This is a genomic window from Pseudoalteromonas sp. ABV4_021, from assembly GCF_056159365.1.
On sequence record NZ_JBSWVB010000002.1, the window covers coordinates 1381154 to 1438824 of the forward strand.

The window sequence follows — 57671 nt, forward strand, 5'->3', positions numbered from 1 at the left end:
GTTTATGAAAAATTTGACTCACCAGAGCTTATCACCTTTAGTTTAGCAGCCGCGCCAACCTTGCAATTAGTGATTGATGTTGAACAAAATAGATTCTCACATTTAGATGAAGATATTGGCAAAAAAATTATCTTAGACTTTGTAAATATTAGCATGTGTACCAGAGTGTTACAGACTAATTTTCCACACTTTAGAAACCCCAAACTCCTCTATTTCAACACGTTGGAGAGAGCGTTTGCTAATCGAACAGGGCAAAATAAGATGCGTCGCCTCATTCCATGGGATGATGAATTTCATTATTCAGCTGATAAAGATTGCGGCGCACTCACTGGGGTAGCGCACTGATCCAACTTTTATAGAGTGATCGTTTTTATAAACGCGAATGTTAAATGTGAGCAGACTTAAATTTTAGCTCGTTACGCGATTTGGAAATTGGGATATTGAAAAGAACCGTTTGCTGATAGCGCTCAGGAGCGGCCTCACAAAAAAACCTAAAAAATAATTCACCCCCAAACTTGTCGTCGTCCGTTTATAGCTTTAAACCATCTATAAAAGAGACAGACTATGAAAACAAAAAAAACCTTCATCGCGTTAACTATCGGTACATTATTGATTTATGGTTGTTCGAATCAAGAGTCGGAAACAATAGTTGCAAAGCAGCCTGAAAATGAAAAACAAGCCCAAACTACTATAGAAAATAAAGAGGTTGCGGAGGTTGAAAAGATTACTGTGACAGGTAGTCGATTGGCTGATGTGCAAACTGATGGGGGAGTTGTGGAGTACATGAAGGCCAGTCAGCCACAAGTCTTAATGGCAACACCTGCAATGAGAAAGCGCATAGCACCACCGCCACCACCCGAATATTTTACGCAGCCTCAAAACCAAGACAACTATCTGCCAAGTGATAGTAATGGGGTATTTCAAGCTGCAACCTCACCGCTTTCTACGTTTTCGGTTGATGTTGATACCGGAAGTTACGCCAATGTGCGTAGTTATTTAAGTATGGGGCAAAAGCCACCACAAGATGCCGTACGCGAAGAAGCCTTTATTAATTATTTTGACTACAACTACCGCGTACCAGAAGATAAATCACAGCCGTTTGCTACTTATACTGAATTAGCACCAGCGCCTTGGAGTGATGAGCGCCGTATTTTGCGTATTGGTTTGCAAGGTTATGATTTACCCGTGAGTGAACGCAAACCTTCTAATTTGGTGTTTTTAGTGGATGTATCGGGTTCGATGCATGATAAAAACAAGCTGCCTTTACTGGTGCAAAGCTTAACCATGATGGTTAAGCAGTTATCGACAAGCGATACGGTGAGTTTGGTGACCTATGCAGGCAATACACAGTTAGTACTTAGCCCCACTAAAGGCAATGAAAAGCAAACTATTATCGATGCGCTGCAAAAACTACAAGCAGGTGGCGGTACACATGGCGAAAGTGGTATCAAAATGGCTTACCAAGCCGCGAAAAAAGCCTTTATTAAAGGTGGAGTGAACCGCATAATTTTAGCCACTGATGGTGACTTTAATGTAGGCACAACTAATATTGGTGTACTCAAAGAGATGATTGCTGACAAGCGAAAACAGGGCATTTCGTTGACCACACTTGGCTTTGGCCGCGGTAACTACAACGATGCCATGATGGAACAATTAGCAAATATTGGTGATGGCAATCACGCCTATATTGATACCCTGCACGAGGCGAAAAAAGTACTTTTAAGGCAAATGAGCGGCACACTGCAAAGTATTGCTAATGATGTCAAAATTCAGCTCGAATTTAACCCTGCACATGTTAAAGAGTACCGCTTGATTGGCTATCAAAATCGTTTCCTGAAAGATGAAGACTTTAATAACGATAATGTCGATGCAGGCGAAATTGGCGCAGGTCATACCGTGACGGCGTTGTATGAATTGACGCTCGCTGGTAACAAAGGGCAAGTTGATGATTTACGTTATCAACAAAAACAAGTGGTAAGTAGCAATGATGAACTATTGCAGGTAAAAATACGTTATAAGCTTCCGGGCGATGCACAAAGCAAACTCATTAGCCAAGTAGTTAATAAACAACATGTCTTACATGATTTTAATAGCGCAAGCCAAGACTTTAAATTTGCGACCTCAGTCGCGGCATTTGCGCAAAAATTAAAGCAGAGTCAGTACTTAGGCAGTATGAATTACCACGATATCGCCATAATTGCACGAGCAAATAGGGGAGATGACCCATTTAACTATCGCGGTGAATTTGTTAACTTGGTTGAACTTGCCAGTGCTTTATAGCTGAATCACCATAGCCTATATGACTCAAAAAATTGAACTACACATGGATACGGACGAGGCACTTATGCTTGATTATGGAAAAGGTGATCAAGCTGCCTTTTGTGCCCTTTACGCCCGTCATAAAGGGCCCTTGTATCGTTATGTGTGTCGCCAATTAGGCACAAATCATCACAGTAAAGCACAAGAATTATTTCAAGAGGTGTGGCTTAGGGTAATTGATAATCGCACCCGTTATAAAGTTGAGGCTAAATTTAGCACTTGGCTTTATCGCATCGCGCATAACTTATTGATTGATGAACTCCGAAAGTTAATGGCGCGCGGGGAACATTTGTCTTTGGTGAATGACGAACAAGGGGAAAGCGATCACATTCCTATTGCATCAAATCAAGGGAATCAAGAAAACACCTTGCATAATAAGTATTTACAGCAGGCGATAAAACACTGTGTTGAATTACTTGTGCCGCAACAACGCGAAGCGTTTTTGCTGCGTCACGAGGCAGGATTTGAGCCAAGCCAAGTATGCGATATTGTTGAGGCAAAACCCGAAACAGTTAAAACCCGATTACGTTATGCCATGTCACAACTTCGCGAATGTTTAAAGCGTAAAGTAGGCGAATCTGAATCAGGAGGCGAAAAGTAGGTATGAGTAAGCAATTCAACGATGAAGAGATCATTAAACTTTATCAACAAGATAATGACGAGCTGCCGCCAAAAGCCCTTGATGAGGTCATTTTAGCCCACGCATCCGATGCAATTAGCGAAGAGCAGCCTGTTATCACAAACCCAAACCGCTGGTGGCATTATTCAGGTATCGCAGCAGTAATGGTTGCTATCGCTGTGTTTGCACCTTGGCAGTATTATCAAGAGCCAGATTTTGAATCAGAATTAAAATCAGTAGAATCAATGGGTAAGCCCGCGTTACCGCACGCCAAGAAAACAGCCAAACGTGAACAGCAAGTTGAAATGATGGAATTATTAGCAGATGACGTGCAGTTAGAAAGAATAGAAGTAACGGGCTCAAGAGTTGAACGCGTAGCCCCAGAACAAAAAGCGCGATCTGTTCCAGCGCCACCGCCTGCAATACCGAATTTAAAAGGCGCAGAACCACGTTCTGAGTTCAACATTGTTTTAGCAAAACTTGAAGAAGATGACAAATATGGTGCAGAACAAGCGTTAATTGAATTACTGAAAGCAAAACCAAAGCTTCACGATAAAATTCCTGAAGCGCTTGAGGGGTTATATCAAGAACTACTTAAAAACGGCAAACTGGCCAAGCCAGAGTAGTTAGAAAGGACAAGAGCGGGCTTAAATCACACATTAGTGAAAAAGTAGCATCGTGTTAAACGTAAGGCAGGGTAAAACGTAACTCCAATTTATCATGTGCTTTTACGCTTTATTGGCGTAGTGCAAATCTATCTATAGCTAATGTTTTGAAACTTAGGCATAAAATGCAGTCAATAGGCTGCGTTTTATGTCTTTGCTTCGCCATATTTGTAGGCAGACCTCTTGGTAATAGTCATCAAAATCTTCTTGGCTATGTGTGTATGCCCGACATATTTTGATGATGATTCCCGCATAGGGCAGTATCGATTGCTGATAAAAATCGCTTCCATTCACCTTGTTCCGTTTTGTATTTTCTTTAGTTAGTGGATTAAAGATGCTGTTTATTACAGCTTATTGGAATTTTTTCCGAAGGAAAGTATTTAAAGATAAAACGTTAACAGTAAAGCGCAGAAAACTTTTATAAATCGTCTCGTATTCAAGCAATTTGCTACTTTCATTCAATCAAGCGTACATTAAATACTTATTTGTAATTTATTAGTCGCTTAGGTAACGTTCTAATAAAAAAGAATAAGGCTATTACTGTGGATTTAGGACATAACGCAAATCAAGTTTCAACGCATTTAAGCGCTTGTGCGAATTGCGATACGCCTATAGAAAATAAATTTTGCCCTTCATGCGGGCAACGCTATCGCTCAGAGCGGTTATCATTAAAAATGCTGTTGATAGACATTCCATCGCAATGGCTTAACCTCGATAAGGGCTTTTTTTACACGTTCTTTCAACATTTTAAATCGCTGGGTTCCGTTGCAAAACGTCATGTAGAAGGGCAACGGGTTATTTTTACTAATCCGTTAACTTATTATTTGGTTGGCTCTCTTGTCGCGGTTTTTATGGCAGAGCGCATCATAATGGTATTGCATCTTTTTTTGCCCTTGTGTTGACGTTTGTAACCTTTCTTTTCACTCTCGTAATTATGATGGGAATTGCACTGCATACGCGATAAAACCATATTTTCTATAGAGAGTTTTTAAGTGGTGATACTTGGTAAAGCGAATTCGCTTACCAAGTATCATTATCGCGGTGCTTGCTAGCCCTATTTTTACCTGTAAAACTCACCTCATTAAAAAATCCGATAAACGTAAATAATGCTACCCACAGCACCCATAAATGATTTGGTGCAGTAACGAGATTTATTAATGTTAACCCGATTAGCAGTGGTAGATGTCTTAAGCTGTATTCAATAAAATGTTTAATGATGTTGTTCATAATGTCTTCCTTGTTTGGTTGATGTACTTATTGTGGCAAATGCCGACGCACGGCACAGCTGCCAAATGTCACTAATGTAGGATGACAATTGTCATTAATTGCTGTTTTATTTGTTAGTGGGTGTATGGACTAATTTTTCTCCTTTTTGCTACGTTATTTGTAGTCACACTACCGGCTTGCGGAACTGATACTTACGCGTACGGTCGGTTTTTGATAAATATTCCAAAGTGTCGCGTCGCTGAGTTCAATAGGTATACCAAACGAGCTTGTTGAAGTGTAAGGGGGTCACGATTAGAGTAACCTTAAGTAGTAAAGATTTTGCAGCGTATCGGGCGTTATTACGCTATTTTATTTGGCTAGGGTGTTGACGGTTAATTGCACGAAATAATGATAGATAGCAATAACGTTAAGATAATTTAATGTGTTTTTAAGGATCAGGATAAGGTTCAAGCTTACAGTTCGGCTTAAAAATAAAAAAGCGCATATGAAAATGCGCTTTTTAAAAATTGAGGTGTATAAAGTTAGTCTGTTTGCTGTGGAGCTTGTGGAAGTACCGCATTTAAAATAATGCCTAAAATGGCGCATAAGCTAACACCCTGTAGGCTGAATTCATCACCACCAATGTGCATACCACCAATTCCGAAGACTAAAATTAGCGCAATAATCGTGAGGTTTCGTGGTGCGGTTATATCTTCGCCGGACTTCATCAAGGTATTTAATCCTACTACCGCAATTGAACCAAATAATAAGATCATAATTCCCCCCATCACAGGCACAGGAATTGTCTGTAAACTCGCGCCCATTTTTGCCACAAATGCTAACACAATAGCTATAACTGCGGTCCATAACATCACGCGTGGGTTAAAGTTACGAGTAAGCATAACGGCACCAGTTACTTCTGAATAGGTTGTATTAGGTGGACCGCCAAATATGGATGCAGCGGAAGTGGCTAAGCCATCGCCCAGTAGTGTGCGGTGCAGCCCTGGCTTTTTCAAATAGTCTTTACCTGTTACTTGGCTAATCGCCATCATGTCACCGATGTGTTCAATGGCTGGAGCAATGGCTACTGGCACCATAAACAAAATAGCTTGCCATTTAAACTCAGGGTAGGTGAATGCTGGTATTGCAAACCATTTAGCATCGCTTACAGCAGCAAATTCAACAATGCCTAAAAACAGTGACACAAGGTACCCTGTGATAACGCCTGCTAAAATAGGCACAAGTTTAAATACGCCTTTACCCCACACAGCAAATATTAATGTCACTAGTAACGACAAACCAGAAACCCACAATGCCTGATCATAAGGCACTAGCTGCGCACTGCCATCACCTGACTTGCCCATAGCCATGTTCACTGCGACAGGCGCGAGTGCTAAGCCAATTACCATAATTACTGGGCCAACCACGACGGGTGGCAATACTTTATGCAGCGCATTTACACCCTTAAGTTTTACAATGATACTCAGTGCAAAATAGCAAAACCCCGCCACCATTAAGCCGCTCATTGTAGCGGGCACCCCCCACATCTGAACCGATGCGATGATAGGTGCGATAAACGCAAATGACGATGCTAAAAATATAGGGACCTGGCCTTTCGTCACAAGATGAAACAGCAACGTACCGATACCTGCTGTAAACAATGCAACATTTGGGTCTAAGCCCGTAAGCAAAGGTACTAATACCAAAGCACCAAACGCCACGAACAACATTTGTGCACCGGTTAAAATGGTTTTTAACGAAAATGTTTTATGATTTTCCACGGGAAGGCCTTAAACGGTACCAAAAATTTTGTCACCGGCATCTCCAAGGCCAGGAATAATATATCCTTTTTCGTTTAAATGGCTGTCTAGTGAGGCGGTGAAAATCTCAATATCAGGATGTGCTCCAAGGGTTTTTTCTACGCCTTCAGGTGCAGCAACCAATACAATCACTTTAATATCTTTACAGCCTGCTTTTTTTAGCATGTCGATAGTGGCAATCATTGAGCCACCTGTTGCTAACATTGGGTCGATAACAAGGCTTAAACGTTCATCAATTTTGCCCACGAGCTTTTCAAAATAAGGGACTGGCTCTAAGGTTTCTTCATTACGTTGAAGACCAACAACACTTACTTTGGCGGATGGAAGTAATTGCATTACGCCATCCATCATACCAAGACCTGCGCGTAGAATTGGCACTACAGTAATTTTTTTGCCTTTAATGTGTTCTACATTGAGATCAGAACCATCCCAGCCCGTGATTTGCACATTTTCAAGTGGTAAATTTTTTGTTGCTTCGTATGTGAGCAAAGTACCTACTTCAGACGCTAGCTCACGAAAACTTTTTGTACTAATACCTTGTTCGCGCATAAGGCCAAGTTTGTGTTGAACCAATGGGTGAGTAATGACATGGATAGACATATGTAGAACCTAAATGAAATAAATTACGCTTATTTTAGCGTAAAATCGCATTTTAGACCGCAAAAAATACATGATAACTGCATAAATTTATGGGGAACACTATTTATGCCTTGGTTAGAGTTTAAAGGTTATGTCAGGTATTAAAAATAATAATGTGGGTGTGTTGTGTAAGAGAGTAATATGATTTAACTATCACCTATTGTCGGTCCAATAGGTTTACTGTTTGAAAAAATTGAGTAACGCTCAAATCAGCAGCCCATTGAAAACTAGGTAACGATTGACGCTTTATTTGTCGTGGGGTATGCGCACCACAATTTTTCCTTTGGCTCGCTTACTCTGGCTACGTTGGTGTGCAAGTTTTATATCTGAAAGTGGATAACTTGAGTCAATAATTACTTTTACATCGCCGCTATCGATTAGTTTTGCAATCGCGTTTAAATCATCGCGATCGGGAGTTACCCACAATCGGTGGTAATTAACCTGATGTGATTTAGCTAATGAATCCGAAATTTCATCGAGCAATGAAATTAAGTAACCCTCTTTTTTAACGACATTAAGTGAGCGTTCGACGATATTATCACCGCCTACTGCGACCAATACAAAATCCAACTCTGAGACTTTTTCGGTGAAATCGTGTTGCTGATAATCAATAAATTCATCAACGCCTAAAGATTGTACAAAAGGCTCGCTCGCCTTTGATGCTGTGCCAATTACATAGGCACCCAATGCTTTTGCTATTTGTACAGCGAACATACCAACCCCACCACTGGCGTTGTGAATCAAAATTTTATCGCCGGCGTTCAATTTGCCTGCTTTGGTTAATGCTTGCCAAGCAGTTGTTGCTGCTAAGGGCACAGCTGCAGATTGTTCAAAGTTGAGTGTGCGAGGTTTACTCGCAACTAAGTTCGCGTCTACGGCGATATATTGGGCGTAGGCGCCTTGTTTTACAATTGGCGTGTAAGCATAAACCGCTTGTCCAAGTGCAAAATGTGTTACTGCGCTGCCTATTTGGGCGATCTCGCCAGCGGCATCCCACCCTAAAATTAATGGTAATGTATGTACATTATGCTCTTTAAAAACACCGTTACGTACCATCCAATCAACCGGGTTTACAGCACTGGCATGTACTTTTATCAATACCTGATTATCAAGAATTTCGGGTATAGGTTTGCGGCCTAAAGTTAAGTTATCTTCATTGCCGTATTGTTCAATGTATGCTGCTTGCATGTTTGCTACTTCCTTATTTTGTATTGGTTTTCTTTTTTTGATAGCTGTATCTTTACCGATATTATTGATATGGTCTAATTGATGGTTTGTATAGAATGCATTGTTTAAATCAATGTATTTGCTGAGTGAGCAGAAATAGTGAGATAAGGAAATTTGCAGTGGCGTTAAATGATTTAAATTTAATGGTAATTTTTGATGTGATTATGCAAGAACGCTCGGTGACTAAAGCATCTCATCGCCTTGCTATGACACAACCATCTGTTTCTAACGCTATTTCTAGAATGCGTCATGTATGGCAAGACCCTGTTTTTGTAAAAGACGGCCGGGGTATTAAGCCAACGCCTTTTGCCGAATCGATATGGCAAAAAGTGAGGCAACCACTGGTTGATATCCGTCATGCCTATCAAGTAACGAAAACCGATCTTCGCCAAGTAGCCAGAACAATTCGTATTGCCAGTACAGATTGGATGACCGATTTATTTTGGTTGCCATTACGAAAACGCATTGAGCAAGATGCGCCTTTACTTAACTTGCACGCGGTGCCTTATCGGGTAAACGGTGAAAAGTTATTGCTCGATGCCGAAGTGGATATGGTGCTCGATTATTTTGAGGGCTCTCATGATCAAATTCACAGTCAATTATTGTTTAATAATCACTTTGTTTGTGCCATGCATCCACAACATCCATTAGCCAAAAGGCAGCTCACGTTAGCTGATTATTGTTTGTCTGAACATCTATTAATGTCCTTATCAGGAGATGCTAAAGGGGCGGTGGATATGGTTTTGGCGCAATTGGGTCATAGTCGTCGTGTTGCAATGACAGTAAATCACTGCGCTAATATGGCGAAAATATTAGCGCATACCAATCTAATCACAACTATTCCTTTACCATTGATTGTCAATGAAATAGCGCAAGGCTCATTAATTATCAAGCCATTACCATTTACTTTACCGCCAGCGCCTATTTCCATGACTTGGCATATGCGTCAGCAACGAGATGACGTACATAGCTGGTTAAGAAGTCAGGTATTAGAAGTTGTGAAGGATGAGATTGCCCCGTTAATTACGGCGAACAGTGAACACATTCAGCTAGTATAATAAATCATGTTGTGTGTTTGATTGCTCCGAGCTAGTTGTGTCGAGAGATTAGAATAACGATCGGTGCTTTAATACAAAAACTCGTATTTTGCGACGAGATTATCGTATTCTTTTGTTTGTTTATAAACGCTCATTGCCCGATTGAAGGCAAGCATCAGTTTTTTATCGGTAAACGCAATGTGATAGGTCGTTTTTGGAAATAATCGATGAATGACTACATTAGCCATATGTGAACCGCCAAGTAGCTCATTGCTCAAGTAGTTAAAAATATTAATGTCCATAACGACAAAATCGACTTTGCCTTTTAATAGCATTTCAACTTGCTTACGTTGATTGGGTAATTCTAAATACAGTGGGCTTTTTTTGGCGGCTTTTCGATACTCATCACCAAGAACCACCGATGCGTTTTGAAACGCAACAATCGTATGATTTTTTAAATCTGAAATTGAATCGATTTCAATACTGCGCCCTTTCAAACTGATGGCAGCATTCTGATATGAAATATAGGGCTCGCTAAGTACTAAGCCTTTTATATCCATGTGCACGTTCATTGTTAATGCGGCGTCTACTTTTTTTACTTTAATAAGTGTGTTTGAGCGACCAAATGGCACATAAACATAGCTTACTGAATACCCCATATTAGCGAATATTGCTGAAACCATATCGAGTTCAAAGCCAGAGTTTCTTTCTTCAATCACATAAGGTGGTTTGTTCCAACCAACAGAAATAGAAAGAGAGTTGGCGATAGCAAAGCTTGAGAAGCCGTTAACTGTTAGTAGAAACAGGTAGGTCAAAACTGCATAGCTTCGCGTTAGTTTTGCTCGCTTTATATCCATAAATCTCGCCCTTTTGTCCACATTATTTGAGCTTAGGTCAAAGTGTCACAGTTTGATAATTAATTGTAATAGATTTGCGTAAATCGAGTGTTTAAAAAGCTGATACGGACAAGGGAGCTATGTAGGGCATAGTGCCATTGCTTCTTATTTTTGCCAGTATTCGTGTATTATTACGCTATCAATAGCACAGTAATATTAAAAGTGAGAATTAAGCATAATGGCAAGTACAGCACATGCTCTACACATTTTGGTAAAACATAAAGAGCAAGCGGAAGATATTCTCAAGCAGTTAAAAAAAGGGGCGAAGTTTCAAACCTTAGCTAAGAAGTATTCGAATTGTCCATCAGGTAAAAAGGGTGGTGATCTAGGAGAGTTTAAACGTGGCACCATGGTGCCTCAATTTGATAAAGTGTGTTTCTCTTGCGAAGTGCTCACCCCACAATTAGTTAAAACTAAATTTGGTTGGCATATTATTAAAGTGCTGTACCGCACCTAAACGACACCAAGCGGTATAAAAGCCGCTATCGCTGCCCAAATGAATATGTGTTTAAGGTAAACACACACAAAAAGCGGCATTTCAGCCGCTTTTAAAATGGTTATTTTAGCTCACTCGGGCACTGCCAAGAAGACGTTTTTTGGTGTGTGTATTGGTAACACAAGCCGCTGCTTTTAATCTCAATGTCTTTAATAAAGCCCGTTAAATCATTAAAGCTTTGCTCGCCAACTTGATTAAAACAATTTAAAAAGCCATCAGCTACCAAGCAGGTATTCTGCTTATGTTGTGTAATCGCATACACATGAGAAAAATCATGTGTTAATGAGGTAACTTGTGTTGCGTTTTGACCCCAACATTGCCACTGAGCATTTTTAAATTGCACGCAGGCCGTGTTATTCCCAACCATATTTAGGCGTTCAATTTCGCCCGATAGCGAGGGGATTTCGTTTACAATTGGATTTGCCGTATTACCAATACATTCAACATCACTATTTTGTGTGAGTAAGCAGGCAACTTCGTCACTCAATTTTAGCTGTCGGTGTATGCTGGTATCGAGAGTAAACCTAATGGTACGGCCATCATAAATACACAGCGTATTGCGGCCACTAACCGAGCAGCTAATATCGTTCCTATCCAATCGTTGTGTATGGTACATATTAATGAGTTTATCGCTTTGCGTTGTTGACTCATGTTGATTAAATGATGCGTTTAGGTTGATTTCACCGTGAAACGACGATGAACTTGCGTAGCTAAATTCACCACTATCTGATTGCACAATATCACCAATCGGCGTGTTGCTTTGCCACTGTGCTTTTTCCTCGCGTAAGGTATCGTCATAGTAGATTTGGTCGAACAATTTTATTTGAGAGCCAGCGTAAAACTGCTCAGTTAACCCAGTGTAGATGGTAAAATGAGATGGTTTTAGTCTTAGCTTAAAATAATCATTTACTTGGTAGTCACCCACAAACGCAGTAACTTGCAGTGTGGTTTCTGTTTCTGTGGTGATGTTGTTTGAGAGCAGTGCCAGCTGAATCGTGTTATTAACTAAGTCTGCATTTTGTGTCGCAAAAGATATCGTAGTAAACGGTACATCAATAGCAACAGAATCTATTAAATCATACGCGTTTGATACATTTAATGTAAAATTACCCGTTTCGCCGTTATATACAGGCAATGGACTGTCGACATTATGGCCAATGTTAAGCTCGGTATCTAATGTATGGTGGTTTAATACGCGAATAGATTGAGTTAAGGTTTGCTGGTTGCCATTAGTTAAAGTGAACGTTGCCTGTGCTTCTAAATCAATGAAAAAGCCACTGTTTACCTCAGGCACAGTAATATTAAGGCGATGATCTTTGGCGTTATAATTTTGCTCAGTAAGGTTGTTTACAGTCCAATCAATGCTCGCAATTTGCTCTGGATTTTCTGTTATTACATCAACAAAAACTTCATGTCCTTTTACCGCCAATGTACGGTTTGCTGCCAAGCTAATATTAGAATAAACGGTGACATCTTTAATTGTTACCGGCACTTCAGCAATTTGTGTTTGATTTGCGCTTGTCACGCTTACTTCAAGTACGAGTGTTTGGTCGCTATCAACTTGAGGCGCTTTAAACGATACAGTTTTTGATGTGTCACCGGTAAGCGCAATATCACTATTGTGCCAACGCCACTGAATTTCAGGTTGGCTGTCATTTGAGTTTATCGTCACGCTTATGTTGGCATCTTTGCCTTCATCAATAACGTAACGCTCAGGAAGAGATATCGCCAAAAAGTCTGTGGAGTCTGGATTGACTGTAATACGTGTATGTTTTTGTGAGAGCTGACCATTGGCGGTAACTGATATAATAGCGTTGAATGATTGTGTTTGAGTTACATCGGGCGTTAATAGTATTAATGATGATGTGGCCTGAGTGCCATTTAGCGAATTTTGTATATTTATATCTGCGTTTAGTGGTTCATCTAGCTGCCACGAAATGTCTGAAATAACATGATTCGCTTCGATTTGCGTCGTTAATTCAAAGTATGAGTTTTCTTTTGCAGAATATGCATCAAGCAAGTCAAACGTTACTTGCGCAGATTTAGGCTTTATTGTGACCGTAATATCCTGACTATTTGTTGCATTTTTATCGTCTCGCGCAGTTAAAGTTAACGTGAGAGTGGTTTCTGTTGTTACAGTTGGTAATTGAACACTAGTAGTTGCAAGTGTTGACTGCGTGATCGCAACTTGGTTGATATCGTTCGACCAAGTTAATGAAACCGGATCGTTTTCGGGATCAGTAACTTTGTGTTTAATGGTAAGTATTGCACCGCTTTGTGCAGTAAATGCCGATTCAAGCGTCAGTTGAGGGGCACTGTTTACAACGGGTGGTGGTTTTTTGCTTGATGATCCACCGCAGCCGACCAAAAGCATTATGGTTAATAAAATAATTGCGTCACGCATCCTTGTTCCTATTTAAAGTATTAACTCTAGCCCGCAAATGTACTTATATACCTGAAAAAATAAAAGCGTGCTGGGGCGAAAGGCATTTAACTGATGACAATAATGGTTATTTATTGGATTTGATTAAGTTGCCTTAAATAGCAAGGGATTGCTTAGTTGGTGCAACAGCAAGTTGTTCAGTTAAGTATACTTCAATCACCGTTTAATATTGCGGCACTGTAAATTGCTTTTGACCAATGAATGGGCGCCGTGTAAACCCAAACCGAATAGTCTTAAATACTTGTGGTCCGATAAGTGAGTTGTTAATCTCAAAATACTAATAACTATAAAGGCAACATCATCATGCAGGAATTTTTCGAAAAGTATCCAATTCACACTAAAATCAACGTTGTATGGGGTGAAATGGATGCATTAGGGCATGTAAACAATGTGTCTTATTTTCGATATTTCGAAACCGCGCGTATCGATTTTTTAACACAAACTGGACTACTTTCAGTGTTGTCGGACCCTACCAGCAGCCCAGTGCTTCGCGATACCTACGCGCAGTACAAACGACCCGTCACCTTTCCAGATACACTCTATATTGGCTCGTATATTACTGATATTAAAAGTGACCGTTTTACTATGCGATATGAAGCGTTTAGTGAATCACAACAGGCTATTTGCACTACAGGCTATGCCAATGTAGTGATGTTTAATATGAAAACAGGGCAAAAATCACCTATTTCAGAAGACATGTTAGCGGTATTAAAACAATACGAAAAAGACGAGTAATTAAACAAATTTTCGCTTTTAATAAGCGTTATTTTTAAAACGTAAAAGGGGTCAAAATAGACCCCAACACTGTTATCTTAGGTGTGTTTTCAGCAAAGTATTCGTGGCTGTCGGTGTTTTCAATAGTTCGTGCTTGGCAAATTAAACGATGCAAACATTTTTAGATTGAGACGCAGTTAGCAGGTGACCCGCCTAAACGGCATTTTTTGTTTATAAGTAATGCAGCGCCAAGCCCATTCTAGTGGCCCGTATTTATAATGTGATAGCCACCATTTACTCAATAGAGACTGTATAACATTCAAAACTAAATGCCGTAACGCCTCGTTTTTATTTAGAAAGGCCAAGTGGTAAGCAAAAAGGGCTACCGGTCACTCCGGATAAAGAATTGAAAGACGATGTGCTAAAGCCAACGCAGTTAATTGACAAAATAGTGTATGAATTTAATACATTAGCCAATTAAACAAAAAAGCCTTTCCGCAGTGATATTGGAAAGGCTTATTTTAATTGTTTTTTATAATGGTAAAACAGTTTTATGGTTTGCTTCATAGGCTGTCCTAAAGGTTATTTTGTTAGCATATAAATGCCGCCAATTGCTGCACCAGTTACAATGGCACTTGCCATACCTGCTGTAATTAAGCCTGCAATAACAAAAGTGCTTAGTGACGCGACCATTAACATATCTATTGTGTTTGCATTGTTCATTTGGGTTTCTCTTTATTTAAATCAGTTATTTAGTTAATAAATAAGCGCTGCCAATTGCTGCACCTGTTACGATTGCTGTTGTCATACCAGCTGTTACTAAACCTGCAACTACAAATGTTGTTAAACCAGCTGCCATTAAAATTTCGATTGCGTTTGACGTGTTCATATTATATTTCCTATTCAGTTTTGTTTGAGTAAAGCGTTTTGCTTGAGTTAAAGAATAGGCGAATCGACACTGCTATCCTGCCCTTTGTGATGTGTGGTTAAATAAGGTGATATTTGGAAAATATTGGTGATGAAATAACAAGGCAGAGTGTGATTTAAGCGTGTTACTTCTCTGTATTTTGCAAGCTATTCTGGTTTGTTGATCGTATTATTGAATCGAACACAAAATGAGGTATCCAATGCGCAGTTTAATCACATTATTTATTGTTATCGCTTTTTTGAGCGGGTGTAGTAATTCAAATTGGCGAACAGCTAGCCGAGAGCCTGCGGGCATCGCACCTAATCCAACGCTAGTTAACGATGCGGTTATTGAATTTTATGGTGCCGATGCGTTTAGTTGGCGCGGCTGGTTTGCGGTGCATACTTGGGTCGCAATAAAGCCCGAAAATGCGAAAGAATACACCGTCTATGAAGTGGTAGGTTGGCGTGTAAAACGTGGCTTACCAGCACTTAAAAAGTACACAACTACAACACCTGATCGTTATTGGTACGGTGCAAAACCCGAGAAAATCCTATCAATTACTGGCGATAAAGCGAAAAAGTTGATCCCAGAAATTATAGCTGCAACAGAGCGTTACCCATGGGCAAACGAATATACTTTGTTACCGGGCCCTAACAGCAATACGTTTCCTGCATGGCTCGGTTTACAAGTAGAAGAACTTGAACTAGACATGCCATTTAGTGCAATTGGCAGCGGTTACGCAGATACTGAAGTGGAAAAATAACTCGTTTTTTTGTGTGAAACTCGGCATTTGAAAGCCGCGTGAGTTATCACGTTTATCTGAACGAAATTGTAATAAAAAAGCCAATTGAATGATTCAATTGGCTTTTTTAACATTATTCACGCTGTTGCTTGCACGCTTTTGTTTGTTAACGGAATACGTTTGCCATTAAGCAAAACACCTATTGCTGTGTTTCTAACAAGAAAATGATAGGTGATTAGTCCAATAATCATGGTGAGTGAAATGGATACTAAAAATTTTACCAAAGCCGGGATAGCTAGGTTAATAAGCGCAAACTGAATGTATAACAAAACGGGTACATGAATTAGGTAAAGCCAATACGACGCGTCAGACAAATAACGACTTGTGCTGTTTTCAACATTTAACCACTTGTAACCTGCAATAAAACTTACCGCTGTTAAGCTTAAAATGGCTATGGTTTGTGTAATCACAGGTACAAATGCAATCACTTTGGGCGCTGAGCTGCCGGTTTTAGCGGCTTCAATAACTTGCTCGATGGTGAATGCAGGCGGCAATACATAAAAATAGCCAACGGTAGATATGGTTGCTAACAATAACAACCAGTGAAATTGCTTTGCGATTTGTGCAATTTTATCTTTATGCTCAAAAAGCCCTGCACCCACTAAAAATAGCAGGCCATAAAAGCCAAATGACCAAAGTTCTGGGTACAGTTTATCTGGCGGTGGGAACGGCACAGCCACGTTAAGCATTGATATTGTTATTATTGTTGGCAATAAAGCACACAAAAACAGCGGCCTAACAACCCACGAGAGTACTAAGTTATACGCCTTTTGACTTTTAGTCAGTAACCAAAACAGCACGCAAAACTGCATTAAATTCCACAAAAACCATAAATGGCCTGTCGAAATTGGCAGGTCTTTTACTTGTTCAAATACCACATATACGGCGGGTGTGGTTTTTGCAAAGTCCAATCCCCATGTAATGGCGTGAAATGTAAAGCCAAATACGAGTGGAATAAAGATGAAAAAAGGCAGTAACACCCGTTTAAAGCGGTTTTTTATAAAATGACGACTACCGCGTTTATTGATCAGTAACGCGGCGCAAAAACCAGCGATAACAAAGAACAACGGCATTCGAAATAAATGAGACCAATTAGCAAAGTAGTCAAATAACACATGATTAGTCGTGTCGGCGGTAAACCACACATTTCGAAAGTAAGGACCATACGCTAGCGCTGCATGAAAGGCAATACCGAGCAATAGCGCGATACAACGCAGGTTATCTATATAATGAAAGCGGCTTTGAGTGTGCATTCGTTCTTCCTTAAAACGTTAGCCTGTGAATAAATAATTAAAACCGAGAATCTCTCTCAACAAAGGTGCCGTTGTTATCGCCATTAACCTTTGAGTTTTTGGCTTATATAGTTGAGCGTTGCGAGTAACGCAGTCTAAGAGAAGTTTAGTGACTTCGCTCGTTATCAATTCGCCCAATGAGTGAAATACACGGTCATCCCTGCATGATGTATACGCGTTAATACTACCAATAAAAGCAATAAAATCTAAGTGTTAGATTAAGGCGATTACCACATTACTGCCGCTTTTCAACACAATAAGTACGACAAGGGACTGGCGCTTATTAAGGTGTTTGTTATTGGGTTAGTTTTAGTTAAAAATAAATAATTTCTTACAATACCAAGCACGTAATTAAAACTAAGAGCATTTAAAGTAAAGGGCAACACGCTCTAACTATTAGGAACATTTATGCGCGTTAGTCATAAGGTAAAATTCGGATTAAGTTTCTTAGTTACGGTAATGGCGGGTTATGTACATGCTGACCAGCAGCAATTGCTCGCGCATGACGGCAAACAAGGTGATAATTTTGCTTATGGCGTGGCGATTGATGGCAACACCATTTTAGTCGGCGCACATAAGGCTGACAGTAAAAACGCGCAAGATAGTGGTGCTGGATATCTTTATTCACTGAATTCTAATGGTTGGCAGTTTCAACAAAAGCTGATTGCAAGCCCTGCGTTTTCCAACGATACTATGGGCGGTAAGGTTGCATTAAAAGGCAATATGGCGCTTTTGGGAGCCATTGGACGAAGCGATAAAGCCAAAAATGCAGGCGCCGTAATAAGCTTCGAGCGCGCATCTAAGAACTGGCAGCAAACACAAGTGCTGAGTGCATTTGATGCAAAGCCTGGAGACTCGTTTGGGCAAAGTATTGCGCTCACAGAAAAAATATTAGTTATCGGCGCACCAAAAAGTGATGCCATCGCCAAAGATGCGGGTGCGGTATACGTTTATCAACGCGTTAATAATGCATGGCAATATCAGGTAAAACTAACGGCAAGAGATGGCGCAGCGGGTGACCTATTTGGTATTAGCCTTGCAATTGATGGTAATACAGTGCTTGTGGGCGCAGATCTAAATGATCAGCAAAATAACAATGCCGGCGCTGTTTATGTGTTTGAGTTAAATGGTACGTCATGGCAACAACAGGCTAAATTAGTGGCATCAGATGGCGGCGATACTGATATTTTCGGTGTGCGTGTTGCAATATCAGGCGATACCGCGCTTATTTCTGCGCGTCGCGATGACATCGAGGAAGTTGGCAAAGACGCTGGCTCTGCGTATATTTTCGTTCGAAAAAATGGCAAATGGCACCAGCATCAAAAATTACGCTCGCCCGATTTAAAAGCCGATGATAGATTTGGCCGAGGCGTCGCATTACAAGGTAACACTGCACTTGTTAGCGCAATGCACCATGATGCCAGTGGTGAAAATGCCGGTGCAGTTTACGTTTTCTACAAAGTCGGCGATACATGGCAATATTCATCGAAAATAGTGGCGGAAAACGCTGCTCCTCACGATAAATTCGGTTGGAACATTGCAATGTCAAATAAACATGCCGTTATTGCAACGCCTAATCGCGATGATAGCGGCGAGCAATCGGGCGCTGCGTACGTTCACACATTGCAAATAACTAAACCGTAAAACAATGCCAGCAAGGCGATTTAAGTTGCGTTCAATTATTGGGAATAGGGCACTTTTTTACTGTAAATTTAGCTTAGTTAATGCCACCGCATTTAAATTAACGTAAAATGCGCCATAATCTTTGTTTATAGGTGCAGGTTTGTCGCACTTTATAAATACACCCATATATTTTGTAGGCAAAGCATTGCAGAATATTTCTGTCTGAAGGCAATCATGAAAAAAACATTTGAATTAACGCACCCAAAAATAAAGTTAGCACGACGTGTAGATGCGGTTAAGCATGAAATTAAAAAATACATCAAGCGTGAGCGCAATAAAAAGCTACCAACTGGCGCGGATTATTGGGATTTTGATTGTCAATTTGGCAACACAGAAGCTGAAGCCAAGCCAGTTCACTTATCGCAAATTAATAAGCTAATTGACCAAACCCAAGTTGAAAATCTAACGTCGTTCTACGTTGAGATTTTAGCAAAACCAGCTGCAAGACAATCTCGCATTGAACAAGATGACGATTTTGATCATGATGATGAATTTGATATGGATGACGAAGACTAAGTACTTCAGCTAAGCAACTTCGCTTAGTGGCTAAAAACATTAAGCTAGTCATACAAAATACGCCACTCGCTTATAAGTAAATGGCGTATTTTTTTGCATATTTAGAGGCTTCATTATGAGTCTGCAAAGTGTATGAATTAGGCCTCCCTTCTCGTTTCAATAATTTATGAAATCTCATCAACGATACTTGGTTATAAGTTTGAATTTGCTAAGTGGATTTTTGAGCTTTGTATTTATATTTCAGTCGCTTAAGTTAAATTTGTGTTATAAATTAAATACTGTTTATGTTTGGTAGTATGATACGTTTTTAAGTATGAAATCGCTTGCACATAGCAGTTTTTATGAAGTAAAAGCAGCTGATTGAAAGTATGTTGTTATCCCGAATTGAAAGTAGTTAGTTTAAATTTTTAAATAAAATTTGAGATAGAATTGTAACACCAATACTATGTTCAGTTGTATTGCCAAAACGTAACTGCCAGACCCACACACTCAGCTAAATCAAAAAATGTTAATTTGAATCATCGCCGAAAAAATTTGCTTTTTGATTAAATTCACAAAAATAAAAAGGTGGAATTTAGCCTCATATGATTATTGCAATTTAATGTATAGTATTGCAAATCATTATCATTAACGTTAGTATTGCCGTTAATTTGGTCTGCTCTCTTTTGCATGGCTCGTAAAACAATTTTAAATATGTAACTGTTTGGGAAATAAACATGAATACTAAATTATCACTTGTATCAAGTGCTGTATTTACCGCGTTAAGCTTTGCTATCAGCACGCCCTTATACGCAGAAACTGGCGATCAAGTAACACGTAAAAAAGATCGCGAAACTATTACGGTATCAGGTAGCCGTATCGAACAAGGTATCGATGATGTATCGGGCTCAGTGACAATTATTGATGCAGAAGAGGTAGAAGCAATTCAAGCGACAGATATTGGTGATTTACTTGATTACACACCAGGTGTCGACGTTGTTAAAGATGCGCGTTATGGCATTAAAAGTATTAGTATTCGTGGCCTTGAAGGCAACTATGTAAAGGTTAAAGTCGATAATGTAAGTGCGCCAGCTGAATTCGAAAGTGGTCAAAGCTTGATTGCTTCATCACGTATTGATTTAGATATTGATATGATTAAGTCTGTGGAAATTACTCGCGGCCCTGCATCAACAAGCCAAGGTAGTGATGCAATTGGTGGTCTTGTATTATTTCAAACAAAAGACGCTTCAGATTTTTTGGGTAATGAAGAAGGGTTTGGCGGTCACGTTAAATTTTTATATGATTCTTCAACTTCTGGTTTTCGTCAGTCATACGCGCTTGCGCACAGGGCAGGTGATTTTGACTCAGTCGTGAGTTTTTCTGCAGCAGACTTTGATGGCGTTGAAGATTACTCAGAGCTTTATAAAGAGAACAGCAAACCAAAATCGGTATTAGTAAAAACGACCTACAATATAAACGATACAGATTCAATTCGTTTCTCACTAGACTGGAATGAAACTAAAAACACGTCAGATCCAGAAAATGAACAAGACGAAAAGTATGAATATACAAATGACACGAGTGAACGTTTACGTTACGGATTACGTTATTTAGCACAATTTCAATCGCCACTGCTAGACAGCGCCGCTATCCAGTTGGATTGGCAAGAAAAAGAACAAAGCTCGCAAACATATCGTTATGTAAGCCCTGGTCGTTCAACACCAACGCCACGCGGTGAATTAAAGGACTATTCATATTCAGAAGAGGGCTATACGTTTGATGCACAGTTTAATAAAGATATCAAAACCGGTGATATCGGGCATAAAATGGCTTACGGTGTAACATACAGTGATATTGAATATAAAAACGTCAATGTCACACACTTTGATTCAAACCTTGATGGTAGCTACGGCGATTCATCATTACTGTATTTCTATATTCCACACTCAGAAGCGAATACTTTAGGCGTTTATTTCCTAGATGAAATAAGCTTTATGAATGGTGATTTGCTAGTAACGCCGGGTGTGCGCTACGACAAGTTTGAACAAGACCCATATAATGCGGACCCTTCTCAAGGTGACATTCCACACACAGGCTTTTCACCAACAAATGAATACGAAGCATTTTCAGATTCAGAAGTGACGTTTAAGTTGGGCACTGTATACAAGCTAAATGCACAAACACGCATTTTTGGTCAATATAGCCAAGGCTTTAAAGCCCCAGACTTTAATCAGCTTTACTATTCATATGCGAATGACCGTGTTGGTTATAAATATAAGCCAAATCCTGATTTAAAATCCGAATTTAGTGATTCATATGAATTGGGTGTGCGCTATTCAGGTGAGATAGCAAGTTTTGAAGTATCAACTTTCTATAGTGACTTTAAAGACTTTATTAATACATCATCAGATTTTACCGATCCAAGCTACCCATACGGTATTTACTATCGTGAAAACCTAGATGAAGCAGAGATCAAAGGTGTTGAATTTTCATCGAACATTGAAGGCGATTCAATTTTGCCTGGTACTTGGGCAACACTCGCTGTTTCATATGCTGACGGTGAAGATGGTGAAGGCAATACGCTTGACAGTGTAGCGCCATGGTCAGGTAGCTTAAGCTTAAATTATGAAAATCCATCAAACTTCTGGGGAACTAGCTTACGCCTTAAACATTACAGTGGTGCTGATGCAGCAGACTTTGAGCAAGATACGCAGGTAACGCCAAGCTCAGCATCTATTATTGATTTGACGGCATACATTAATGTAACAGATGAGCTAACGCTTAGAGCTGGTGTATATAACTTAACAGACAAAAAATGGTACCGTTGGGGTACAATTAGTGGTTTAGCGCCAGGTTCGGATATGGATCAATATGCAGAACCAAAACGTAGCTTTAGTTTAACTGCAAAATACAACTTCTAACATAAACCTCCCTGTGTTTTCGTTAAGGCCGATACTGAGTATCGGCCTTTTTCTTTGCAGTTATCTTGATGGTAATTGCTTATAGAAAACAACAAAGGTAATGAACTAGCTTGTTGATTTTTAATGTTAATTGTAAATATAAAATTCAAAGCATAGCCGTTTTTAAGTTGTTAAATTAAAAAATTTACGAAATCTTTACAGTTAACATTAAGCTAAATGATTATGATTATTGTTTAATTGTGTATAATGTCAGTGATTGAAGCTAATAGGTCTTTAAAAGATGTTGAGATTATTTATTTTATTTACTTTGCTGATGTGCTCGCAAGCTATAACAAAAGAGAGTGAAAAACTGGTTGTTGCTGGCGGTACATTAACAGAGCTTGTGTTTGCACTTGGCGCAGGTGATCAAGTAGTGGCTGTTGATCAATCGTCTTTGTATCCAGCAAAGGTTAGCGAGTTGCCATCTGTCGGTTACTACAGAGATTTGGCCGCTGAAGGTGTTTTATCCACGGGGTTAACTCGGTTAATTGCGCAAGAGGGCAGTGGTCGCGATGCCGCCTTAAAAAAAATTGAAGCTGCAGGCGTACAAGTAAATTACTATGAAAAAACGGTGACAGTTGAAGGCTTGTTTCGATTGATAGAAAAACTAGGCCAAGATTTAAATAAACGTCAGCGTGCAAAGCAGTTAATTTCTGAAATAAAAACTAGCTTGCCTGAAAAAGTTACCGCTAAGCAAGGTAACGCGTTATTTTTACTTTCAGCAGGCGAGCGAGGCTTAATTGCTGCAGGTACCCAAACTGTGCCAGCTCTTTATTTTGATTATTTAGGCATTGAGAATGTGGCTAAACATGAAGGCTATAAGGGTATAGGCCTAGAATCACTTGCTGTAATGCAACCCGATTTTATTATTGCGCCAGCCCACGTTGTACATGGTATGGGTGGAAAAAAAGCGTTTTGTAAACAGTCTCAGCTAGCGTTATTAAAAGCAGCGCAAGAATGTAATTTATTGGTTATGGATAGCTTACTGGCGCTAGGAATTACGCCACGAATTGCAACGGCACTTAAAGAAATTGAATCATTCATTGCTGAGTAAACGATGATTACAACAGATTCATTTTTTGCAGCTCAAAGTCAGCAAAAAAAGCAGTTTATACTGGGTTTTTCATTTCTTTTGCTGCTTTTTGCCGTTATCTCGCTTGGTTATGGCCCTGCTGGTTGGGATTGGCGACTATCAGTTGCTTGGTTATTTCCAGAGTACTTTAACCAGTTTTCTGATCTACAAATCAATGTAGTGACACAAATCCGACTACCAAGATTTATCCTAGCGATTATTGTAGGTGCGGTGCTCGCACAAACTGGTGCTGCTACCCAAGCGTTATGTCGTAATCCACTTGCAGATCCGTCGATCATTGGCATCAGTGGTGGCGCCGCAGTGATGGCCGTTGGTGTTATTGCTTTGGCTCCTAAATTCGGCTTTAACCCTGAATTTTATTTACCGTATGCCGCTTTTTTAGGTGCGCTTATTGTAACGATGACGGTTTATCAGTTTTCTAAACATAACAACGAAATAAATGTAACTTCGTTGATTTTAATCGGTGTGGCTTTCAATGCTTTAGCATTTGCGCTTATTGGTTTGTTTAGCTTCTATGCTGATGACAGTTCGCTTCGATTAATAAACTATTGGACTATGGGCTCGCTAGGAGGTGCTGGTTGGTCAGGCATGACGTTAGCGTTACCGTTAATCATTATTAGTTTTGTTGGCCTGTACCTTAAAAGAAAAGAACTTAACATGATGTTGTTGGGAGAAGCAGAAGCCCGTTATATGGGAGTGAATATAAAGCGGCTAAAATCTCAAGTCATTATCCTTGTCGCATTAGGCATTGGTTCGGTTGTAGCCTTGTCTGGCATGATTGGTTTTATTGGTTTAGTCGTTCCGCACATTACACGTTTATTAGTGGGTGCAAACTTGCAACAAATGCTTGGAGTTTGTGCATTGTTAGGTGGCGTTGTGCTGTTATTTTCGGATTGGTTAGCGAAAATAGTCGTTGCACCCGCTGAGCTTCCTATTGGCATTATCACTGCACTGATTGGTGCGCCGTTATTTGTCTATTTATTACGCCGCCAAAATTTAGGAGGTGACCGTGCTTAAACTCCAACAGGTTTCGGTAAAGCGTGGGCACAGAACTATTTTTTCTGACATTAACTGCCAAATTGAACCAGGGCAACTCGTAGCGTTAGTTGGTGAAAATGGTGCAGGTAAGTCGACTTTATTGCATGCCATTGCCGGTAGTTTGCCGTATTTAGGGGAAATCTGTTTACTAGATAAAAACCTTAAGCAATGGGATGAGTTTGAGCTTGCAACGAAGCGAGCAGTGTTAACGCAACATCATAATAATGCTTTTGCATTTGGTATACCCGAGCTCATTAGAATGGGACGACATCTATTAAGTGAGCCAAGAACGCAGAGCCATAAACGTGTTAACGAGTATATTCAATTGCTTGAATTGGAGGGGTTGTTAGGTCGAACAACTCAACAATTATCGGGCGGAGAATTGCAACGCGTTTACTTTGCAAAATGCCTAGCACAATTAGACGCTTTTGCTAAAACAGATACGAATTTAAATCGTGGTTTAATGTTGTTAGACGAACCGACCTCGGCATTAGATTTACGCCATCAACACCGCCTATTACAGTTGGTTAAACAATACTGCAATCAACAAAACAGTGCTGTTGTAGCAATTCACGATTTAAATTTGGCCTCTTTGTATGCCGATAAAGTGTTGCTTCTTCATGATGGTAAGTTGCACGCTTTTGGCAGCCCTGAACAAGTTTTAACCCGTCACAATTTAGAAGCCGTGTATCAAACCAGCATGCATGTGACTCAACACCCAACCTATGATTATCAAATGATATTCTCAGAACCTAAGGATTTATCCTATGAGACAAGAAGCATTAGCTAATGCAAAATTGCAGGTGAGCAAATCTCACGTAGCTGTCGTATCAACTATTTCAAAGAATATGGCTGGTTATCCATTTGGCTCTGTCACGCCATATATGCTCGATAGCGATGGCAAGGTGTATATGTACATCAGTGATATAGCACAGCATGCGCGTAACCTACATGAAGATAACAAACTCAGTCTAACTATCTATAATCAAGCTGAGTCTGGTGACCAAAATGAAAATGCGCGCATTACACTTGTTGGCGATGCGAGTATTGTAGAAGGTGATAAGCATGAAGAGATACTCAATCGTTATGTAAAGCTTTATCCTGAGGCGGAATCTTATGCCTCAGCGCATGACTTTAACATCTGGCAAGTTGACGTAAAACGAGTCAGGTATATTGCCGGATTTGGTAAAATCTTTTGGTTAGAGCAAGCTGAGTGGATCACAGAAGATGCACCATGGACAGCTGCTGAAGCACAAGGCATGATTTCGCATATGAATGAAGACCATCAAGATGCGATGCAGCTTATCCTAAAGCAGCATACTAATGTTGACGATGAAAATGTGATTATGTCAGATATCTTAAGCACGGGTTGCTATTTATATAGCAATGAACGTAACTACTTCATTCCTTTTACTATTATTTGCACTGAAAAATCCGACGCGAGAAAACAGTTAGTTTCGCTAACCCAAGCAGCTCGTTCGGCAGTTTCATGATTCACTGATACTGTGTCCTCTATGAGTTTGATTACCTCATTCTTATAGAGGCGCAGCAGGTTGAGTGTTTAGTCCATCGAATTTAATTAGCAAATTATATTATCGGCGCTTACGTTTATTTGATTTCTTTTTACTTGATGTATCTGGCATAGGTTCAAAATTGCCATATTCATCGTCATCAAACTGATTCGTTTTGGACTTTTTACCTGCCGTTTTGCCTTTTTTAGGCTTGCTAATGCCTTGCCCGCCCCACAATTGTTCGGCGCGTTGAATACTCGGTATAAACCCGGCGACTACCTGCTGTTCAAACTTACGATTGATAAAGCGCTCAATGGCATTCAATTGTTTGCTTTCATCGCTGCTAAATAACGAAATAGACACGCCTTTTTTGCCAGCACGTCCGGTGCGGCCAATGCGATGCACATAATCTTCCGCCACATAAGGTAAATCGTAGTTAATTACGCAAGGTAGGTGGTTAATATCAATACCACGTGCGGCAATGTCGGTAGCAACGAGTACGTTTATATCGTTGTTTTTAAATGCCGCAAGCGCCTCAGTACGGGCGTGCTGTGTACGATTAGCGTGAATTGATTCCGCGCTTATGCCAGCTTCTTTTAATGTTGTTACGAGTGCATCGGCACCTTGTTTGGTGCGGCTAAAAACCAATACTTGCTGCCAGTTATGTTTTGACAATAAGTGAATTAACACATTACTTTTTTGATTTTTATCAACGTGATAAAGCGTTTGCTTAATGTTATCCACCGTTGTATTGGCGGCTTCAACTTCAATCAATTGTGGCTTGTGTAACATGGTATTTGCAAGCGTTTTAATCTGATCAGTAAAGGTTGCTGAAAACATTAACGTTTGGCGTTTATTCGGTAATAATTCACTGATTTTTTTTATGTCATCAATAAAGCCCAAGTCCAGCATGCGGTCGGCTTCATCAAGCACTAGGGTGTGTAATTGGTCAAAACAAACGGCGTTTTGTTGATGTAAATCGCGCAAGCGCCCGGGCGTTGCGATTAACACATCAACGCCTTGCTCAAGTGCGGCTATTTGCGGCTCAATTCGCACACCACCGAACACCGCCAATGAACTTACATTTAAGTGTGCGCTGTAATTGCTCACACTGGTGGCTACTTGTGCAGCGAGCTCGCGGGTAGGCGCAATTATTAACGCTTGTACATTTTTTTTTGTTGTTTTTTTGGTAATTAATTGCAATACCGGAAGAACAAATCCGGCCGTTTTTCCGGTACCTGTTTGGGCAATGGCTATTACATCTTGGCGTTTTAAAATAGTTGGAATTGCTTCACGTTGAATGGCTGAAGGCTTATCGTAACCTTGCTCTGCAATTGCGGTTAGAAGTGCGTTGTTAAGACCAAGGGTTTTAAAACTCATGTAATGTGTTCTCAAAAGAATGAATAAGAAAAGGGTGCATATTAAGAAGCTAAGCAATAAGCACACTTCATCGCGAGCTATATTCTATCACCTTTTGGCATTTTAGTAATTTTGAGAATGGAGTGTATAAATGAAATGCTCGCGCAATGTTTAACTGCGCGAGAATAAATAGCCTGAGTGTTTAAGCTTAACGTAGCAACATGTTTGCCGCCATTATCACTAAAAGCACGGCAAAAATCTTTTTAATAATGCTAACGGGCAAGTGGTGGGTTGCTTTAGCGCCAAGCGGGGCGGTAAACCACGAAGTACATACAATGCCAAATAGTGCAGGCAAATAAACAAAGCCGGCGAAACCTTGCGATAAACTAAGCTGTTCACTACCCGACACAATATAGCCAACCGAGCCAAACAGTGCGATTACAATGCCACAGGCTGACGCGCAGCCAATCGCTTTTTTCATATTCACTGAAAAAAATGTCAGTAGCGGCACAAGTACAGCGCCACCACCTATACCAATCATTGCTGATAAGCCGCCAGTAAGTGTGGTAAGCACAGTGAGTAGCCCTTTATTAGGCAGCTTACGTGCTGTGTCATCAGTTTGAGTGTTACCAAAAAACATCATTTTTATGGCAATAAATACAACGCTGACAACGAATACCAAACGTACGGCCTTTTCTGGTAGCATTGCAGCCATAAAGCCGCTTAGTAACGCACCTAATGCAACGCCTGTCATAATCCAAGGCGCTAGCTGCCAAGGCACATTGCCATTTTTATGATGGGCAATAGCAGAGGAGGTTGATGTAAACAAAATAGATGCAAGGGATGTGGCAACTGCGGTGATCACAATTTGTTCTTCTGGCAGCACGGCAAAGTGCAACAAAATCATACTTAAAATTGGCACAATCACTAAGCCGCCGCCAATTCCCAGTAAGCCTGCAAGAAAGCCAACGCCACAGCCTAATACTGCACAATAAACAAATAGTTCGATTAGTTCACTCATTCCATCGCCTCGTTTTTATAGTTGATTTGTCGTCGCTGGCGTTGGAGCAGAAACTTATAGATTCGCTTATGCCTACAACAAAGGCGCAAAAGTATAGCAATATTGTGTTTAATTACAGATAGATAAACCGCAGTTGCGCCGTGAGTAATATTCACATTCAACATGAAGTAAATTTAACTTGGCGGTTTGGGTGTCTAGATGTCTTGGTTTCTTTTGTCTGGTGCATGCTTTTTTGTTGTAAAAAGTGCGAAGCGAAGTTCTAAGAAATGAATATGCTTCACGTTTTAAGTGAAAGAAAACCGTTTTTCTTCATGGTACTGAGCGCGTATAAATTACTCATCTTTTAACGTGAACTTATTTTCAGTCACCGCAAGTGAGCCGTAATACAGATTTAAAACGGCAGTAAGTGAAATACACTGAATTTACACATTGGACACACGTACACCATGAATAACGAATTTACTTTTACTGTTAAGCGTTTTCCGTTAGACGAAAACTATCACCCATCAAACAGCACACGCATTACAACCAACTTTGCAAACTTGGCGCGAGGTGAAAACCGCCAACAGAACTTACGCAACGCATTAACTATGATTAATACAAGCTTTAATGCGCGTGCTAAATGGGATAACAAAAATGGCCAGCGTTACTCAGTTGAGCTAGACATTATTTCGGTAGATATGGAAATAGCCGGCAGTAGCGAGGCGTTTCCATCAATTGAAGTATTAAAAACCAATATTATTGATCATGAAGCAAATCAGCGCTTTGAAGGCATTGTTGGCAATAACTTTTCTTCGTATGTGCGCGATTATGATTTTAGCGTGTTACTGCTTGAGCATAACAAAGACAAATCATCGTTTAGTATCCCTGATAATTTTGGCGAATTACACGGTAAACTGTTTAAAAGCTTCATTAATTCAGAGGTATACAAAAATAACTTTAACAAGCCGCCAGTTATTTGCTTAAGCGTTTCGGATAACAAAACTTATTTCCAAAGTGATAATCAGCACCCAGTGTTAGGCACCGAATATGTGCCAAATGAATCGTCATTAACGGAGCAGTATTTCAAAAAAATGGGCCTACAGGTACGTTACTTTATGCCGCCAAATAGCCAAGCGCCGTTAGCATTTTATTTTGTTGGCGACCTGCTAAATGATTACACCAATTTAGAGCTAATCAGTACGATAAGCACAATGGAAACATTCCAAAAAATCTATCGTCCAGAAATTTATAACGCTAATGCGGCGGCAGGCAGTTGTTATCAACCGAGCTTAAAGAATCAAGATCACTCGTTAACGCAAATTGTTTACGACCGTGAAGAGCGTAGTCAACTGGCAATTAAACAAGGTAAGTTTGCACAAACGCACTTTATTGAACCTTATCAATCGCTACTTGAAAAGTGGTCGGCAAACTTTGCTGCTTAAAAACGGAATTAGCATTAACTATGAAAACATTATTACCGACATCGACCGCGGGCAGTTTGCCAAAACCAAGCTGGCTTGCAGAGCCAGAAGTACTTTGGTCACCATGGAAATTAAGCGGCGACGCGCTTGTTGATGGCAAACACGATGCACTAAAAGTATCGCTTCATGAACAGCAACAAGCTGGCGTAGATATCGTCAGCGATGGTGAGCAAACGCGTCAGCACTTTGTGACTACCTTTATTGAGCACCTTGATGGTGTTGATTTTGAAAAACGTAAAACCGTGCGCATTCGTAATCGTTATGATGCAAGCGTACCAACGGTAGTGGGTCCTGTGGCAAGAAAAACCCCTGTGTTTGTTGAAGATGCAAAATTTTTACGCGCGCAAACCGACAAACCAATTAAGTGGGCACTGCCTGGCCCAATGACGATGATTGATACCTTGTATGACGATCATTATAAAAGCCGTGAAAAACTTGCGTGGGAATTTGCCAAAATTCTTAACCAAGAAGCAAAAGAGCTCGAAGCTGCGGGTGTTAATATTATTCAGTTTGACGAGCCAGCGTTTAACGTGTTTTTTGATGAAGTTAATGACTGGGGCATTGCGTGTTTAGAGCGCGCGATTGAAGGTTTAAAGTGCGAAACTGCAGTGCATATTTGCTACGGTTACGGCATTAAAGCAAATACAGATTGGAAAAAAACGTTGGGCTCAGAATGGCGTCAATACGAAGAAGTATTCCCGAAGTTACAGCAATCGAATATTGATATCATCTCTCTTGAATGCCATAACTCGCGTGTGCCAATTGAGTTACTTGCACTTATTCGTGGCAAAAAGGTTATGGTAGGGGCTATTGATGTAGCAACCGATGATATTGAAACGCCAGAAGAAGTCGCTGATACGCTACGCGAAGCGCTGAAATACGTGGATGCAGATAAGCTTTACCCATCAACGAACTGCGGCTTAGCGCCATTATCACGTAAGGTTGCACGAGCAAAACTTAATGCCCTTGCCCAAGGCGCCGCCATTGTGCGTAGAGAGCTAAACGGTTCGTAGGTTGACCGCTACATAAGCAAAAGAAAAGCGTACGGTTATTACTGCACGCTTTTTTATCGTTAGCCTGCTTGTTGACGCTGTTTTTTATATTCCGATGCGGTTTTTCCCATAATTTCTTTGAATGCTTTGCTGAAGGTAACACGGTTTGCAAAGCCTGATTCAAACGCAATTCGTTCCAAAGACCAATGAACACTTGGGTTATCAATAAGCGAAATAGCGTTTTGAATACGGTATCCATTAATAAGACGATAAAAGTTTGTTTGCATGCTTTGGTTGATCACTTGTGACAGGGTATGCGCTTTTATATCGGTTTCGTGTGCGAGTGTGGTTAAAGTGAGTTTGTCATTTAAATACAGTTGTTTCGCCTTAATTTGTTGTTCTAAGTGCTTGGCAACTTGATTACTTTGCTGCTCACTTAAGGCGGAGTGAAAGTACTTAATATTGCTGCTCTCATCTTTATTCTCCGAATAATTTTGCTGTATTAAAGCATGCTCTTCTTTGCTCATAAGCAAATCAGTTTTTTGCAGTGCGACATAACCGATTGCTAAAATGATCACAGCAACAAATAGCAGCCAAATATCACTTACCAAAGCAAGTGTACCAATCGCGAAAAACTGCTGACCAATAAAGAGACCTACCCACACGAGTTCTAGCAAAAAGAGTGATACCACTAAAAACGTAAGCTGTTTTAATACCGCTTTACTGTTATCTGCACGTAAGGCGTTACATGCTTTTTCGAATTTTTGAATATGCTGCCAACTCAAAAATAAATAGATGCTTAAATGTGTTTTGATTGCTAGAAACAATAGAACAAACTTGAGCGGAATTACGCGGGCTTCGGTTTGTGACAAAACAAATTGCCACATGGTGACTTTAGCATCGAGCGATTGAAACACCGATGGTGCGTTATAACACCATAATGAAATTGCAGGAATAAAATGAAGTAAAAGTTGATATGTCTTTGGTTTCTCTTCGCCTACCACTAAGCTGACATAGATAAACACCAACGGACCAATGAGCAATACTTCGCCAGGAAGCAAATCCATAAAATGGACTAAATGCGGGTATAACCCAAGGTAAAGTGCACCTGCTTCAAATAGTTTGTAGCTGATTATTAAACACACCAAGGCAAGCCATTTTGCGGTAGTAATATTGGTTAGTTTGGTTTTTCGCCATAGACTAATCGCCAGCATTAATGCGTGGCTAAAAGCGATAAAGTAAATAACACCTAAAACTGTTTGTGGCATACTTTTTCCAAATTTTGAGGTTATGTTCCTCAGCTTAACTATGAATTTTTTGACAGTGTAAAGTTCAAGCTATTCTTACAGTTTTTTAAATCGTTTACATGCTTAAATTACCAATATGTTATAGCCTATAAGTGGTTAAAGGGAGGTAGAAACGCCATCTAGTTTAAGTATGCATAGGAAAACACATAGAAATCAAAAGCGTTTTTAATAGTCTAAAAATCAGTAATTTATAGTCTAAATTGTTAACCTCAAGCTAGTTTTACACACGTGTTTTTATAATAAGTAAGCTTATTTATCAAATTAAATTGTTAAGGATAAATAATGTTTTCTTGGAATAAAAAACAAATGCTTTTCTTAAGTGCCATCATGGTGTTGGTACACGTTTTATCTGTGCCATTAATGGCACAAGCAGCACCAAAGGGTGCGTCTAGCCACAAGTATTTTCGCCATATTATGTTTCGTGAGTCACCTTACGCGCCTTATCGTGGCATTCACACAATTTCTGAAAAGGCATCTCAAAGTAACGCGCATTACCGATTTAGTTATGATGACAATGGGCGCGTCAGCGAAATCCGATACCAAATGAATAACCAGTTAATTAACGGCAATGAAGTGTGGGATTCGTTTATCTGGTTTTCGCCTAAAGTGGCCATTAGCTATCATAAAGACAAAGAAATTCACACGTATTATGACGCGCAAAATAAGCAAATTTCTGCGCATGGCAAGGTGTATCGTGCGGTGTATGCTTTAGATAAAACAGGAAAGCGTGTTGCCTTGAGTTTTTTTGATGAAAATGCCAAACCAGTAGAAAGTGCGTGGCATATTCACCGCTATGAGTGGCGACATGAAAATGGCAAAGTATATGAGAAACGCTTTAATTTAAATAATGAACAGCAGCCACTTCGACCTGAATTTACGTTTTATGAGGTTGAGCTCACATACGACCATGACAACAAACTTAGTTTTGTAAAAAATTTAGGATTGGATGGAATGCCGACAAATAACGCCAGTGGCGCAGGCATCGATCGTATTATTTATGATCAACATGGCAATTTCACTCGTTGGCAAGTTTACGATAAAGACGGTAATCCGGTAGAAGGCAATCGACCTATGGTGCATATGGGCGAACATCTTTACGATGAATTTGGCAATAAAGTAGGGCTTAGAGGGTATGACAAGTTTGGACAGCGTAAAGCGTTTAGCTGGGGTGCGTTTGAACATAAAAGCACGTACTACCCAAATGGTAACCAAAAAAGCCATAAAATTTTTGATGAAAACGGCCGTTTAAGTCGTTATTTAGCAATCGAATATAACCAAACGCATTCACATATTTTATGGTTGAAGTCGCTAGATGAAAAGGAGCAATTATCACCCAGTCCAATGTTAGGCGGCGCGGCAGCATTAAGATTCGACTATCAAGCCGATGGCGGTGCAAAACGTACTTTGTTTAATCGTGATTTAACAAAGTACACACCAAAACAAACAGAATCGGCTGAATAACCATGTTGTTACGTTATTTTTCACTACTTTGTCTTTGTCTGCAAAGTGCCTCTGTGCTTTATGCCAATGAACATAACTTTAATCAAAATTATCAAGCCTTGGTTGATGAAGTAACTCGCAAACCCTATTTGCAACCACAACTTGATTTCTCTAATGCGATAGAAAAATTAAAGAAACAACCAAAAATTGCAGAAAACACCGTAAGCGCATGGCAAGCGAAATTACAAAAGTTAACGCCACACACCACTTGCCAGAAAATTGCATTTCAGAGTTTAGGAAATCACCTGCGACGCATTAACGTGCGTGAATCGTTAAAGAGAGCACTGGCTAAAGAGAGTCAATACTCGGGCGATTTTAGTGCATTACCAGACGGTAGGTTATGGTATTTACACTGGCTCGAAACCTGGCTAATGGATGATGTAACCCCCTCTGAATTACAAAAAGTCGCATTTAATGAGCTCCAAGTTGCGTTTACGCAGTATCAAAAAATTAGCAGCCATGCACATGTGAGCACAGCAGCTATTCCAGCAGCTGAACATCAAAAAATCGTCGCGGCGTTTATAACCAGAGAACAGAAAGTGAAAGCAAATTTGCAGACGATGTTAAATTTACCTGAGTTTGATGCGCCTTTAACTATTGCACCGTCAGGATTGCCGGAGAGTTTTCCGGCGCCCGGTATTTATGATAATCAAACTCAACGTTTTCTTTATCATCCCCAAAATGGCGAAATGCACTTATCGCATTTTGATTGGCTTTATTTACACGAGGGGATCCCAGGCCACCATCTTCAGTTTAACGTGGCAGGTACGGAGAGCTTATGCCCAACTAATGCAATTGTGCCTATCCCTTTTGTCAGTAGTGAAGGGTGGGCGGCCTATGTTGAAACACTCGGAAAAGAAATGGGGCTTTATGAGAAACCTTCATCTGAGGCGTATGCGTTAAGGTGGCGTGTATTGCGAGCGCTTCGTGTATTGATTGATATCGGCATTCATTACGAAGGCTGGCCGGATGAAAAAGCCAAAGAGCTTTGGCAAACGTATCTGCCAGAGCACCCAGAAATCATGGTTCGAGAAATTAATCGTATTAAAAACTGGCCGGCACAAGTTATTACGTATGTATATGGCAAATATCGAATTGAAAAGGTGATTGAGCCCTATCAAAGCAACCGTACCATAGCGCTTAATCGAGTATTGCGCTTAAGTAATCAACCGCCATTGGCACTAGAACAATTGGCAGACTTTATGTCGATCGAAAACAACAATTAACAAGGGAATATCATGACATTAATAAAAACAAGCTTAGTGGTATTAGGTTATCTGACAATGTTTATGTTAGCAGGCCAAAGTAGTGCAATTGATACCCAAAAAACGTCTCAAAACACCTTACCTAGAGCCACATTACTTGGCGTAATGCCAAATAGCAATTATCAAAACCAAGGTGTAATGCTGGCACATGTGGCACCTAATAGTACCGCATCAACATTGGGATTAACGGTTGGCGATGTGATAACACAAGTCAATGGTACGCAAATTAGTGACTTTAATCAGCTTTTATCGGCAGTGAGGCCACTTAAATCAGGAGATGACATTCGTATCTCGTTAGTGCGCGATAAAAAGGTACAAACTGTGTCGAATAAAATGCAGCCTCGGCCATACGAAACAAGTGAGTTTGCTGAGGTTGAATACAGTAAGGTGAGCTATCAGGGAAATATACTTCGCAGTATTGTGCATATTCCAAATGGCTTAAAAACCAATGAAAAAGCGCCTGCTATTTTCTTTATTCAGGGTTATACCTGCGATTCTATAGATTATGGCATGATCCCTAATATCACTACGCGACAAATGATCGACCAATTTACGAATGCAGGTTATCTAGTCTATCGTGTGGAAAAACCCGGACTAGGCGACAGTATCTCAGATAAAGCATGCCGAGATATTGATTTTACAACAGAATCAAACGCATTTTTGCATGGTTTAACAGCGCTTAAAGCACATAAAAATGTTGACCCGAACAAGGTGTTTTTATGGGGGCATTCACTAGGTGTGCTCCATGCGCCAGTGATTGCAAAGCAATCTCCAGTGAAGGGCATAATAGGGTATGGTGGTGTAGCCAAAGGTTGGTACCAATATATGCTAGATATTTATCAAAAGCAGTCAGTGAAACATTTTGATGTTAGTAAAGCGCAAGCATTGGAGAATACACAGCTGGTGACACCATTTTTAGATATGTGGCTAAATACAGACACCCCATGGCAGCGCATCGTGAGTGATGAACGTGTTCAAAAAGCAATTGCAGCAAATTTGGTTGATATAAATGGTGAGTTATCGGTAAATCGTCATTACAGTTTTTTCAGAGATTTGAATCGCTATAATTTTAGCGCTTTGTGGCAAGAGCTAAATACGCCTGTGTTAATGATGCATGGCAGTTTAGATATTCAAGCGATTGAGCCATCGTGGGCATTTGATATCGCAAAACTATCGGGCAGGCCACAAAGCAAAGGGCTTGTAATCGAAAATGCTGAACATGCATTTATGCGCTTTGACAGTAAACAAGCTTATATGCGTGCGCGTCAATCTCGTCAATATAATCCAACAGAACCAAATGAATTATTTGATGCACGAATAGGGGAGCACACTATTCATTGGCTTGCACAGTTCAAGTAAGGTTCGCAAATGTTGTTACAAATGTATTTTTAAGGAATAGGCTGAAAGCTTGCACGAGCAAAGCTTAATGCCCTTGCCCAAGGTGCAGCGATAGTGGGTGCAGACGTGCAAGCTTAAGCAATATTCCCTAATAACCTTAAAAACAAAGGCGTACACATATGTTGTACGCCTTTTGTTTTAAAGTGAAATAGCTACTTTTTTGTGTGGCTGTTTACACTTGCATAAATAAGTAATGGGCGGTGTGTTTTAACACATAAAAAGTAAGCCCACGCAATAAGGATAATTTGTAATGGCGCACGAATAAGTAAATAATTTGGTCCCCATTGGTGACCACTTAAGCCAATGCTGTTAATAGCCGCATAAATATTTGCAGGGAAAAACACAATAAAAATAACGATTGCGAGTTTTGCCGCCAGCTCACGGTATTTTGTAGTAAAAAGTGCACTGCCAACAGCAAATTCTAATAGTCCCGTAGCATAAATTAATTGTAAACGTAGTGGAACCCAAGGCGGCAGCATTTGAACCATACCTTGTGTTTTTACAATATGGCCAATTGCGAAGAAAATGAAAGTTATGCCCAACCCAATAGATGCATATATTTTAATGTTTATCGCTTGTTGAGTTACTTGTCCTTTAATCAACCCAAACACTAATGGGCTTGTTAGCAAGATAAGAATTATTATCGGTGTGATCACGATTCCCTCGCAAAGTGTGATTGTTTAGCACGTGTTTAAAAATGCTATAAAGACGTTTAAAAATTGCATATTTGTAATCACTATAATCCACTGATATGACGAAAGTGATATAAGGTGATTTAGTTTTGTAAAAAAGCTTAACGGAATATTACTTATTACAAACCACAGTTATTGCTTGAATTTATTGTTTGGTTACGTAAAGGTAACGTAAGGCTAACGGAACAATAACGTCACGGAGAGTGCGCTTGCTTGCTAGGTTAATACTGAGCCAGTAAGGAAGCCCAAATATACAATTGAAAATAAACGCTGCGCATTTGAAGTCGCTTAGAGAATCTCGATGTTGGTCGCAACAAGCGCTATCGGAATTCTCTGGCTTAAGTTTACGCACAATACAGAGAATTGAAGCAAAATCGGTTGCATCCAAAGAAAGCATTAAGTGCTTGGCGGCGGTGTACGAAGTACCGGTGCAATCACTGTGTGTTAGTGACATATCAATCAGCGAGCCTTCAGCGGAAATTGATGGCGAACAAGTACAAAAACGAAGTACACAGAGCAAATTACAGTTAAAACGAATGTATATTCAATTTGCGTTTGTATTTGCCTGTCACATGTTTGGTTTTGTTGGCATCTTCTTCGCGTATGACGAGCAGCGCATTGATAGTGAAACGTTTCAAGTGTTGAAGAATAGCTTGTCAATTGTATTGGTCTTTTCTGCCCTTTATTTTATGTTTCATGCGTATAAATTGAAGCGAAAATTAGGTATTGGTTCATCTGAAATTTAACCAAATGGGCAAGTAAGTGCTTGCTAAGGATGAAAGATGAAAAGACTACCAGTTGAATTTAATGTGTTAGCTATAGCGTGCGGGTTGTATTTAGTTGTGAGCATCGCATGTTCGATTTTATTAACCTTGGTTTGGCAACTCAATTTGGACGTGACTAATCAAAGCTATCAAGCATTGGCGCAACAGGCCGAACAATCGCCGTTTATAATTATTGGAAGTGCGATAATCGGCGTGTTTACAACGATGCTAACCGCTGCATTTATTACCTTTCGCGCAAAACAACATACTGTGCAGCTCGTATACTTTACTGGGTTGTTAATTTTATATGGTTGTTTAAGCATTGTATTGCACCCTGAAGCGTCCAGTTTGATTAACGTATTGAAAGTATTATCTCCTGCGCCGTTATGTTATTTCGGTTATTTAATTGCAACGCAATACCAACAGAAGAAGCAAATGCCGAGTCTTGCAATTGAGTAATCTGTTAACGCTCAAAACCTTTGGGTAGCACCTTGCTTTGCAAAGTTAGCAAAGCGCACTATTAAAAAGTCCACCGAGCATCATGTTTTTGATGCTCAAATCAAACCGTTGTGCTCTTTGTTGTTGTTTTTTGACTTTGTCCACTAGGCCTGCAAAGCTACGCCGCGATCAAAATGGTTTGGATTTGAACAGAATTTAGACCGTAAAGATCAACACGCTCTAGATAACTTTACGCTTTACTATTTAAAAATAAGCCAGCGTTGCTCTGTGTTGTGTGACTCGGTTTAGCAAATAATCCACTTACATACGTTGCTGCTTGCTGTTGTATAAGTGATTGTACGTTTACTAGCGCTTCATCTAATTGTTGTTGTAGCTCAATTAGTTTCGTATTTTTTTCTGGGTCGTCATCTTCTGAGATATTACGTAAGTCTTTAATTTGTTGTTGCAGCGACACAATGTGATTAATTTTGTCTTGTGTTTCATCTGGCTTAGCAGTATCTGCTTGTTCATCTGTTTTTGTTGTTTTTTCGTTTTTTGACTCACTTGCTTTGCCTTTCGCGTCAGCAGTGGCTGTATCGTTTTTTGATTGTGTTATGTCGTCCTCGTTAGTGTGAAGTAATGTGTTGTATCCTGAATAGCCCGAGGAAAGGTTATTAATGTTCATAAACGTCCATAATTTGACATGTAAACAACAGCTTAAGCAAATATTGTGCCTTATATCAGTGTCTTTGGAATTGTGAGTGAATTGTTATCAGATACGGGAATTCAGGCATTAGCCACGCTGTTGTGAGTAATGGCACAAAAGATAGTCAGGTTTATAAATAAGCAATGAAAGGTGCTTTGCAGACAACTCCACGGGTAAGTGCGACTTCTTTTTTAGCAACAAAGGTTATTTTACTTTTTTGAATAGTTTTGTGCTTTAAGCTGGTCCATCACTGTAGATTTAATTTTGAAGAGACAGTGTGACATAAATGAAAGTGATATCCAGCAGGTTAATGGTCGGTGTTTTACTTAGCGTATCAGGCGCGCTTATGGCAATAAGTACTCTGCTTATTGGGCAAGATGTTAGTTTAAACCGTGTATTAGATTTTTATTTGCTTGAAGGGTTAATCAGTAAAGATCATGCCAGTTTAATTGCAGCGTTTGCCTTTGCCACGATGGCGATACTGGCTGTATTGAGTATTAAACATGATAAGACGCAAAAACTACTAGCGATTTGTTTGCTAATTATTAGCGTTACACCCTTGTTTACTCTATTAGATAGCAGCCGATGGATAGCCGACTTGGGTGGTTTTCCTGCAATCGGTTCGGGTCAAGGTATTATTAAATACTTCGCGTTACTGGCACTCGCCATTCACTTTCTTTACGCTGAGAAAATGACATTACGCCAACAACAATGGGTGCAACTATTCCCCGTTGTTTTAGTGTTGTTATGGATTGGTGGTATGAAGTTTACTGAATTAGAGGCTCAAGGCATTGAAGATCTGGTTCGCTCGTCGCCATTAATGAGTTGGATGTATCATCTTTGGTCTGTGCAGACAGCGTCAAACCTGATTGGTATTTACGATTTGATTGCGCTCGGCTTGCTGGTTTCGTCAGTATACTTCCAGCGCGTATTATGGCTTGGTATTTTAATGGCTGGGGCAGTTATGCTGACCACGCAAACATTTCTGTTTACATGGCCTCCAGCGCTATCAAGCGATACAGTGCTTAGCTCAGGCGGGCAGTTTTTGATTAAAGATCTGTGGTTGGTTGCTAACTTGGTGCTGTTTACGTGTTTGGCAATAAAGCTATCAAAACAAGCACAATTGAGAGGTTAATTACCTGCTAAATCTACTCATTTAATTAGCGTGTTACTCGCATTACCTGTAAAAATTTTGATTTAGGTAATGTGAGTTTCCTTACCTTCATTTATACCTGTTAGTTACTTCCATATACGTTATTTTTGATGTGCAAAAAATAATCGCTTGTTATTTTTTAGACGGTCGGTCTATAATCGATTTATGACAGAGAAAACACCACAACCTCGCAAGCGAGGACGGCCGAAGAAAAGTGAGCGAGCTCACCTCGACACACGTGCTGAATTAATTCAAAGTGGTTTGGCGCACTTTACAGAGTTTGGCTTTGTGGCGTCAGGCATTGATATGGTCCTGAAAAAAACAGGCACACCGAAAGGTTCTTTTTATTATTATTTTGATAGTAAAGAGGCGTTTGGTAAGGCAGTAATTGACAATTACGCTAGGTTTTTTGCTAAGCGATTAGATGGCTGTTTGCTTGAACATTCGGTTGACCCTATAACGCGAATTACTCAGTTTGTCGCGCTATCTAAACAAGGGTTGGATAAGCATCAATTTACGCGTGGTTGCCTGGTTGGCAACTTAGGTCAAGAAGTTGATCTCTTACCTAAGACGTTTCGTGCTTTACTACTGGCTATTTTTACCGAATGGCAAGATAAGCTGGCGGTGTGTTTAAAAGAGGCGCAACAGCAAGGACTTTGCGATAAAAGCAAAGACCCACATGCCTTAGCTGAATTTTTCTGGGTTGGTTGGGAAGGCGCTGTGAGTCGGGCTAAATTAGCGCAGTCGACCAAACCACTCGATAGTTATCTAAATCACTTTTTAATGTTGCTGAAATAAAATTTTTTATAATTTAATAGACGACCAGTCTATATTTGGGGGGTAAGACGGATGAAAGCAGTGCTAATTGAAAAAGATGAACAAGGTTATCGTGCAGCCTTACAAGAACTTGAACCGCGCTTTTTACAAAGTGGTGACGTCGTCGTTGATGTTGCCTACAGCACGTTAAATTACAAAGATGCGCTTGCCATTACAGGTAAAGGCCCGGTTGTAAGGCAGTTTCCGTTGATCCCAGGCATTGATTTAGTGGGGACTGTGGTCGAAAGTGACAGTGAAAAGTTTAAAGCGGGTGATAAGGTATTGCTAAATGGCTTTGGTGTCGGCGAGCAATATCATGGTGGCCTTTCTGATAGAGCCTGCGTTAAAAGTGATTGGTTAATTCATCTGCCGCCACACATCACACCCTTTCAAGCGATGGCAATTGGCACAGCTGGATATACGGCGATGTTATGCATTATTGCGCTTGAAAAACAAGGGGTTACTCCAGATTCTGGTCAAATTTTAGTAACAGGCGCAAATGGTGGGGTGGGCAGCTTTGCCATTTCATTATTAGCAAAATTGGGCTATCACGTGGTTGCTTCAACAGGGCGCGTGTCAGAGGCTGAATACCTTATTAAGTTGGGCGCAAAAGAGGTTATCGACCGCAATACCTTGTCTGAGCCAGGTCGACCATTAGGTAAATCGTTGTGGGCAGGTGCCATTGATTCGGTTGGTAGTCATACGTTAGCAAATGTATGTGCTCAAATGGAGTATGGCGGGTCAGTCGCGGCATGTGGACTGGCACAGGGGATGGATTTTCCGGCAACTGTTGCGCCATTTATTTTACGTGGTGTGAACTTGCTAGGTATTGATAGTGTGATGCGGCCAATTCCCGATCGTGAAGCTGCTTGGCAAAGGCTGGCGCAGTTGATTGATGACAGCATGTTAAATGATCTCGCAACGACCATTTCACTGTCACAAGTAGTCAAAGTATCAAATGATTTATTGGCGGGTAAGGTGCAAGGTAGAGTCGTTGTTGATCTAGCGCTTTAAAACTGATGGCAAAACGGTTGCCTGAAAAGCATAGGTAACCGTTTTTTATTTGTTCTTTTTAAGAAAGTAGCTTTATTGACTAGTTATGGTTTTGCCTCTGTTGTGCGTCAATGTCTTCTTGAAGTGCGGAAATTTGTGCTAATACCCCGACAAATTTTTCTCCAAACTCAGTAATTGTGTATTCCACGCGCGGTGGAATTTCGTTGTATTCAACTTTATCTAAAATACCAAAATCAACATTACGCTTTAGGCATTGATTAAGCACTTTGGTCGACAAGCCGTCGACACTACGAACCATTTCACCGGGTCGATTAATGCCATTTTCGAGCAAGTGGTAAACGGTTAGCGACCATTTACAGCCAAATATTGTTTCAACCATGCGTGCACTTGTTTGTGGTGCCATTTTTCGTGTAAAAAACTTTTCTTGTGATTTCATAAAGATGTACCAAAAAGTACCTACCTAACCAAATTGTACTTACTATTCAGCTACCTACAGATGCTTTTAATATTACCACGAGTTTAATTATAGGAAGAAGAATATGACAAATTTTAATTATCAGCGTGCTTTGGTTATTGGTGGTTCGAGTGGCATTGGTTTTGAAGTGGCAAAACAGCTGCTTAACGCGGGCGTATCAGTTTCAATTATTGGTAATAATGGGCAAAAGCTAGATGATGCGGTAAACGTACTTTCTAACTATGGTGAAGTAAATGGTATTCAATTGAACCTTTATGATGAAGCAGTCGTAACACAATTTATTGAGCGCCTTGAGGGTCATTATGGTTATTTAGTGAATGCCGCTGGGTATTTTAGCCCTAAACCTTTTTTAGCGCACTCAATTGCGGATTATGAAAAGTATCACGCCCTGAATAAAGCAACATTTATGCTGACACAAGCTGTGGCAAAGGTCATGATTTCATTAGGTGGAGGTAGTATTGTTAACATTGGTTCGATGTGGGCAAAACAGGCAATTGCCGCAACGCCTTCATCAGCTTATTCTATGGCGAAAGCTGGGCTGCATGCATTAACGCAACACCTAGCAATGGAATTAGCAGCGCATAATATTCGTGTCAATGCAGTTTCACCAGCGGTTGTGAACACACCCATTTATCAGCATTTCATTGAAAAGGATGAGGTTGCTACTGTACTTAAAAGCTTTGATGATTTTCACCCGATAGGCCGAGTTGGGTCGCCTAAAGATGTTGCTAATAGCATCACCTTTTTATTGTCAGAACAAGCAAGCTGGGTAACGGGTGCAATTTGGGATGTTGATGGCGGCGTGATAGCAGGTCGAAATTAAGGTATACACGCGCCTAGTGTTAGGCGCTCTGGGGTAATTTAATGATTAATATGAATTTTGCACAAAGGGTTGTGATAAATACATCCGAGCTTGACTGGGTTTCAAGCCCTGCTAATGGCGTATTAAGAAAACCATTAGAACGCGAAGCGAAAGAATCAGGTCACACGACAAGTGTTGTCCAGTACGGCCCAAATACGGCGTTTGCAACACACCAACACCCCAAAGGCGAAGAGATTTTAGTGTTAGAAGGTGTTTTTTCTGATGAGCATGGTGATTACCCTGCAGGCACTTATTTACGCAACCCGCCAGGTAGTTCTCACGCGCCCTTTAGCAAAGCAGGTTGTATTATTTTGGTAAAACTCAATCAATTTTCTCCAGGTGATACTGAGTTGGTCAGAATCAATACACGCGAGGCCAATTGGCTTGCGGGGCATGGTGGATTAGCAGTAATGCCGCTTCATGATTTTGAGCACGAGCATGTGGCGCTCGTGAAATGGCCTAAAGGTGAGGTGTTCCAACCGCATACTCATTTCGGTGGGGAGGAAATATTTGTGTTATCGGGAGAATTTATTGATGAACTTGGCAGGTATCCAAAAGGAACCTGGCTAAGAAGCCCGCATATGAGTAAACATCATCCTTACGTTGAACAGGAAACCGTAATCCTTGTAAAAACGGGACACCTACCGATTGCCTAACGTTTTATACTTAAAACAAAACGGTTACCTGTAAATTAAAGGGTAACCGTTTTTAGTTATGCTTTACAAAAGCTATTTACAGCTCACTTGACCCTTTTATGTGTAAAGTGAGCGCAAATCATTACTGACAGCTTGGCGCATCGTATTCTACTTTTATGGTTGCACCTTCTGCGCCACCTGTGACTTTCATATATGACCAGTATTCGCTGCCCGCGGCAGTACTAAAACACAACGATGTTTCACCACTGGCAGCTCCTTGGTTATCACTTTCGCTTGGCCAGCCACTATTTTTATAGAACACATTGAGCGTGCCGGTACCATGGCCTGCTGTAATGGTTACTGTATCGTGGCTACTGGCATCAGCTAGACTAAACCACATGGTGCTATTGGCACCTAAACAAGTTGCTTTACCATTTTCTAAGCGACCTGATGTCACTGGTGACTGTACTGCACATGCGTTCTCTAAAATTGGCGTAACCGGTTCTGAAATTGATACTGTGTAGTCTTCCACTTCACCATCACCAATAGCGCCGCAGGCAGATGTGGCTGCACCATTATATTTCATAATGACACGCATGCGCGTTGTGATGCCACTTGCACTAGCAGGGATTGCCATCACACTGGTCACTGTGTTTTTACCCGACAGGTTGGCAATAACTTGTTCGGATTGTTCAAACGTACCATTTTGGTTGAAATCAATATAGGCAGTCCAGTGCTCGGTATAATTACCGCCAGCTGTAAGCGCAACCGAGTTATTGCCGACAATCAGTGGCATGGAAATGCTTGTGAAATCGCCATATCCCTCTTTTGCACTACTGTGCGTTGTGCCTGCTAAGGTGATTGATTCAATCCATTCATAATTGGTATTACCCGATGCATCGCAATAGCTTATGTCATTGATAATTGCCGACGTAGTTGCGCTGCTGGATTCACCTAAATTATCTGTTGCGGTTAGGGTAACTGTGTAGTTGCCAATCTGCGAATAGGTATGGGTAATTGTTTCGCCTGTTTTGGTGGTGCCATCACCTAATTGCCATTCAAAGCGCGTAATTTCACCATCATCGGAAGAGCCAGCAGCAGAGAAAGTGACAGATTCACCAAGCTGTGCGGTGACTGAATCAGAAATCACTACAATAGGTGCTTTGTTGGTGTCGTTAATTGTTACCGTAGTAGTATCGCTTGCAGTATTGCCGTTGTTATCTGTTACGGTCAGAGTCACTGAGTATTCACCGACTTGCGCATAAGTATGATTTACTGTCTCACCAGTTGCTTGGTTACCGTCTCCTAAATCCCATTGATAGCTGACAATGGTACCGTCACTGTCACTGGAACCATTACTAATCAGGGTAACACTTTCACCAATTTGCGCGCTGTAGGCACCGTTCGCTTCAGCGATAGGTAAAGTTGCGTTGGCAGTGCGTTCATAATACGCGCGTAAAGTTACGCCGCTATAATCCAAGAAGGGATCTATCATCACATTAAGTGTGCCACCGCCAGCTGGCAGCTCGCAATACTCACTGTGTCTGGGTGCGCTAAAAGGACCGCAGTCAAAGGTACTGGTTGTTGGTATTGCATCAACACTTACGTACATATCAGGATCGCCCTGGTAGCCGCCAGGTAATACTACAACAGTACGAATTGCATCGTCTGGAATGGTAAACTGATATTCCTTAACCGCATCCCCTTTATTCGCTGAGAGGTTGGTTTCTTCTGTTAAAAATATCCTTTCGCAGTTATTGCAAAGGGTTGCGTCATCTACTGCAATAACTTGTAAACGTGCATTAGTGTATGCAGTAAAGGCATCAACCGTGCTGTGGTAAGTTGCATTAATTGATGGCGCTGACACAGTAACTAGCTCTGGTACGCCTGCTGATTTAAATGAAATAAAATCGGCATTCCACTTATCACCATTTTTTGTTGGTGCACTACCACGAGATACATATAAATCAGGATCTTCAGTGTACCCGTCTAAGTAAAAAGCAACGGCTTCAGTGCCCTGGGGAATGGTCACTTCAAAATTATCCGACTCGCCTTTGTTGGCTGACAAGTTGTTAAATGACTCTAGGGTATTACCTTCAGGGGCAATATCTAAACCACTGCCATCCCAATAATGGTCAGCGTCAGAAGTGTATTCTTCAAGGCCTGTTGCGATAAGGTTTTCATTACTCCATAGGCTTTTACGTGCCGGCCCATGCAGTGCGGCTGTCATGCGTTGAACTTGCCCTTTAGTAAACATGGCGTAGTTGTCAGAATAGTGCATGAAGTTTTCGGTATTTGTTTTTTGACCTAAACAGTTAAGTGCATTGTTCTGTAAAATGCTGCTACTCATTTGAGGCGTATCACAGTTGTTGTCGCCGGTAGCGGTACAAAATGCTTCTTGATGCACAGAGCACACATCACCATCAAAAGTGTGTGGCAAATTGAGCCAGTGGCCAAATTCGTGGGTTAATACTGAGCGAAAGTTCTCACCTGTGTTGCTGCCAAGATAATTACCATTATAAACAACACGTGCAAGGCCGTTTTCAGACATCGACAAGCTTGGGTACCAGGCGACACCAGAACTTGTTGTGCCGCCGTCTGCATAGAGATCTTGCTGGATATAAATGTTCATGTATTTGAAATTATCCCACGCATCGGCCGCAATCTGGTCGTCGACACCTGAGCCATTACCATACCCTGATTTATTTGCGTAGCGAACAATGCCGTTTGTTGCATTACCATTTGGATCTTTTTTGGCGAGCACAAACTCAATGTTCAGATTTTCTCTAATTGCTTGGAAAAGTGGGTCGATAGGCCCATCTTGCGTGTTTGTGCCTAAAAAATCTTCATTACTTTTATTGAGCGCATCAATGATTTTTTCTTCGGTTAAACAATTGCTAGTTTCATCGGTACAGTTATAGGTATCGCCATAAACATGAACCACTACAGGAATATAATAGCGGCCTGGTACGCCATTTCCTACAGCCACAACCGAAGCGAGGTCTTGATCAACAGCACTTGGGTGTAACTGTTTTAGCTGCGCGAAAGTCGCATATTGCTCTTTGTTTAGTTTTTGCAGTGCACGCCAGTCTTGGTGATTATCGTCGGTGCCACAGATATGGGTAGCTGTTTTTTTATTATCAAATAAGAGTTGTTGTGCTTGTGTTGAAGGTAGTTGAATTGTGCCAGCAATAGCAGCACTTGTGGGTAAAGTGAGCGCTAACGACAATAACGCCGTACATTTATTTTTATTAAACATTTGATTTCCCTCGCACTCTATATCTTGAGTACTTATTCGTTGTTTTAAAGAATGTATTAACCTGAATTCATAAAATCCCTACTGCATTAATTAATCACTATCCAATTGATCTGCGTGTATACAATATACACAAAATGCGCCAATTAAAAGGTTGTTTTCAAAAATTTTACATAAAATATACAAAGTGATGAGTTCTATCGTATTAATTTAGCTTGGTCTTAGCGCACATTTTGATGGTGTCTGATAAATAATTTATGCATTAAAATTGTGCTAGCTGAATGTTTTTAAGCGATCTTTCGTAAAACTTGAAAGCATAACCTTTAGTAGATCAATTTAATTTAGGTTATGCAAAAGGCCGAGATAAACCAAAGGTGAAAGCACTCGTAATGCATCTGTTGTCTGGGCAAGATAAGAGTTTGTTTACATGATCAGCAGTCTTATCAAGCGATACATCATTCATCCGGTAGGCAGCTCTTAATAAAAGACGGCTGGCTTATCACACATCAATAGTATGTTGTTACCTTAAAATCATAGTGAGAATATGCATTAGCGATAAAGCGACTCAAACTGGCATTAAGATATTTTAATGCCATTTCATAGCGCTAAATAGTCGTTTTTATTAATGTGGCCATTTAGCGAAATGTTCCAATAAGTAATCGATCGCAAGGCGTGCACGTAGTGGCATAAATTGCTTGTTTTGATATACAATCCAACTCGTTGCGCCAGTAATACAAAAGGGCGCTAATATGGGCACCAACTTGTTTTGTTTAATTGATTCAGTAAAGGTGCTGTCTGGCATATAGGCTATTCCTAAGCCCTGTTCACATGCATCAAGTACTACATTTGAATTGTTACTTTGCCAGTTGCCACTTACTTTAATGCTTTGCTTAATCCCATCAATATTAAAGGTCCAGTGATCACTGTTTGCCAAAATGCAGCGGTGACTTTTTAATTGGTTAGGATGATTTGGTGTACCGTACTTGGCTAAATACTCGGGACTTGCAACAAGCATCATAGAGCGGCTAATTAGTTTTCGCGCGATAAGGTTTGAATCATGTAATTCGCCATAGCGAATTGCAAAATCAATGCCGTCTTCTATAAAGTTAACCATGCGACTATTAAAGTCGATATCAATGGACAGCTCAGGGTGATCTTTGGCAAACGTCATAAGTGCGGGCGCGACAAAGTTCTCAGCAAAGCCACCTGCAGCGCTTACTCTAAGAGTTCCGTTAAGTTGATACTGCTGCTGAGTAACTTGTTCATTAGCCTGTTGTAAGCCATTTACTAGGTATTTGCATTGCTGATAATAAAACTCACCGTTTTCGGTCAAGCTGATTTGACGCGTGGTGCGGGCAAGCAAACGTGAGCCTAAACGCTCTTCTAAGCGCGATACTTGTCGGCTAATGTGACTGGTGGAGCAAGCTAACTTTTTAGCGGCAGCTGAAAAACCACCGCTTTCGGCAACGGCAACAAATTCAAATATACCTTCAAAACTGTCCATATAATGACTCCATATTAAGGCCCGCGTTAAGTTAACGTTTTTTATGATAAAGCACACGTTCGCGTTGATTGTTGCTAAATAGCAAAAGAGTTTAACTGATTTAGGTAATTATCATTAAATTAGAAACAATATAAAGTGGTTTTAACTAATTAAAACGCAATAAAGGTATTTATTATGAAAAAAGTACTTATTCCAGTAACAAATCACGCAACATTGGGTGAAACCGACCAAGCAAACGGCACCTATGCGCCAGAGCTTACGCATGTTGTTCACGTATTGAACGACAACGGAATTGCGTTTGATATTGTATCAATTAATGGTGGCAAGGCACCGCTTTATGGCACAGATATCGAGGGCGATGATGTGAACAACAAAGTACTTGGTGATGCGTCATTCCAAACGCAGATCAACAATACGGTGCCTGTATCGCAAGTTAATATTGATAATTACGATGCAATTTTTTACCCAGGTGGCTTTGGGTTGCTGTCTGATTTAGCGAGCAATGAAGAAGTTGCGAGTATGGCGGCTAAACATTATGAAGCAGGTGGCATTATTGCTGCAGTATGTCACGGTCCTGCGGCATTGTTACCTATCACATTGAGTAACGGCGAACCATTAATTGCGAATAAACAAGTAACCGCGTTTACCCGTGAAGAAGAGGTCGATTTTGGCACTATCAATGATATTCCGTTCTTACTTGAAGAAGCACTAACACGTAAAGCCGCGCAATATAGCAAAGTTCAGCCTTGGGGCGAGTTTGTAATTGAAGATGAGCGAGTCATTACCGGGCAAAACCCAACGAGCGCACATGCTGTAGGTGAGTTTTTGGCAAAGCTATTGGCTGAGTAATAAGCCAATACCCTGTTAAATAAGAAGGATTTAATATGAAGCAAAATCGCACAGTAAACCGCCAAGTTACTTTGGCGTCGCGCCCCTATGGTGCACCAACACCAGCGAATTTTAATTTAGTAGAAAACAGCCTACCGCATGTTGGTGACCATGAAATGTTATTGCGCACTATTTACTTATCGCTCGATCCCTATATGCGCGGGCGAATGAGTGACGCAAAGTCTTACGCAGAGCCAGTGGCGATTAACGAGGTTATGGTTGGCGGCAGTATTTGTCGCGTCGAAGAGTCCAATTTAAAAGGGTTTGAAACAGGTGATTTGGTCGTCGCATTTGGTGGTTGGCAAGATTACAGCATTTCAAATGGAGAGGGCGTAATCAAGTTAGATAGTGCAATGGCCAATCCATCCTATGGGTTAGGTGTGCTGGGGATGCCAGGGTTAACCGCGTATATGGGGTTAATGGACATAGGCGCACCAAAAGCAGGGGAAACCTTAGTTGTTGCGGCAGCAACTGGGGCGGTCGGCAGCCTTGTTGGTCAAATTGGTAAGCTGCAAGGCTGCAAAGTGGTTGGTATCGCAGGTAGCCAAGAAAAATGTGATTATGCTGTAAACGAGTTAGGCTTCGATGCCTGTTTAAACCACCATGATGCGGATTTAGCAGAACAACTGGCAACAGTGTGTGAGTCGGGTATTGATATTTATTATGAAAATGTGGGCGGAAAAGTGTTTGATGCCGTACTACCTCTGTTAAACACTAAAGCACGTATTCCATTGTGTGGCTTAATTGCACAATACAACGCAACGGATTTACCACCTGGCCCAGATCGCCTTGGTTTACTAATGGGCAATTTGCTTGTTAAGCGCATAAAAATGCAAGGCTTTATCGTATTTGATGACTACGGTCATCGCTATGGCGAATTTCAACAAGCCATGGTGCCATGGCTAGTATCAGGGCAAATCAAATATAAAGAAGACAAAGTAGTCGGTCTTGAAAATGCAGTTTCGGCATTTATCGGCTTATTGCAGGGCGAGAACTTTGGCAAATTGGTTGTGCAAGTTGGCCCAGAACACTTGGATACAGAATAAATAGGAGTTGCTTATGATTAAAGTACATCATCTTAATCAATCACGCTCAACACGCGTATTGTGGTTACTTGAAGAACTGGGTATGCCATATCAAATTGAACATCATAAACGTGATGAAACAACGCGATTAGCACCCGCTAGTTTGGGTGAAATTCATCCGCTAAATAAAGCGCCAATCATTGAACACGACGACGTCATAATTTGCGAATCAAGTGCCATTATGGAGTACATTCTCGATCAAGACGAAACGCAGCGTTTGCGCCCAGAAAAAGGCACAAAAAGTTATTACCAGTATCTTGAATGGTCGCATTTTGCTGAAGGCTCGTTAGGCTTGCCAATTATTGCTACCTTGTTAATGCAAATGGAAAAACGTGATGGCACTAACCCAATGGATGGCTATATTGCAAAAGAGATTAACCTAGATTTAGGTTATATTGATGCCGTACTTGCGACGCAAACCTATTTTGCTGGTAACGAATTTACCGCCGCGGATATTATGATGACAATCACCTTAGAGTTTGCGGCTAATTTAAACTTGCTTGAAAACCGCGATAACATTACGCGCTATTTGGCAAATGTACACAGCCGAGAGGCATATCAAAAAGCACGTTCATTTGGCTAACGATTAGTGATACAAAAACACGCGGCCATGATTTAAACTGGTCGCGTTTTTTTATTGATAATAACGTTTATGATTAGCAGTCACTATGTAGCAAAAAGCCCTAAAGGGGACTTTTTAGACTTAACCATTGAAATAGGGTTACCAGAACCTGATCCAGAACCCGGTGGCGATTTTCGCTGTAAAGTAACAATCAAAGTCTTCAAATTTGAAACGTTTTCCTTCGGGGTTGATCAATTACAAGCTCACAGCTTAAGCATTAAATTACTTAATATGTTGCTGGTAGAAAAGCAAACGCAAGGTTGGCTATTCTATTTTCCTGATGATTTAGACCATGCGATGGATTTTGAAAATGGCTTTTTTTAGCCAAAAAATCCAAGCTTAAACCTTTCGATACAAAAAGCCTTGTCGCACTAATACGCGACAAGGCTTTTACTTAACCAGAACTTGGGCTATTTATTTAGACGCGGCGTTACATCAACTTGGTGTAACCCAATGAGTGAACTTTGTTTAGTAAGCCACACCAATTCGCTGATTCAGGTATTTTGCTTTTTCTAGCTCATCAACAAACGCAACGGCATAGTCAGTGACAGAAATACGGCTTTGGCCTTGTTCGTCAACTAATAGTTGGTCGTCTGTTACGCGATAATTTTGCTGTTTATCGCCAGGGAATATTTCAGCGGCAGGGCAAATAAATGTCCAGTTTAATGGGCTTTTTGTTTGCTGAAATACCGTTAATGCCTCGCCTTGAGCAATCGCTTCATCTTTGTATTCTGCGGGAAACTCAGGCGTATCAACCAGCTTTACATTTGATGCAACGGTTAATGAACCTGCACCGCCCACCCAAACCAGTCGCTCAATAGTGGTATGTGGCAATTCGCTCAGTAATCGCCTTGCGGTGTCTGCCACTATGTTGTGATTTCCCAATGCACGGCCACCTATGGCTGCAACACATATGGTTTCGTCCGTAATTACGTCTGAAAGGGAGCTGTTATCGGTTAAATCGAATGGTTTAACGTTAACATCGGTCACGTCATAGTTTTTGGGGTTTCGCACCAGTGCAGTAACTTGGTGTCCTCTTGATTTTGCTTCTGCGACAATATGGCTACCAATCCAACCTGATGCACCTAAAACAACGAGTTTCATATTTTTTCCTCACAATGTGTTTGATTTCGTTGTGCCTAGATTAGAAGAAAACTATCATGAAATAATCAGTGTAAATTGAAATAGATTGTATCAATTAAGGTTGCTAATTATGGATCGTATCAATGCAATAAAAAGCTTTGTTGAAGTTGCACACTTGGCAGGCTTTACCAAAGCAGCTGAACGCCTGGGACTCAGTCGCTTGCAAGTGTCGCGTCATGTTCAAGAGCTAGAACAATGGTTAGAGCAGCGTTTACTGCACAGGACAACCCGTAAAGTAAGTTTGACTCAACAAGGCGAGCGCGCATTAATCCGTTTTGAGAGAATATTGAATGAAACCAGTGCGCTGGTGGCTGAAAGTATTGCAAATAAAACAGAGTTGTCAGGAACCATTCGAATTTCGAGTCCAATTGGTTTTGCACAAACTATGTTAGTAGACGCAGTTAGCCAGTTTATTGCGCAACACCCGCGAGTTACGGTCGATATTCACGCCAGCGATAGCTTTTCAAATCTAGTCGAACAGCGTATTGATATTGCGCTTAGGTATACAAATACACCAGATGAAAACTTGATTGCACGACCACTTCTGAAAATTGGCGCATGTGTTTGTGTTTCGCCAAGTTATTTGGCAAAACATGGTGCGCCTTTAACACCGGATGAATTAACAGAACACCCTTGTTTGGTGCATTTAAATCATAACCAATGGCGCTTTTTTAATGGCAATACACGTGTTGAAGTGAAGGTGGCTGGGCCACTCGTGTGTAATGATGTAACCACGATTGTGCACGCGGCGATAAATAGTGCCGGAATAGCATGGTTGCCGTTTGATATTGCTCGCAGTTACATACAGCAACAACAGCTTGTGCCTATTTTAACTGAGTATTCACTTGAAGCGAGTCAGTTGTGGGCCGTGTATCTATCGCGAAGTTATCAATCTCCGCTTGTACGCGCATTTATCGATTTTGTATCGGATTCTTGGCCGCAGGATATTTTGCCAAACAAGTAGGGATCTGAATGTTCAGATCCCTTGGTTATCATAATGATTATGCTCTCAGGTTAGGCTAAATTAATTTACGTTAGCTGTATATGTGTTAACTTCACCCGAGACCACAGTTTTAAAAGCGGTAATTAAAGCGCAATTGGGCATTACGCTCTTTGCCAGGCATACCACCTAAGAACATCGCCTTTTCGTAATACACTTTGTCGAATAAGTTATTTAACTTAAGTTGTACACCCCAGTTTTCAGCTTGGTAAGCAATACCCGCGTCAAACACGGTATAACTTGGTACATAACCGTCAGGAATACCAAAGGAGTTTGAGTTTGTACTGCGCTCATCAACATAGATGCCGCCTAGGCTAAACTCAATCGGGCTTTCACTGGTAAAAACATAGCTCGAATGAGTTAACCAAGCACCCGCGGTAACATACGGCACGCCTTTTTGTCGCTCATCATCGTTATCACGGGCATCTTGATACACCGCATTGATATTTAGCTTCCACTGCTCATTTAAATAAGCATTTAAATCAAGTTCTATACCGTTTGTTTCTTCTTTACCATCATAGAAGTAGCGCGGTACATTTGGTGCTGAAACACCTTCGTCAAAATCTGGGTTGTTGTAGCGTAAATTAGTGCGGCTAGATTCAAATATCACTAATGATGCGACCAGTTGATCATCGAGTGCTTTATAACGCATACCAATATCATTACTGATAGATTCCGAATCTTTACGGTCACTTTCGTTGCCGTAGATAGTGCCAAGCACACTGTAGGCAGTTCGGCCTTTTGCGTGGTTTACAAATATCGACAAGTCGTCATTTACAAGGTAGGTTGCACCTAAATTATAAGTCATACCACTATCAGAGGTATCTTGCTCTGGCGTTGGCTCAGCGGCACTTGCGCGGTAACGCGGGTCTACACCAAAGTGCGCATAACGCTGAGTGATTTCATTAAATGCCACACCAATACGCGTGGTTAACCCAAAGTCAAAATAACCGACATGTTGAATACCTAAACCCCAAGCACTGACCTCTTTATTGTAGTTAGCGGTTTTAAGCGGATCATAATCTTCGAAGCTACCAGCGCCCCAATTAGGTGTGCGAATATCAAAAATATACGGTAATTGACCACGATAAATTGTGTTGCCATCTTTATCTTTAATTACTTTATCAGCGTCATAGATTGAATATTGCTGAAAACGAATGTCGCGATCTTCATAATTTGCATTGACTAGTAACTCGTTGTCGATATCACCAATTGAGAAGTCGTAACGTAAATCAGCAAAATATTGTAACGATTGCTCATTTGCAGTTACTTTTCGGTATTCTTGACGTCTTGCAGCAAATGGGAACAGCTCACCGTCAACGACCAGTGGTGCGCGCGGATCAGCATTTATGGTGCCGCGACGATTCCAATACACATAGTTATAGGCACCAGTTTGACGGGCAAACCCTGAATCGTAGTCGCGGTATTGTAATTGCTGGTTAAAGTAGAGATTATCAGTGAAGTTAATATTATGTGTTAGCTTTACACGGAACTCTTCGCCTTCATTGTCTTTTGCCATCGGTGAAATAATGCCATTATGACCAAAGGTGTATGGCGTTAAGCCATCGTTAGCTGCAAGTGACTCTGCCAATTGTTGTCTTTGTGCATCGCTCAGCTGAATACCAACCCCGTTAGGGTCATTTACTAAGTCAGTCCAGCTTACGTCACCTGCGCTTTTACCGCCGACCGATTCGGCATTATAAATGCGAATAGGGTGACCGATTGAGTCAACTGCAATGCCATCTTTAATATAGGCTGTCGAAAGCATTATATCGTGGCTATCGCTAAATACGTACTTGAAGCTGAGGTAGGCTTCGTCGCGGTCGTTGTTTAAATCGCGATATCCATCGCTGCGCGCTGATTTAACTAATACACGATAAGCGAGATCGTCGTTGATTGCTGCTGTTGAGTCAAGTTCAAGCGCATAGGTATTCCACTGGCCTAAATCGGCGGTCATGGTGTGAGAGGCTTCAAACTCTGGCTTTTTCTCAATTAGGTTAATAACACCGCCAGCACTGCCCATGCCGTATAAACCGGTTGCTGGGCCTTTTAATACTTCGATTGACTCAACATTGGTCATAGAACGGGTAGGGTTAAAGGTGTTGCCAAGGCCCGCGCCACCATACATGCCGTCGTATGTGTAGTTAGCACCAAGGCCACGGATCACTATATTGTCGCCAATGCCGTAGTTGTTACCAGCTTGGGTTACACCACTGATGTTTCTGATAGCATCCTGTAAATTGTCGATAAGTTGCGAGTTAAGCAATTCACTGTCAACCACCACTACAGCTGCTGGGGTTTCCATTAACGACATATTCGATTTAGTAGCAAGGCCCGAGTTCAATACCACTTTATTTTGGCGACCATAAACACTGACAACTTCAATGTCGTCGTTGTTTTTAGCTGTTGTTTGGTTATTAGCAAAGGCTACTGAAGTTGGTAAAAGCGCTGCGCATGACAGTGCAATAAGCGAGAGATTAAATGATTTCATTGTTTAGATAATTGTATTTATAACTAAGATGCAAATGATAACTGTAATCATTTGTCGTATTCAATCGTTCAATGTGACATTTAACATTAATAAAAGTAACGGTTAACGTTATTAACAAATGAGCGCTATTTATGAGCTGTGTAAGCTGATGAGACGATGTTTTGGATTTTGGTTAAGTGCAGTTATATCTACTTAATGCGAACCATACAAATAATAAACACCTGTATTTTTCTGACAAAGAATGAATGGCGTTATACTAAAGATTCATCGGTTGCGGAGTCAGATGATGCGGTTTGGATTGATAACATTAAATTTGTGGGTCAAACAAATTAGGGTGTAATTTAAACCGTTATATAACACTAAAAGCCGCAATCAGTTCCGGCTTTTTGGTAACATTGTAAAGTGAATTGCTTTATTTCCAATAGCGTGAATGTTCGCCCGAAAAGTAGTGCGCAAATTGAGATAGATGCTGATATAAAAAGTCTTTGGTTGCGGTGACTTTTGCTGCCGTTTTTAAATCAGAATGATACAGCAACCATAAACTCCAAATTGAGGGTTTTACCGGTATATCTAAGCGGTAAAGATTTGAATGTGGTTGTGAATCGACTAAACCACAGGGTAATTTTGCAATACCTAAGCCATTTTTAGTCGCGGTAACAAGCGGGCCGAGTTGATCAAATCGCGCGATCACATTGCTACTTGGCAAGTATTTGTTATGCCAATCGGCTTCGAATTCTAACTCCCACAATAATACGCGATGCTTTGCACGTGAGGTACTTAAATAATCATCACTTGCATAGACGCCCCAATTTGATGCAAACAGCTTTCTGCCAATGAGGTCGTCTTGGCTCGGTGCTGGGGTGAATCGCAGTGCAATATCAGCCTCTCTGGCGTGCAAGTCTTTGTGCATTGAACCTATTAATAAGTTGGTTTGAATATTGGGATAACGTGAATTGAATTCGTTAAGTGCGGGTACCACAAAATCGTTAGCTAGTTCAGGTGTTAAGGCTATATTTACCTCGCCGCTTAGCTGCTGATCTTGGCCGAATAATTTGCGTTCAATATTGCGCTGCTGCTCTTTTAGCAACGTGATATCAGGTAACACCGCTTTGCCGGTTTCCGTTAGCTGATAGCCTTTTGGCACACGTTCAAACAGCCTAACCTTAAAGCGATTCTCAAATGCTTGAATACGCCGTGAAACGGTTGTGTGGTTAACCTTAAGTTTCTTGGCAGCGCCCGATAAGGTACCCGACTGATAAAGTGCAACTATGTATTGGTAATCATCATCTAAGTTCATCTGTGCATTATTGCACAATAAAAATGCGAAAATCACTAATTTCTTTAGTGCTAAAGTGGCGTAAAGTGAGTGCGGTAATTAATTTAACTCTAGACAGGATGCTAACTATGTATACCCTTTATCATTTTCAAATCTCATGTTCTTCTGCGGTAAAAATGGCGCTAGAAGTTATTGGTGCAGAACATAAAACTGTGGTGGTGGATCTATTTGAAGGCGCGCAACACAACGCCGACTTTTTGGCCGTTAACCCGCTTGGTAAATTGCCAGTATTGGTAGATGACAGCCATACCTTTACGCAGGGCGAAGCGATTTTAATTTATTTGTCGCAAAAGCATAAAAATGCACAGCTAATGCCAGATTTAGCAAGTGTTGGTGGTATGGAAGCGTTAAAGTGGTTAAATTTGGTTGCCAGTAGTTTGCATGGCCATTTCACTAAAATATTTCATCCGGAAAAAGTATCAACGGATCATGATTCGGTTAAACAAAACGCGGAAGAAGAGATTATTAAGTTACTTAATTTTGTGTCAGAACGATTAGCTCAATCGCCTTATTTAGCAGGCGAAAAACCAACCCTTGCAGATTTATATTTTGCGGTGGTCTTGGGCTGGGGGCAGGTGTTAAGTTTTGAGCTGTTTACACGTTTCCCTGAATTTAAGGTTT

The 57671-nt window shown here is 40.7% G+C and carries 56 protein-coding genes (2 of these 56 running past the window's edge); 34 read left to right on the plus strand and 22 right to left on the minus strand.

Features of this window, described 5'->3' with window-relative positions:
- The 4 genes from ACXAFE_RS20305 to ACXAFE_RS20320 all read left to right on the plus strand — a co-directional run.
- On the plus strand, positions 1 to 345 hold the end of the coding sequence (locus ACXAFE_RS20305) for a chitodextrinase (protein WP_475157209.1). 513 nt of this gene lie to the left of the window's left edge; only the last 345 of its 858 coding nucleotides appear in the window; the start codon falls outside the window, past its left edge; the stop codon is at positions 343 to 345.
- A gap of 219 nt (positions 346 to 564) precedes the next feature.
- Positions 565 to 2280 carry a vWA domain-containing protein gene (locus tag ACXAFE_RS20310; protein ID WP_475157211.1) on the plus strand — a complete coding sequence of 572 codons (1716 nt, stop codon included), beginning with the start codon at positions 565 to 567 and terminating at the stop codon, positions 2278 to 2280.
- Between the two features lie 43 nt (positions 2281 to 2323).
- Positions 2324 to 2920, plus strand: coding sequence for a sigma-70 family RNA polymerase sigma factor (locus tag ACXAFE_RS20315; RefSeq protein ID WP_475157214.1), 597 nt, complete (start codon positions 2324 to 2326; stop codon positions 2918 to 2920).
- A 2-nt stretch (positions 2921 to 2922) separates the two neighbouring features.
- On the plus strand, positions 2923 to 3564 hold the full coding sequence (locus ACXAFE_RS20320; RefSeq protein WP_475157216.1) for a hypothetical protein: 642 nt from the start codon (positions 2923 to 2925) through the stop codon (positions 3562 to 3564).
- 153 nt (positions 3565 to 3717) lie between these two features.
- Here ACXAFE_RS20320 and ACXAFE_RS20325 read toward each other — a convergent pair whose 3' ends face one another.
- Positions 3718 to 3897: a sigma factor gene (locus tag ACXAFE_RS20325; RefSeq protein ID WP_475157218.1), complete on the minus strand. Its 180-nt coding sequence runs from the start codon at positions 3895 to 3897 to the stop codon at positions 3718 to 3720.
- A 248-nt stretch (positions 3898 to 4145) separates the two neighbouring features.
- Between ACXAFE_RS20325 and ACXAFE_RS20330 the strand changes: the two genes are divergently transcribed.
- On the plus strand, positions 4146 to 4505 hold the full coding sequence (locus ACXAFE_RS20330) for a DUF3667 domain-containing protein (RefSeq protein ID WP_475157220.1): 360 nt from the start codon (positions 4146 to 4148) through the stop codon (positions 4503 to 4505).
- A 118-nt stretch (positions 4506 to 4623) separates the two neighbouring features.
- Here ACXAFE_RS20330 and ACXAFE_RS20335 read toward each other — a convergent pair whose 3' ends face one another.
- From ACXAFE_RS20335 to ACXAFE_RS20350, 4 genes are all read right to left on the minus strand, one after another.
- The gene (locus ACXAFE_RS20335) at positions 4624 to 4830 is read right to left on the minus strand and encodes a 2TM domain-containing protein (RefSeq protein ID WP_475157223.1); all 207 of its coding nucleotides are present in this window, start codon (positions 4828 to 4830) and stop codon (positions 4624 to 4626) included.
- Positions 4831 to 5351: 521 nt separating this feature from the next.
- Complete coding sequence (locus tag ACXAFE_RS20340; RefSeq protein WP_475157226.1) at positions 5352 to 6590, minus strand: uracil-xanthine permease family protein; 1239 nt, start codon at positions 6588 to 6590, stop codon at positions 5352 to 5354.
- Between the two features lie 9 nt (positions 6591 to 6599).
- The gene (gene upp / locus ACXAFE_RS20345) at positions 6600 to 7229 is read right to left on the minus strand and encodes a uracil phosphoribosyltransferase (RefSeq protein WP_475157228.1); all 630 of its coding nucleotides are present in this window, start codon (positions 7227 to 7229) and stop codon (positions 6600 to 6602) included.
- 285 nt (positions 7230 to 7514) lie between these two features.
- Positions 7515 to 8456, minus strand: coding sequence for an NADP-dependent oxidoreductase (locus ACXAFE_RS20350; protein WP_475157232.1), 942 nt, complete (start codon positions 8454 to 8456; stop codon positions 7515 to 7517).
- Positions 8457 to 8614: 158 nt separating this feature from the next.
- On the opposite strand from ACXAFE_RS20350, the gene ACXAFE_RS20355 reads away from it, so the two are divergent.
- Positions 8615 to 9553, plus strand: coding sequence for a LysR family transcriptional regulator (locus ACXAFE_RS20355; protein ID WP_475157235.1), 939 nt, complete (start codon positions 8615 to 8617; stop codon positions 9551 to 9553).
- Positions 9554 to 9621: 68 nt separating this feature from the next.
- Here the strand turns inward: ACXAFE_RS20355 and ACXAFE_RS20360 are convergent, their stop codons facing one another.
- Positions 9622 to 10389 (minus strand): substrate-binding periplasmic protein, encoded by a 768-nt coding sequence (locus ACXAFE_RS20360; RefSeq protein ID WP_475157236.1) that lies wholly within the window; start codon positions 10387 to 10389, stop codon positions 9622 to 9624.
- Between the two features lie 217 nt (positions 10390 to 10606).
- On the opposite strand from ACXAFE_RS20360, the gene ppiC reads away from it, so the two are divergent.
- Positions 10607 to 10885, plus strand: coding sequence for a peptidylprolyl isomerase PpiC (gene ppiC / locus ACXAFE_RS20365; RefSeq protein ID WP_010558734.1), 279 nt, complete (start codon positions 10607 to 10609; stop codon positions 10883 to 10885).
- Positions 10886 to 10985: 100 nt separating this feature from the next.
- Here the strand turns inward: ppiC and ACXAFE_RS20370 are convergent, their stop codons facing one another.
- A complete protein-coding gene (locus tag ACXAFE_RS20370) occupies positions 10986 to 13328 on the minus strand; it encodes a hypothetical protein (protein ID WP_475157238.1) in 2343 nt (780 codons plus the stop codon).
- A gap of 342 nt (positions 13329 to 13670) precedes the next feature.
- Here ACXAFE_RS20370 and ACXAFE_RS20375 point away from each other — a divergent pair, with 342 nt between their 5' ends.
- A complete protein-coding gene (locus ACXAFE_RS20375) occupies positions 13671 to 14102 on the plus strand; it encodes an acyl-CoA thioesterase (protein WP_054979611.1) in 432 nt (143 codons plus the stop codon).
- A gap of 176 nt (positions 14103 to 14278) precedes the next feature.
- On the opposite strand, the gene ACXAFE_RS20380 is transcribed toward ACXAFE_RS20375, so the two are convergent.
- The 3 genes from ACXAFE_RS20380 to ACXAFE_RS20390 form a co-directional block, all read right to left on the minus strand.
- Positions 14279 to 14446 carry a DUF418 domain-containing protein gene (locus ACXAFE_RS20380; RefSeq protein WP_475157242.1) on the minus strand — a complete coding sequence of 56 codons (168 nt, stop codon included), beginning with the start codon at positions 14444 to 14446 and terminating at the stop codon, positions 14279 to 14281.
- A 217-nt stretch (positions 14447 to 14663) separates the two neighbouring features.
- On the minus strand, positions 14664 to 14804 hold the full coding sequence (locus ACXAFE_RS20385; protein WP_475157244.1) for a hypothetical protein: 141 nt from the start codon (positions 14802 to 14804) through the stop codon (positions 14664 to 14666).
- A 25-nt stretch (positions 14805 to 14829) separates the two neighbouring features.
- Positions 14830 to 14970: a hypothetical protein gene (locus ACXAFE_RS20390; RefSeq protein WP_158683525.1), complete on the minus strand. Its 141-nt coding sequence runs from the start codon at positions 14968 to 14970 to the stop codon at positions 14830 to 14832.
- A gap of 238 nt (positions 14971 to 15208) precedes the next feature.
- On the opposite strand from ACXAFE_RS20390, the gene ACXAFE_RS20395 reads away from it, so the two are divergent.
- On the plus strand, positions 15209 to 15754 hold the full coding sequence (locus ACXAFE_RS20395; protein WP_475157247.1) for a DUF3750 domain-containing protein: 546 nt from the start codon (positions 15209 to 15211) through the stop codon (positions 15752 to 15754).
- Between the two features lie 116 nt (positions 15755 to 15870).
- On the opposite strand, the gene ACXAFE_RS20400 is transcribed toward ACXAFE_RS20395, so the two are convergent.
- Complete coding sequence (locus tag ACXAFE_RS20400) at positions 15871 to 17046, minus strand: acyltransferase family protein (protein WP_475157249.1); 1176 nt, start codon at positions 17044 to 17046, stop codon at positions 15871 to 15873.
- Positions 17047 to 17493: 447 nt separating this feature from the next.
- Between ACXAFE_RS20400 and ACXAFE_RS20405 the strand changes: the two genes are divergently transcribed.
- From ACXAFE_RS20405 to ACXAFE_RS20435, 7 genes are all read left to right on the plus strand, one after another.
- A complete protein-coding gene (locus ACXAFE_RS20405) occupies positions 17494 to 18729 on the plus strand; it encodes an FG-GAP repeat protein (protein WP_475157252.1) in 1236 nt (411 codons plus the stop codon).
- A gap of 213 nt (positions 18730 to 18942) precedes the next feature.
- Entirely contained in the window at positions 18943 to 19284 is a 342-nt protein-coding gene (locus tag ACXAFE_RS20410; RefSeq protein WP_475157254.1) for a DUF6172 family protein, read from the plus strand.
- Positions 19285 to 20000: 716 nt separating this feature from the next.
- Positions 20001 to 22184 carry a TonB-dependent hemoglobin/transferrin/lactoferrin family receptor gene (locus ACXAFE_RS20415; protein ID WP_475157256.1) on the plus strand — a complete coding sequence of 728 codons (2184 nt, stop codon included), beginning with the start codon at positions 20001 to 20003 and terminating at the stop codon, positions 22182 to 22184.
- 280 nt (positions 22185 to 22464) lie between these two features.
- Positions 22465 to 23277 carry a heme/hemin ABC transporter substrate-binding protein gene (locus tag ACXAFE_RS20420; RefSeq protein ID WP_475157259.1) on the plus strand — a complete coding sequence of 271 codons (813 nt, stop codon included), beginning with the start codon at positions 22465 to 22467 and terminating at the stop codon, positions 23275 to 23277.
- Between the two features lie 3 nt (positions 23278 to 23280).
- A complete protein-coding gene (locus ACXAFE_RS20425) occupies positions 23281 to 24333 on the plus strand; it encodes a FecCD family ABC transporter permease (protein ID WP_475157261.1) in 1053 nt (350 codons plus the stop codon).
- Positions 24326 to 25144: a heme ABC transporter ATP-binding protein gene (locus ACXAFE_RS20430; protein WP_475157263.1), complete on the plus strand. Its 819-nt coding sequence runs from the start codon at positions 24326 to 24328 to the stop codon at positions 25142 to 25144. Before ACXAFE_RS20425 ends, ACXAFE_RS20430 begins: the two co-directional genes overlap by 8 nt.
- Positions 25122 to 25847 carry a HugZ family pyridoxamine 5'-phosphate oxidase gene (locus tag ACXAFE_RS20435; RefSeq protein WP_475157266.1) on the plus strand — a complete coding sequence of 242 codons (726 nt, stop codon included), beginning with the start codon at positions 25122 to 25124 and terminating at the stop codon, positions 25845 to 25847. The genes ACXAFE_RS20430 and ACXAFE_RS20435 overlap by 23 nt, the downstream gene beginning before the upstream one ends.
- 99 nt (positions 25848 to 25946) lie before the next feature.
- Here ACXAFE_RS20435 and ACXAFE_RS20440 read toward each other — a convergent pair whose 3' ends face one another.
- Both ACXAFE_RS20440 and ACXAFE_RS20445 read right to left on the minus strand, forming a co-directional pair.
- On the minus strand, positions 25947 to 27245 hold the full coding sequence (locus ACXAFE_RS20440; protein WP_475157268.1) for a DEAD/DEAH box helicase: 1299 nt from the start codon (positions 27243 to 27245) through the stop codon (positions 25947 to 25949).
- A 187-nt stretch (positions 27246 to 27432) separates the two neighbouring features.
- On the minus strand, positions 27433 to 28245 hold the full coding sequence (locus ACXAFE_RS20445) for a sulfite exporter TauE/SafE family protein (RefSeq protein ID WP_475157273.1): 813 nt from the start codon (positions 28243 to 28245) through the stop codon (positions 27433 to 27435).
- A 446-nt stretch (positions 28246 to 28691) separates the two neighbouring features.
- On the opposite strand from ACXAFE_RS20445, the gene ACXAFE_RS20450 reads away from it, so the two are divergent.
- Complete coding sequence (locus tag ACXAFE_RS20450; RefSeq protein WP_475157275.1) at positions 28692 to 29669, plus strand: DUF1852 domain-containing protein; 978 nt, start codon at positions 28692 to 28694, stop codon at positions 29667 to 29669.
- Between the two features lie 20 nt (positions 29670 to 29689).
- The gene (locus ACXAFE_RS20455) at positions 29690 to 30721 is read left to right on the plus strand and encodes a methionine synthase (RefSeq protein WP_475157277.1); all 1032 of its coding nucleotides are present in this window, start codon (positions 29690 to 29692) and stop codon (positions 30719 to 30721) included.
- Between the two features lie 59 nt (positions 30722 to 30780).
- On the opposite strand, the gene ACXAFE_RS20460 is transcribed toward ACXAFE_RS20455, so the two are convergent.
- Entirely contained in the window at positions 30781 to 31968 is a 1188-nt protein-coding gene (locus tag ACXAFE_RS20460) for a helix-turn-helix domain-containing protein (RefSeq protein ID WP_475157279.1), read from the minus strand.
- A 321-nt stretch (positions 31969 to 32289) separates the two neighbouring features.
- Between ACXAFE_RS20460 and ACXAFE_RS20465 the strand changes: the two genes are divergently transcribed.
- From ACXAFE_RS20465 to ACXAFE_RS20475, 3 genes are read left to right on the plus strand one after another with little or no spacing between them, the layout of a single operon-like run.
- On the plus strand, positions 32290 to 33468 hold the full coding sequence (locus ACXAFE_RS20465; RefSeq protein ID WP_475157282.1) for a hypothetical protein: 1179 nt from the start codon (positions 32290 to 32292) through the stop codon (positions 33466 to 33468).
- A 2-nt stretch (positions 33469 to 33470) separates the two neighbouring features.
- Positions 33471 to 34733, plus strand: coding sequence for a DUF885 family protein (locus ACXAFE_RS20470; RefSeq protein ID WP_475157285.1), 1263 nt, complete (start codon positions 33471 to 33473; stop codon positions 34731 to 34733).
- Between the two features lie 12 nt (positions 34734 to 34745).
- Positions 34746 to 36131: an alpha/beta hydrolase family protein gene (locus tag ACXAFE_RS20475; protein WP_475157287.1), complete on the plus strand. Its 1386-nt coding sequence runs from the start codon at positions 34746 to 34748 to the stop codon at positions 36129 to 36131.
- A gap of 191 nt (positions 36132 to 36322) precedes the next feature.
- On the opposite strand, the gene ACXAFE_RS20480 is transcribed toward ACXAFE_RS20475, so the two are convergent.
- Positions 36323 to 36826 carry a DoxX family protein gene (locus tag ACXAFE_RS20480; protein ID WP_475157290.1) on the minus strand — a complete coding sequence of 168 codons (504 nt, stop codon included), beginning with the start codon at positions 36824 to 36826 and terminating at the stop codon, positions 36323 to 36325.
- Positions 36827 to 37119: 293 nt separating this feature from the next.
- Between ACXAFE_RS20480 and ACXAFE_RS20485 the strand changes: the two genes are divergently transcribed.
- Complete coding sequence (locus ACXAFE_RS20485) at positions 37120 to 37608, plus strand: helix-turn-helix domain-containing protein (protein WP_475157291.1); 489 nt, start codon at positions 37120 to 37122, stop codon at positions 37606 to 37608.
- A gap of 36 nt (positions 37609 to 37644) precedes the next feature.
- Entirely contained in the window at positions 37645 to 38085 is a 441-nt protein-coding gene (locus ACXAFE_RS20490) for a hypothetical protein (protein WP_475157292.1), read from the plus strand.
- 229 nt (positions 38086 to 38314) lie between these two features.
- On the opposite strand, the gene ACXAFE_RS20495 is transcribed toward ACXAFE_RS20490, so the two are convergent.
- The gene (locus ACXAFE_RS20495; protein ID WP_475157295.1) at positions 38315 to 38749 is read right to left on the minus strand and encodes a hypothetical protein; all 435 of its coding nucleotides are present in this window, start codon (positions 38747 to 38749) and stop codon (positions 38315 to 38317) included.
- 367 nt (positions 38750 to 39116) lie between these two features.
- On the opposite strand from ACXAFE_RS20495, the gene ACXAFE_RS20500 reads away from it, so the two are divergent.
- The 3 genes from ACXAFE_RS20500 to acuI all read left to right on the plus strand — a co-directional run bounded on the left by ACXAFE_RS20500 (position 39117) and on the right by acuI (position 41753).
- Positions 39117 to 39905 (plus strand): DUF417 family protein, encoded by a 789-nt coding sequence (locus tag ACXAFE_RS20500; protein ID WP_475157298.1) that lies wholly within the window; start codon positions 39117 to 39119, stop codon positions 39903 to 39905.
- A gap of 183 nt (positions 39906 to 40088) precedes the next feature.
- Positions 40089 to 40721, plus strand: a complete 633-nt coding sequence (acuR, locus tag ACXAFE_RS20505) for an acrylate utilization transcriptional regulator AcuR (protein WP_475157300.1) — start codon at positions 40089 to 40091, stop codon at positions 40719 to 40721.
- A 51-nt stretch (positions 40722 to 40772) separates the two neighbouring features.
- Positions 40773 to 41753, plus strand: a complete 981-nt coding sequence (acuI, locus tag ACXAFE_RS20510) for an acrylyl-CoA reductase (NADPH) (RefSeq protein WP_475157302.1) — start codon at positions 40773 to 40775, stop codon at positions 41751 to 41753.
- A 79-nt stretch (positions 41754 to 41832) separates the two neighbouring features.
- Here the strand turns inward: acuI and ACXAFE_RS20515 are convergent, their stop codons facing one another.
- Positions 41833 to 42189, minus strand: coding sequence for a winged helix-turn-helix transcriptional regulator (locus tag ACXAFE_RS20515; protein WP_475157305.1), 357 nt, complete (start codon positions 42187 to 42189; stop codon positions 41833 to 41835).
- A 103-nt stretch (positions 42190 to 42292) separates the two neighbouring features.
- Between ACXAFE_RS20515 and ACXAFE_RS20520 the strand changes: the two genes are divergently transcribed.
- Both ACXAFE_RS20520 and ACXAFE_RS20525 read left to right on the plus strand, forming a co-directional pair.
- Complete coding sequence (locus ACXAFE_RS20520) at positions 42293 to 43051, plus strand: SDR family NAD(P)-dependent oxidoreductase (protein ID WP_475157309.1); 759 nt, start codon at positions 42293 to 42295, stop codon at positions 43049 to 43051.
- 41 nt (positions 43052 to 43092) lie between these two features.
- Positions 43093 to 43746 carry a cupin domain-containing protein gene (locus tag ACXAFE_RS20525; protein ID WP_475157311.1) on the plus strand — a complete coding sequence of 218 codons (654 nt, stop codon included), beginning with the start codon at positions 43093 to 43095 and terminating at the stop codon, positions 43744 to 43746.
- 121 nt (positions 43747 to 43867) lie between these two features.
- Here the strand turns inward: ACXAFE_RS20525 and ACXAFE_RS20530 are convergent, their stop codons facing one another.
- The gene (locus ACXAFE_RS20530) at positions 43868 to 46984 is read right to left on the minus strand and encodes a M43 family zinc metalloprotease (protein ID WP_475157313.1); all 3117 of its coding nucleotides are present in this window, start codon (positions 46982 to 46984) and stop codon (positions 43868 to 43870) included.
- 619 nt (positions 46985 to 47603) lie between these two features.
- Positions 47604 to 48485 carry a LysR family transcriptional regulator gene (locus ACXAFE_RS20535; RefSeq protein ID WP_475157315.1) on the minus strand — a complete coding sequence of 294 codons (882 nt, stop codon included), beginning with the start codon at positions 48483 to 48485 and terminating at the stop codon, positions 47604 to 47606.
- A 174-nt stretch (positions 48486 to 48659) separates the two neighbouring features.
- Between ACXAFE_RS20535 and ACXAFE_RS20540 the strand changes: the two genes are divergently transcribed.
- The 4 genes from ACXAFE_RS20540 to ACXAFE_RS20555 all read left to right on the plus strand — a co-directional run bounded on the left by ACXAFE_RS20540 (position 48660) and on the right by ACXAFE_RS20555 (position 51404).
- Complete coding sequence (locus ACXAFE_RS20540) at positions 48660 to 49334, plus strand: type 1 glutamine amidotransferase domain-containing protein (RefSeq protein WP_475157319.1); 675 nt, start codon at positions 48660 to 48662, stop codon at positions 49332 to 49334.
- A gap of 35 nt (positions 49335 to 49369) precedes the next feature.
- Positions 49370 to 50419 carry an NADP-dependent oxidoreductase gene (locus tag ACXAFE_RS20545; RefSeq protein WP_475157321.1) on the plus strand — a complete coding sequence of 350 codons (1050 nt, stop codon included), beginning with the start codon at positions 49370 to 49372 and terminating at the stop codon, positions 50417 to 50419.
- 13 nt (positions 50420 to 50432) lie between these two features.
- Entirely contained in the window at positions 50433 to 51041 is a 609-nt protein-coding gene (locus ACXAFE_RS20550) for a glutathione S-transferase family protein (RefSeq protein WP_475157325.1), read from the plus strand.
- Between the two features lie 69 nt (positions 51042 to 51110).
- Positions 51111 to 51404, plus strand: coding sequence for a hypothetical protein (locus ACXAFE_RS20555; RefSeq protein WP_475157328.1), 294 nt, complete (start codon positions 51111 to 51113; stop codon positions 51402 to 51404).
- Positions 51405 to 51548: 144 nt separating this feature from the next.
- On the opposite strand, the gene ACXAFE_RS20560 is transcribed toward ACXAFE_RS20555, so the two are convergent.
- A complete protein-coding gene (locus tag ACXAFE_RS20560) occupies positions 51549 to 52184 on the minus strand; it encodes an NAD(P)-dependent oxidoreductase (protein ID WP_475157333.1) in 636 nt (211 codons plus the stop codon).
- 109 nt (positions 52185 to 52293) lie between these two features.
- Here ACXAFE_RS20560 and ACXAFE_RS20565 point away from each other — a divergent pair, with 109 nt between their 5' ends.
- Complete coding sequence (locus tag ACXAFE_RS20565) at positions 52294 to 53187, plus strand: LysR family transcriptional regulator (protein ID WP_475157336.1); 894 nt, start codon at positions 52294 to 52296, stop codon at positions 53185 to 53187.
- A 109-nt stretch (positions 53188 to 53296) separates the two neighbouring features.
- On the opposite strand, the gene ACXAFE_RS20570 is transcribed toward ACXAFE_RS20565, so the two are convergent.
- Both ACXAFE_RS20570 and ACXAFE_RS20575 read right to left on the minus strand, forming a co-directional pair.
- Positions 53297 to 55714, minus strand: coding sequence for a TonB-dependent receptor (locus ACXAFE_RS20570; protein WP_475157340.1), 2418 nt, complete (start codon positions 55712 to 55714; stop codon positions 53297 to 53299).
- Between the two features lie 412 nt (positions 55715 to 56126).
- Positions 56127 to 57047, minus strand: a complete 921-nt coding sequence (locus ACXAFE_RS20575) for a LysR family transcriptional regulator (protein ID WP_475157343.1) — start codon at positions 57045 to 57047, stop codon at positions 56127 to 56129.
- A 71-nt stretch (positions 57048 to 57118) separates the two neighbouring features.
- Between ACXAFE_RS20575 and ACXAFE_RS20580 the strand changes: the two genes are divergently transcribed.
- Positions 57119 to 57671 carry the 5' portion of a glutathione S-transferase family protein gene (locus ACXAFE_RS20580; RefSeq protein ID WP_475157347.1) on the plus strand. 56 nt of this gene lie beyond the right edge of the window, so only the first 553 of its 609 coding nucleotides appear in the window; its start codon is at positions 57119 to 57121; its stop codon lies off the right edge, out of view.

Excerpts from the sequence above, each read along its gene's own strand:
- ACXAFE_RS20535 (WP_475157315.1), bottom strand. The coding sequence starts at position 48,485 with ATGGACAGTTTTGAAGGTATATTTGAATTTGTTGCCGTTGCCGAAAGC.
- ACXAFE_RS20500 (WP_475157298.1), top strand. The coding sequence starts at position 39,117 with ATGGCAATAAGTACTCTGCTTATTGGGCAAGATGTTAGTTTAAACCGT.
- ACXAFE_RS20410 (WP_475157254.1), top strand. The coding sequence starts at position 18,943 with ATGAAAAAAACATTTGAATTAACGCACCCAAAAATAAAGTTAGCACGA.
- ACXAFE_RS20525 (WP_475157311.1), top strand. The coding sequence starts at position 43,093 with ATGATTAATATGAATTTTGCACAAAGGGTTGTGATAAATACATCCGAG.
- ACXAFE_RS20310 (WP_475157211.1), top strand. The coding sequence starts at position 565 with ATGAAAACAAAAAAAACCTTCATCGCGTTAACTATCGGTACATTATTG.
- ACXAFE_RS20495 (WP_475157295.1), bottom strand. The coding sequence starts at position 38,749 with ATGAACATTAATAACCTTTCCTCGGGCTATTCAGGATACAACACATTA.
- acuR (WP_475157300.1), top strand. The coding sequence starts at position 40,089 with ATGACAGAGAAAACACCACAACCTCGCAAGCGAGGACGGCCGAAGAAA.
- ACXAFE_RS20440 (WP_475157268.1), bottom strand. The coding sequence starts at position 27,245 with ATGAGTTTTAAAACCCTTGGTCTTAACAACGCACTTCTAACCGCAATT.
- ACXAFE_RS20490 (WP_475157292.1), top strand. The coding sequence starts at position 37,645 with ATGAAAAGACTACCAGTTGAATTTAATGTGTTAGCTATAGCGTGCGGG.
- ACXAFE_RS20315 (WP_475157214.1), top strand. The coding sequence starts at position 2,324 with ATGGATACGGACGAGGCACTTATGCTTGATTATGGAAAAGGTGATCAA.
- ACXAFE_RS20545 (WP_475157321.1), top strand. The coding sequence starts at position 49,370 with ATGAAGCAAAATCGCACAGTAAACCGCCAAGTTACTTTGGCGTCGCGC.
- ACXAFE_RS20455 (WP_475157277.1), top strand. The coding sequence starts at position 29,690 with ATGAAAACATTATTACCGACATCGACCGCGGGCAGTTTGCCAAAACCA.
- ACXAFE_RS20520 (WP_475157309.1), top strand. The coding sequence starts at position 42,293 with ATGACAAATTTTAATTATCAGCGTGCTTTGGTTATTGGTGGTTCGAGT.
- ACXAFE_RS20320 (WP_475157216.1), top strand. The coding sequence starts at position 2,923 with ATGAGTAAGCAATTCAACGATGAAGAGATCATTAAACTTTATCAACAA.
- ACXAFE_RS20555 (WP_475157328.1), top strand. The coding sequence starts at position 51,111 with ATGATTAGCAGTCACTATGTAGCAAAAAGCCCTAAAGGGGACTTTTTA.
- ACXAFE_RS20450 (WP_475157275.1), top strand. The coding sequence starts at position 28,692 with ATGAATAACGAATTTACTTTTACTGTTAAGCGTTTTCCGTTAGACGAA.
- ACXAFE_RS20565 (WP_475157336.1), top strand. The coding sequence starts at position 52,294 with ATGGATCGTATCAATGCAATAAAAAGCTTTGTTGAAGTTGCACACTTG.
- ACXAFE_RS20445 (WP_475157273.1), bottom strand. The coding sequence starts at position 28,245 with ATGAGTGAACTAATCGAACTATTTGTTTATTGTGCAGTATTAGGCTGT.
- ACXAFE_RS20540 (WP_475157319.1), top strand. The coding sequence starts at position 48,660 with ATGAAAAAAGTACTTATTCCAGTAACAAATCACGCAACATTGGGTGAA.
- ACXAFE_RS20470 (WP_475157285.1), top strand. The coding sequence starts at position 33,471 with ATGTTGTTACGTTATTTTTCACTACTTTGTCTTTGTCTGCAAAGTGCC.
- acuI (WP_475157302.1), top strand. The coding sequence starts at position 40,773 with ATGAAAGCAGTGCTAATTGAAAAAGATGAACAAGGTTATCGTGCAGCC.
- ACXAFE_RS20530 (WP_475157313.1), bottom strand. The coding sequence starts at position 46,984 with ATGTTTAATAAAAATAAATGTACGGCGTTATTGTCGTTAGCGCTCACT.
- ACXAFE_RS20475 (WP_475157287.1), top strand. The coding sequence starts at position 34,746 with ATGACATTAATAAAAACAAGCTTAGTGGTATTAGGTTATCTGACAATG.
- ACXAFE_RS20400 (WP_475157249.1), bottom strand. The coding sequence starts at position 17,046 with ATGCACACTCAAAGCCGCTTTCATTATATAGATAACCTGCGTTGTATC.
- ACXAFE_RS20350 (WP_475157232.1), bottom strand. The coding sequence starts at position 8,456 with ATGCAAGCAGCATACATTGAACAATACGGCAATGAAGATAACTTAACT.
- ACXAFE_RS20425 (WP_475157261.1), top strand. The coding sequence starts at position 23,281 with ATGATTACAACAGATTCATTTTTTGCAGCTCAAAGTCAGCAAAAAAAG.
- ACXAFE_RS20370 (WP_475157238.1), bottom strand. The coding sequence starts at position 13,328 with ATGCGTGACGCAATTATTTTATTAACCATAATGCTTTTGGTCGGCTGC.
- ACXAFE_RS20335 (WP_475157223.1), bottom strand. The coding sequence starts at position 4,830 with ATGAACAACATCATTAAACATTTTATTGAATACAGCTTAAGACATCTA.
- ACXAFE_RS20420 (WP_475157259.1), top strand. The coding sequence starts at position 22,465 with ATGTTGAGATTATTTATTTTATTTACTTTGCTGATGTGCTCGCAAGCT.
- ACXAFE_RS20465 (WP_475157282.1), top strand. The coding sequence starts at position 32,290 with ATGTTTTCTTGGAATAAAAAACAAATGCTTTTCTTAAGTGCCATCATG.
- ACXAFE_RS20395 (WP_475157247.1), top strand. The coding sequence starts at position 15,209 with ATGCGCAGTTTAATCACATTATTTATTGTTATCGCTTTTTTGAGCGGG.
- ACXAFE_RS20460 (WP_475157279.1), bottom strand. The coding sequence starts at position 31,968 with ATGCCACAAACAGTTTTAGGTGTTATTTACTTTATCGCTTTTAGCCAC.
- ACXAFE_RS20390 (WP_158683525.1), bottom strand. The coding sequence starts at position 14,970 with ATGAACACGTCAAACGCAATCGAAATTTTAATGGCAGCTGGTTTAACA.
- ACXAFE_RS20415 (WP_475157256.1), top strand. The coding sequence starts at position 20,001 with ATGAATACTAAATTATCACTTGTATCAAGTGCTGTATTTACCGCGTTA.
- ACXAFE_RS20360 (WP_475157236.1), bottom strand. The coding sequence starts at position 10,389 with ATGGATATAAAGCGAGCAAAACTAACGCGAAGCTATGCAGTTTTGACC.
- upp (WP_475157228.1), bottom strand. The coding sequence starts at position 7,229 with ATGTCTATCCATGTCATTACTCACCCATTGGTTCAACACAAACTTGGC.
- ACXAFE_RS20550 (WP_475157325.1), top strand. The coding sequence starts at position 50,433 with ATGATTAAAGTACATCATCTTAATCAATCACGCTCAACACGCGTATTG.
- ACXAFE_RS20560 (WP_475157333.1), bottom strand. The coding sequence starts at position 52,184 with ATGAAACTCGTTGTTTTAGGTGCATCAGGTTGGATTGGTAGCCATATT.
- ACXAFE_RS20375 (WP_054979611.1), top strand. The coding sequence starts at position 13,671 with ATGCAGGAATTTTTCGAAAAGTATCCAATTCACACTAAAATCAACGTT.
- ACXAFE_RS20405 (WP_475157252.1), top strand. The coding sequence starts at position 17,494 with ATGCGCGTTAGTCATAAGGTAAAATTCGGATTAAGTTTCTTAGTTACG.
- ACXAFE_RS20385 (WP_475157244.1), bottom strand. The coding sequence starts at position 14,804 with ATGAACAATGCAAACACAATAGATATGTTAATGGTCGCGTCACTAAGC.
- ACXAFE_RS20570 (WP_475157340.1), bottom strand. The coding sequence starts at position 55,714 with ATGAAATCATTTAATCTCTCGCTTATTGCACTGTCATGCGCAGCGCTT.
- ACXAFE_RS20435 (WP_475157266.1), top strand. The coding sequence starts at position 25,122 with ATGAGACAAGAAGCATTAGCTAATGCAAAATTGCAGGTGAGCAAATCT.
- ppiC (WP_010558734.1), top strand. The coding sequence starts at position 10,607 with ATGGCAAGTACAGCACATGCTCTACACATTTTGGTAAAACATAAAGAG.
- ACXAFE_RS20515 (WP_475157305.1), bottom strand. The coding sequence starts at position 42,189 with ATGAAATCACAAGAAAAGTTTTTTACACGAAAAATGGCACCACAAACA.